Below are 46,650 nucleotides of genomic sequence, written 5' to 3' on the forward strand. Positions count from 1 at the left end.
AGCCTCGACTAGAATAGCAATCCGCTCGTCAAGACGGTACTTACCGGATGCTTACGCTTTTTGCCGCAGTTCTTGGGCTGTTCATTTTTAGGGAATTGGTCACCGGGCGCATGTTCGCAGGACTGATCGTTGGCTTTATTGGGGTTGTGGTCCTTGCGACGCCAGAGATGGAATTTGGTAACGCTAGGTTCACAGGGGCCGTCTACGTTTTAGTCGGAGCCATTGGAACCGCTTTTGGGAACGTGCTACTTAAATATCAAGCTGGCAGCGATGATATTTACTGGGCCATGGGTATTCAGCTTGTCATCGGTTCGGCGTTCCTGGGCATCGCATCCGTGGGTCTTGGCGAGGGAATGGAGATTGACTGGACCTGGTCGTTTTCTGCGGCCCTCTTCGTTCTGGCCATTCCAGCGACGGCGTTGATGGTCGTGCTTTGGTATGCCTTACTCGCCAGCGCTCCGTTAAACAGCCTCAATTCGTTCACTTTTCTGACGCCCGTCTTCGGTCTTGTGATGGGCATATTGCTAGTTGGCGAAACCTTTAGCTTTGTGGAGGTTATCGGAATAGGAATCACCGTTATAGGCCTGGTTATCATTGTGAAGGCCCCACGACGTACCCCCGCCACTCCGAACGTCGGGTTCAGACGAATGTAGACCGCGACCTCTATTGAGAAAGGGCCTGGACTATGAAACCTTAGATAAGCGCTCTTCCGTTGCGTGCCATGTTCGATCGTCTTTTCGCGGCTACTCCATCGGCTTTTTCTTTGATCGAAGGGTTGATATAGACCCTGTGGCCGATTCATTCCATCCAGTTTGTTCATCAATACCGCGTCAGGGTTGCTGGCCCACCCCATTCAACAACTGGTACAGTTCGCTTTCTGTGGTTAATACCAGCGTGGTGGAATGATCAATCACCTTCTTGTAGGTTTCCAATGTCTTCACAAGGTCATACAGTTCACGTGATGACTTGGTTTGGTTGTAGGCCGCCGCGTAGATTTCTGTCGCCTTGGCATCGGCCACACCCTGAATAGATTGAATTTTTCGGTACGCTTCGGACTCAATGCGCTGCAGGTCCTTTTCCTTGTTGCCGATAATTTTGGCGGCCTCACCGGCACCTTCGGAACGAAACCGCTCAGCAATCTGCTGGCGTTCACTGATCATTCTGGCGTAGATTTTCTGCCGGACGCTTTCGTTATAGTTAATCCGCTTAAACCGGATATCGAGCAACTCAATACCAAACTCCGCCAATTTTACAGACGCGGCGGCAAAAATATCTTCTTCAATTTGCCGCCTACCGCGCTTAATCGGTAGCAATTTTCCAACGTCCGCTTCTGCCAGCAGGGGATCAACAGCAGGCGTTCTGTCTTTGGTGGTTCGGACAATTTCAATCAATTCGTGTTTGGCGACGGCGTTGCGGGTTTCACTGCCGAGAATATCCTCCAGTCGGGACTGGGCACTGCGCTCGTCCCGTAACCGTAGGAAATACTGCAGCGGATCTTTGATGCGCCAGCGGCCGAAGGTATCAACCGTGATATAAAGCTTGTCCTTGGTTGGCATATCGTTGGCGGAACCGTCCCAGAGCAATATCCGTTTTTCGATACGATTGACTTTCTGGATAAAGGGAATCTTTAATTTCAGGCCTGCTTCATTAACAATTCCACCCACGGGTTTACCGAACTGCGTCATGATCACCTGCTCGGTTTCGTTCACGGTGTAGAACGCTTCATAGGCAACGATCAGTAGCGGAAATAATACCGCCAGCGCGATGTAGATGAATCTGTTCATCGGGGTTCTCCTTGCATGGCGTTGAGTTGGAGCAACGGCAAAACGGACGCAGCTTTATCGTCGAGCACAATTTTGTTTTTCACGACTGGCAATACCTCCTGCAGGGTTTCTAGGTAGAGTCGCCGCTTGGTAACCCCCGGTGCCTTGATATATTCAGCCAGCAGCGCGTTAAATTTGGCCGCGTCCCCTTCCGCCTGATTGACACGCTGGATCGCATACCCTTCCCCTGCCTGGATGGAGCGTTCCGCCGTACCCCTGGCTTGGGGCACGGCCTTGTTGTACTCGCCGCGGGCTACATTAATCATGCGCTCCCGTTCCTGCTGCGCCTCGTTGACTTCATCAAAGGAAGCTTTTACCGGTTTCGGCGGATTAACGTTCTTGAGCTGCACCTGATCTATGCGCAAGCCCATTTCATAGAGGTTGACCACTTCCTGCATCTTGGTCTGGGCATTGGCCTCAATGTCCTGACGACCGATGGTCAACACTTCATCTACCGTACGATCACCGACAACTTCGCGCATCACCGACTCGGAAATGTCCCGCAGGGCATCCCCCGGATCGCGCACTTTGAAAAGGAAATCGAAGGCGTTCTCGATACGAAACTGAATCACCCACTCCACCAGCGCCGCATTCAAGTCGCCGGTAACGATAGTAGTTTCCAGCTCCCATTCCCTGGGATCGGACATCTGTCGCGTAAACGTCGCACCGGGCGTACCGAAGCCAAATTCTTCCTTGAGCTGACGTTTCACTGGGACCTGAACCACCTGATCCACACCGAAGGGAATTTTGAAATGCAGGCCAGGATCGACGACATAGTGGTAGTGACCAAAGCGCTGTACGACGCCGACGGATTCCGCCGAGACAGTGTAAAAACTGCTGTAGCCCAGATACACCGCGAGCGCGACGACAACACCCAAAGCAATCTGACGTGGTGAAATGGGTATGTCCGGCAATGATTGTTCAAACTTATCATTCATAGCTGTTTCCTTATCTTTGATTGCTTAGGTGGCGCGGTTTTGGCTGAATGGCGCTAGCTGGTGGTGGCATCGGAACCGACCACTAATACGTTGTTTCCCAAGTACTGATGTGGAGGAATAATCAGGTTGGTAGGGGCCGGCACTCCTTTAAATACCCGCCCGGCCAGATCGAACTTGGAGCCGTGACAGGAGCAGAAGAAAAGTGCATGCTTCACTCTGCTCTGCCATCCGGCTCATACACATCCCAAACGGGTACAAGGCGTTCTCAGGGACCGGGCCCGAGGTTCATTCACCTAAGTCATTTCATGCCTCTCCTCTGTTTATTTGCTGCATAACCACTGTGGCAATGGACTGCGCATCAGACTGATTCGCCCGTAATAAACCTGGCGTATCCAAAGTACCGCCTTGATTGCGGTAACCAAAAGCGATACATCGATCAACGCCAAGATCCAAAGGGCGGCAGACACCGAGCAATATTTCCGGTCGCAGGTGCGATACAAAAATGCGCAAACGAATGTCATCGGGAAACAGGCTTATGCGGGCAGCCACATCGCTGACATAAGTCTGCTCATAGAGGTCTCGCGGCTGCCGGAAGCGACCAGGTTCTAACAGATACGTTATGCGGCATTGAATACCTTGTTTAGACAAAGTGCGTTTTACTTCCTGACAAACACCTAATTGATAGGCGCCCACTGCGACCAGTTGTACCGGTGCACCGTCAGTCTTATCCAACGTCAATGCGCCCTGCGCTACCAACTGGGCTGCCTGCTTGGGTGTGAATGCTGTAACAACGTCATTTTTGGGAACCGTCATCCCCCAGACTTGACCATGGGTCTGATAACAGGCATCGAGGCAGGCAACTGCACTATTGGCATCGGCTGGATACACGACCCGCGCTATATCGCTCATTTCCCCGAGCAGCACCTCTCCGAAAGCAGAATCCTGATGGGATTGTTCGTTCTTGCCGTTCTCCCACAGATGCGAGGTGACAATCACCGGTACCGACAGCCAACCCGGTGCGCGTCCCAACGATTTTTGATGACGTGCAAAAATAATCTCCTGTCGCAAGGCACCGATCATTTTCATAGCGAAAGCTTCGTAGCTCACCACCAGGTTAAGTCCGCCTTTGTTAGCCAACGCTGCGCTGACTACCGCCTCTTCATTAAGCGCGGTAATTACCGATCCGTGAATGGATTCGGCCACGCCCTGTTCCGGCTTCAGCACCCGGTGCTTTAGCAAATCCAGTGTCTTGCCCATCCGGTTGCTGCGCAGCTCATCCGGGTTGCCGATACGGACCCGCCTATCGGGATTACCGAGGTGCCATTCACAAAAGCGTGTGTCCACCGCTGCCATCGGCGATGTCGGGTCGCCCTCGGTATGCCATTGTGGTTCTATGGGAGATTGAAGCCTGACGTTGCGCATACACAGGGCATGGTGTTTTTCCGGCGCTCGATTATCGGCCTCATGCTGCGCAATTTGTGCGTTGGCGAGCTCCAGTTCACCTCGTGGAAGAAATAATTTGGCTACGTGTTCGTTAAACAGGTTACGGGAGTGTTCATCGCTACCTGGGTTACCCGGCAGGGGTGTGCCGTGGGCGGCATTGGTACCGGCACCGTAAAAGCCGTAGCCTTTTTCTGTTTCCGCTATCAGGTAGGGCAATTTCACCGGATAGTGCATATGGCCTTCACGGATGTGCGCACTGCAGGCCTCCAGCCGCGCTTCCGATTCAAAAATACCCCAGATAAAAGCCGCCGGATCACGTCCGTCGATGGCGATGGGGTGAAAATCATTGTGTTCCAGATGCTCGTAGAACCAGGACAAACCGCCCTGCTGATACATGGTGGAGCGCTGGTCAATGCGCCTGCCATTGGCAATCATCACCGGTGTCACCAGCCCGCAATCCTCGGCGCGCCACCAGCGGCTGGCCCAGTCGCTACCGCGCTGTTCTTCAAAAGCACCGTCACTTAGAAACGCCACTAGCCGTTCCCCGGGCAGCGGCATATGCACATATTGCAGTTCGGCAAAACCCAGATAGCCGCCTTCAATCATTCCACCAGCGGTGTGCGGATTCACGTGGCTACCCAATGGAACACCAGGACGACCATCATCCGCTATGGCATAGCTGTAAAAATCCCGCGCCAACTGCGTCAGCCCTTCATCACTCAATGGATAGCGTTCAGACTGCTCCGGATAGAGGTTTTGCAACAGCACATTGACCGCATCGATGGCGGCCACGCAGTGCCCCTGTCCCATCAACCAGCTGCGGGTGATACCGGCCAGGCGATTGGCAACCATATAGCCCACATAGGCAGGCACCATATTCAGGGAGCCGCCGGTATGCCCCTGTGGGTTTGATTTAAAGTCGTCTGCATCGAGTGCGCTGCCGCTGAAATCCACTCTGTTGCTATAGGTCATATGCACTACCAACCACATGGCCGCACTGGCCAGGCGATCTGCGGCAGACAATATCTCCAACACTTCATCGATCTGTTTAAACCGCCCTGTACACAGCAGTTGCTGGCAAAGATCGAACACTCTCACCTGCGTTTCGTCCCGGTGTTGGATCACACCATAACCTTCCGCCCAGCGCCCAAAGGAGGGATAAGTATCGCGATATAACTTTGCCCGCTGTTGTGTCCGATGATCGTTTTGTTGATCTATGGCATACATGGAATTTCCTCAATCAGCCAACGACTGAAATTCATTCTCAAAAGACAAGTGGTGTTGTATGGAGCGCAACATGGAATCCGCCTCATCGGCGGCCACCACCCAACACTGCACTGTTGACGCTGGTTGCGATAAAATTAGTGGTAAAACGGATCGAGTCAGAGGCTCTTTTAACGTAATACCCAAGTGGGAAAGACCGGACAACAAGCGACAGCGAATATCGACGTTGTTTTCCGCAATACCGCCGCTAAGAACGACACCGTCCAGCCCGCCCAGAATGGCGAAATACGCGCCCAGTGTTTTCTGGAATCGATAACGGAAAAAATCAAACGCCAGTTGGTGTTGCGGCTGTTCACTCGCAAACAAATCCGCCATGTTATCGATTCCGCCGGACAGACCCCGCCAGCCGGATTCGCAATTGAGAACCCTGTCGGTATCCTCGGGCGTCCAACCCTCCTGCCACTGCAACCAGGTCAGCAAACCGGGATCGACATCACCGCTTCGCGTGCGCATGAGCAAGCCTTCATTGGGCGTAAACCCCATGGTGGTATCGACCGGTTTGCCATCGCGGATGGCTGTCATGGAACAGCCGCTGCCCAACTGCGCGGTCACCAGGGTGTAGTGTTCGATATCGGGATTCACTGTCTCCCAGTGTTTGACCATGGATTCATGAGCAAAACCGTGAAACCCGTAACGGCGTAATCCATATTTCTCAGTGAGCGCGACGGGCAGTCCATAAATCTGTGACAGCACCGGCAGGTCGCTGAAAAACTCACTATCGAAAACCGCAAAAACGGGAATGGAAAATCGGGTATTCCGAAGCTGCTCAATCGTTCAATGGCCGCCTTATTGTGCAGTGGCGCCATTGGTATCAGGGTTTGCAGTTGCCGAAAATTATCGTCGTTGATGGGTATAGGTTTATGATATTCAGAGCCCCCGTGTACGACTCTGATAATCACCGCGCGAACATCATGATTTGTCAGCACATCGGTCAGCCAAGGGGGCGCGCCAGGATAAGTCTGCGCAGCTGATTGGCCGACACCTGCTTGCCCAATAGCAACAGGCACCGTTGCACCCGCATATTCAAGCGCCGAGACGTTATGCGTGCTCCACTTGATGGATGAACTACCCGGATTCAACACCAACAGAACCGGTTTGTCATAGCGCGGCAAACTGCTCATCAGCTGGATAATCAGTCGGATGACTGCAAGCGGTTATAAATGGCCGCCAGCAACCACCCGGCGATACCCGCCACCACGAACCAGGCCACCAGCCCGATAACGACACCAGTGAGAGTCAAGTGCCAACCCATCTCATTCAGTTGCATATGCACCATTTCTCCGGACATGGACAACATCATGGAAGGCATTAACATCACCAGCAGACTGCAAGCCAGCCACAGTATCGCCGCGGTAATCGCGCTGGCCATCCCGAATTTGAACGCATTAAGTGTCATGATTATTCCTCCGTTTATGGTGGTGTATCTGTGAGAAATTAGTGTCTCTACAAATCCCCGAACCGGTTGGCAGACTGCGCCATACGCATCATTTCGTGCTCTTCCAGCGACCGGAGTGATTCCATCAACTCTTTGGCAGAGGTGATATCCGCCCTGGAGGCGAGATAGCGATACAGTTCAATCACCTGCTGGTGTTGATCGACTATCACCTCCATGATTTGCATGGCATCCAGCTCGGCAAAGGGCGCGTCGCAATGCGCATGCCGAACGATGGGGTGCTTTGCCACATATTCGTAACACCAGGTATTCAGTGCATGCTCGTCGCCTGAGGTTTCAAACCCGCTGACTACCTTGGTCAGTGCCTTCTCATGATCGGACAGATACGCAAGGATCATCCGGGCCCGTTCATCCATATTCTTGTCCGCACAGTGGGATAAACACTGGCTGAGGTGTTGGTGAAATTCCCGGGTCCAGTGCAGCACATCTTTTAAGGTTTCAATTTGCATAACTTTTTCTCCGCTGTGGATTATCTCTTCGATTACAGGCGCAAAATATCGCGATAACCCGCCACATTCACCGCAAACGTGGTGTGCTCCTGCAAGTGCACCCGCATGCCTTCAAGGGCTTCCGGGTCACCGTGAATCAGTTGAATTCGAGTAGTATCGGTCAGCGCTGACTGCTGTAACCACTGGGTCAGTTCGAGGTAGTCTGCGTGCCCCGACAAACCGGAGATGACTTTGACAGTGGCTCTCAACGGTACCCAGCCTCCGTGGATTTTCACCGCATCAACACCCTCCAGCATTTTTGCGCCGCGAGTGCCGCCCGCCTGATAACCGGTAAACAGCACCGTGGTTTTAGAACTGCCTAACAGGCGTTTGAAGTGGTGGAGAATACGACCCCCGGTAGCCATGCCGCTGCCAGCGATAACAATATGGGGGAAAGCCTGTCCGGCAATCGCCTTCGATTCGTCCACCGTGCGGGTATAGGTCACGCCATCGCATAGGCGGTAGCATTGCTCGTGACTCAACCGGTGCTGATCACTGAACTGGCAGAAAATATCCGATACTTTGATCGCCATGGGGCTGTCGAGATAGATGGGCATTTTGGGGATATCGCCCTGATCCATCAGGGTTGCCAACAGATGTTGCACGGCCTGCGCCCGCCCTACCGCAAAGGCCGGAACCAGCAACACGCCGCCGCTTTTGGCGACACGGTTAACAATTTCCGCCAACTGCTGAAACGGATCTTGGGTGTCGTGCCGGCGGTTGCCGTAGGTGGACTCCATCAACAGCAGATCCAGCTCCGGCAATGGCCGAGGGGGTTTCATCAGCACATCATCGAAGCGACCGACATCACCAGAAAAGCCGATTCGTTTCCCTTCCGCTTCAACGATAATGCTGGCGGCGCCGAGAATATGCCCGGCAGGCTGTAAATAAAAACGGATATCCCCGACCTCGATCTGTTCATCGAACTCCACGGACTGAAATAGCCTCATGCTGGCTTCCGCCGTTTGACGGTCGTAAAGCGGCTCAGGGTGCGCGTGCTTGCCCAATTTATGTTTGCTGTAATACTTGGCGTCTTCCTCCTGGATATGGCCGCTGTCGGCCAATAAAATCTGACACAGGGCCTTAGTGGCGTGATGGGTAAACACCGGGCCGCGAAAGCCGCGCTCGTATAGCACCGGGATATAACCGGAGTGATCCAGATGTGCGTGAGTGAGCAGCACCGCATCCAGTTTGTCGATGTCCAGGGGCAAGGTTTGCCAGTTGCGTTCCCGCAGCCACTTGTAGCCCTGGAACAAACCGCAATCGACTAATACGGTTGTCGTTTCAGTTTCCAGCAGAAATTTTGAGCCGGTAACGGTCTCGGTGCCGCCGACAAAGGTAATTTTCATAATGATTTCCCTGGCAATTTAAGCATGCTGATAACGGGCGCAATCAGTTGCGACGTAATATCAATAGCGTTGGAAGGATGGGGGATGGTATTGGATGTGACCAGTTGGCTCAGGCCTGAGGCCAGTAAGGTTTTATCGGAGTGATCGGCAAATATGCCGTGCACCGCCACGCACTGAATGTTGTCGATACCTTTGGACCGAAGTGTTTTAACGCATTCCAGGATTGTTTGCCCGCTGGAAATAACGTCGTCGATAATCACTGCCGTTCTATCCCTGAATTCGTTGATGTCGGGCAGCATCACTTCGACTTGGCGATCCCCGAAGCGCTGCTTTTCTCCAATCACAAAAGGATGTTGACTAAAGGCAGCAATCTCATCAACCCATTGCTCGCTTTCGCTGTCCGGCCCTACCAACAGTAGGTTGCTTTGCGTTTTGAGCCAGTGCGCCAATGCCGGAGCCCCTTGCACAACACGACTGGGTATGGAATAGATTTCATCCAGAGAATGATAGCGATGCAAATGTGGATCGACCGTAACCAGCCAATCAGCATGTTGAGAAAGGCACTTGGCAAAAATACGTGAAGTAACCGCTTCCCCATCGACAAAACGGCGATCCTGACGCATATAACTGAGGTAAGGCGCCACTAACCCCACTTGCGACGCTCCCAGCTCCCGCAGTGTTTCCAATAAAAACAACAACGGCAGGTATTTGATGTTTGGGTGTGACAGATCAGCCACCACAATACAGGCGCGATTTTCTACATCAGATTGAATACGCAGATAGGACTCCCCATCAGGAAACTGCCGAGCGTTAAACTCGCCAGGTTGACCACCAATCGCGTTACTGAGTGACTCAGCCAACGGATGATTGTTCAGGGAAAACACCACTGGAGATTTATCTTTCACAGCCATCGCCTCGCTCATCGTTCCTTCTCGACCGTAAAAATTGTCGATTGGCGATAAAACGCCATCGCATACTGTTGCTCTCCGATCGTATCGGAACAGAGCGTTAATAAAGGTTGTCCGACGGTGACCTTGTCGCCGACGCGAGCATGTAGACGCAACCCCGCAGCCGCTGTCGCCGGAGCGCCTGCCAGCTTCGCCAGACGCGCGAGTTGACGATTATCGATAGCGGTAAGTGTGCCCGCTGCTGTGGCTGCTTCGGTATGTTGGTAGCTGGCGTCAGGCAGGGCTTTCATCCCACCCTGCGCGGCCAAAATGCGCTGGAACTGCTGCCAGGCTTTACCTTCATCCAAAATCGCGATCGCTCTTTCCAGCCCTTGTTCATAACGCTCTTGATAAGCAAGTGAAAACAGATGTGCAGCCAGAAACAAGGCACGCTCCCGAAGATCCTGTGGTGCACTGTGCTCGCGCTGCAATACTGCCAGCACATCCCGCGCTTCTTCTACCGGGCCGATACCACGCCCAACCGGCTGACTACCATCCGTAATAAGGCAGCGAATTTGAATACCACAGGCGGCTCCCACCTGGGTAAAGAGTGAGGAAAGGCGCTCGGCGTCGTTCTGGGAACGCACTTTAGCGGTGGGGCCGACGGGAATATCTATCACCGCATGAGTGGAACCGGCAGCGATTTTTTTGGATAAAACCGAGGCGATCAACTGCCCTTCACCATCCAAATCCAGGGCCCGTTCAATGCGAATCAACAAATCGTCGGCCGGACTCAGGTTGACAGCGCCACCCCAAACAAGACAGGCATGGGTCTCAGCCACTACACGTTGAATCTCATTGAGCTCCAGATTGACGGTAGTCAGTGCCTCCATGGTATCCGCAGTACCGGCAGGAGAGGTGATCGCCCGCGAGGAGGTTTTAGGGATGGTGAGTCCCGCAGCGCTGACAATGGACACCACGAGCGGTGTGGTGCGGTTGCCCGGCAGCCCACCGATGCAGTGTTTATCAAGAACCATGGCTTCGTCTGGCCAGTTCAGCCGCTTACCACAGGCCACCATGGCCTGGGTGAGACTGATGATTTCATCTACGTCTAAACGGCTACCCGCGCACACACTGAGGAAACTGGCGATTTCTATATCCGAATAGCGGTGGTCGCTGATGTCCTCGACGATAGCGGTAATCTCTCGATCACTGAGTTTGTGCCCAAATATTTTTTTGCGAACCGCAGCGAGCGATGTCACCACAGGTGCATGACCGACAATAATCGCAGCGCCATCGATGGCACCCAGGCGGCGCATGGCAATTTTGGATAACCCTGCACTCCCCGAAACCAATACCTGTTCGTCCACCACATTCAACGTGGCGATAACGCTGTTTTCCCCGTACCGCAGCATGACACGGCTGTTGGCAATGAACCCTTCGGAGCGGCAGATATGGCAATCGCTACGCATATATACCACCGGTTCCTGGTGAGTGTTTATGCCCATGTCTGCTGCTTTAAGCTCGTTTACGGCATTCATTAACGTTTCCCACACGCACTAGGTGGTGACTTATGGCAGCTCCAAGGTTCACGTCTAGCATTTTCCTTTATGTTGCCATCAACAAATTTGCAATAATCTTCTTTATAGCGCGTCCACCAATCATGACTCACGTCAACGCCATAGTTTTTCAAAGTCTCTTCTATATCATCCAGACAAATCCTGGAGGCGTCATAAGCGAGACTCAGCACATGATTTTTTCCGTCAAAGGTAACCGCATCAAGACCATAAAGCTGATCTACCTCGGCAATAGCCGCTTGTAGCTTTATCTGGCCGACAGGTTCCAATTTTAAATGGCGCCTCACCAGATTGACTTCGGAGACACCCAACCTATGTTTTCTATCTCTCATTTATAGTTTCCTCGGACAGACAAAGTGAGCAAACAATCCATCTATTTTTTTGTTTAGGGGCGGGTTTGTTTTTCAGGCTCGGATTCATGCTCCATCATCGTTCCACCAATAGGGGAGATAGTTTTTTTCATCGGAGCACCTTCACCTGTTGGAAACATTTGTATCGATGTTAAAATCTGGGATCCATGCTGGCGTAACTTCCATATAGCTTCGATACTCATCACCAAATTCCTTCAGTGCCATGCGCTCCTCGCGCTTAGCGAGTCGCACGTAAACCACTACCAGAACCGGAAACATAATCACGGTAAGGATCGTCGGCCACTGCAACAGGAAACCGAACATAATCAGAATAAACGCAATGTATTGCGGATGACGACAGCGGGCATACCAGCCAGTGGTGGCCAGCGACCGGCTCTGCTGCGCCTTGTGCAATACGCCCCACGCTGAGGCCAGCAAAAAGAAGCCCATGATAATCAGGACGTTACTGGCGATATGCAGCGGATCAAAATGAGGGTTGCCTTCTAAGCCAAAAAGGGTATGCAGAAGATGGCCGTTCTCGTGAGAAAGAAAATCAATGCCCGGATATTTTTCCGCCAACCAACCAGAGAGAAAATAAATGGTTAATGGAAAGCCATACATTTCAGTAAATAGCGCAATAACAAACGCCGAAAAAGCGCCAAAGCTACGCCAGTCAGTTTTCGTTTGCGGTTTGGTAAAGCTGAAAGCAAAGAAAACAAATATCGCCGAATTGAGTATTACCAGCGTCCAGAGGCCGTATGCAGGTTCACTGTCCATAGCTCTTCTCCTGTTAGAATTATTTTAGTGATGATGCTCATTTTCCTTTCGACCGTGTTCCATCCCACGCTGATAGGCACCTTTGTCGGATTCATCCTCGTGCCGGCCATGTCCACCATGCATAAACAAATGCATAAACGGACAGGCCAAGAGAATCAAGAAAGGCATAAACTGCCAGACGTGTTGCCGGTGCTCAATCAGTAGAAAATAGCTTGCCGCTACAATTAAACCCAGGGCGGATAAGCCTTTAGGTGTCAACCAGAATGATGGTTTTTGGCTTGCCATATCACACCTCACTAATAAATTTGAAATGTTCTGCCTATTGAGCCGTACTGTTTACTGGTTGTCAGATCACTTATCTACATTCAGCTTTACCCGCTTGAGACGCAAAGAATTGCCGATCACTGACAGGGAACTGATAGTCATAGCGATCACCCCGATCATAGGATGGAGCAGGCCCACTGCGGCAATGGGGATGGCCGCCACGTTGTAGAACCAGGCCCAGAACAGATTTTCGACAATCTTGCGGAAGGTGGCGCGCGACAGGCGAATGGCCTCCACTACCTTCGATAACTCGCCTTTCACCAGGGTGACATCCGCCGCTTCGATGGCGACGTCGGCGCCAGCACCGATGGCGATGCCCACATTGGCCTGTTTGAGTGCCGGCGCGTCGTTGATGCCGTCGCCCACCATGGCCACCAGCTGTCCATATTTGTCCTGCAGCTTTTTGATGGCGTCTACCTTGCCTTCCGGCAAGACACCCGCCAGCACCTCGTCGATGCCCACCTGATCGGCGACGTGTCGTGCGGTGCGTTCGTTGTCCCCGGTGATCATGACGGTATGAATGCCCAACTGGTGAAGAGCGGCAATGGCAGCTTTCGAGTCTTCCTTTATGGTATCGGCCACGGCGACAATGCCGGCCGCGCGGTGTCCGACGGCCACCAGCATGGCGGTCTTACCCTCTTTTTCCAACAGAACCAGGGCCTCTTCCAGGTCGCTCAGCTCGATATCCGCTTCATTAAGAAGCCGGCGGCTGCCGACGCGAACGAGCTGGTCGTCGACCCGGCCTTCCACACCGCGGGCAGTGATGGCTCGAAAATCCCTCACGGTGGGAACTTCCAGGTTCTTTTCCCTGGCACCCGCCACGATGGATTGCCCCAAAGGGTGTTCGGAACCAGCTTCCACTGATGCGGCGAACCTAAGTACATCGGCCTCATTGAAATCGGCGGTGGCAATCACGTCGGTAAGTGCCGGCTCGCCTTTGGTGATGGTACCGGTCTTGTCGAGGACCACGGCCTTGATGTCCTTGAGGGACTGAATGGCTTCGCCGGAGCGGATCAACACGCCGCTCTCGGCGCCCAAACCCGATCCCACCATGATGGCAGTGGGGGTGGCCAGTCCCAAAGCGCAGGGGCAGGCGATGACCAGCACGGAAATCGCCGAGAGAATCCCCAACATTAAAGGAGAAAGCTCCGGGTTCACCCAAGGCAGGAACTCGGCACCCCAGTAGAGAATTGGTCGCAGCGGCTCAGCGAACAGCACCCACACCACAAAACTCGTCAAACTGATGAAAATAACTCCCGGGACAAATTTTGCGGTCAATTTGTCGGCAAATTCTTGTATGGGCACCTTTGAACCCTGTGCCTGCTCTACCAACCGGACGACCTGTGACAAAAAGGTATCGGCACCCACCCGGGTGGCCCGTACCTGAAGCATGCCTTCCTTGTTGATGGTCGCACCAATCACCCCGTCACCCGTCCCTTTTTCCACCGGCACTGACTCCCCGGTGGCAATAGATTCATCCAAATGGCTGCTACCCTCGACGATCTCGCCGTCGGTAGGGACCTTGGCGCCGGGCCGGACCACCATGATGTCTCCCACTTGTAATTCTGCCACAGGGACTTCAACTTCCTGCCCGTCCCGCAACACAGAGGCGGTCTTGGCGCCGAGCTTCAGCAGCTTTTTGATCGCCTGCGACGCTCTACCCTTGGCCCGAGTTTCAAGGTAGCGGCCGAGCATGTGGAATGTCATGATGGTGGCGGCCATCTCAATAAAGGAGGTCATGGGATAGACAAAGCCCACCAGTCCAATCAGATACGGTGGCAGGCTGCCCATGGAGATGAGCACGTCCATATTGGCGGTACGGTTGGTTAGGGAGCGCCAGGAAGAGCGATGGGTGGCCCACCCGCCGCTGAGGAACACTACTGGAAAGGCAAGCAGGGCCACCCATGCCAGGTACCCTGGTACTGACATCCAGAGCATGTGTACCATCATCAGCACCATGATGAGGGTAGTGGGTATGGCGGCGAACCACAGGCGCTTCCATGCCTGGTCGAGGTAGCGCTCCTCGATAGCTTCGTCCACTGCCGTGTCCGCTTGGGCCCGGCTTTGACTAATGCCTGCCACTTCGTACCCTGCCTTCTCAATGGCAACTTTGATCCTTTCCGCATCCACCGCTGCCTCATCAAAACGAACCGTCACCTTGTGATTGGCAATGTTGGTGGAAATGTCCGTGATGCCGGCGAGACGTTTGATGGAGCTGGAGACCAGTCCGGCACAATGATCGCTGCCCATGCCGGGGACAGTGAGACTGGCCTCACCTCCAGTCTCTGGTGTTGAAGATGTCGTGCTGGTCACGTCGTAGCCAACTTTTTCAATGGCGCCTCGGATCTGGTTGACGCTGGTCAGGTTGGCGTCGAATTCAACGTCGACGCGGTGATTGGCGATATTAGTGGTGAGGTTGATGATACCCGTTAGCCGCTCAACCGAAGTGGTGATCAGACCAGCGCAGTGGTTACTCCCCATGCCTGGGACTATCAGTTGAACGAACTTACTTATCGAGCTGTTGACTGATTTCGACGAGGGAAAAGTTGTGGGGTGATCCATGTATCTCTCCGACTTTCAGACCATTTTTTACCGAAGGGGGAGTCTCTTTTCAATTTATCAAGCAGCTAACAAACCAGATTTCACGCCTGTAACATGCTTAGACTTACCAACTGCTAATTACTCCAACCATCAGCCATAAACTAATTGATTTGGGTCGAAGGAAAACCCGCTCGATCCAACGCCTCTATTAGAGCGTTAGACTCGACCATGCCAACGACCGAAGCGACACCCGTCGCCAAGTCCATACATGCGTCGCTTACGCCGGAGACAGAGCACAGCGCTTGCTCAATGCTTCTTACACAACCACCGCACGTTGCGCCCTGCACCTGAAGCCGCTGCAGCGGGATATCGCTATCTGAGTCAACACTGCGCCGAGTATTAGCTGCAGTGGATGACTTGCTGGCGCAACAGCAGCCGCCCCGGTAATGAGTAGGGTTCTCGAATTTCTGTGTATTCATGGCAAATCCTCTATGTTGATTTACTGGGCAAACTCTTCAATCAGGTGACAGATCATATGGCCAGTCGGCACCTTATCTGGCTTTTGGCTCCACTCGGTCACGGCCTGCTGCATCCGTTCACGCAGTTGCAGAGTATCCAGAAACCGTTGTTCAGTTTCATTCAGACGTTGATCAATCAAATGGCGAACGGTCGGGCAAGGCGATCTCTTCTTATCTGCGTGGTCCAAAATCTCCTGAATATCCCCGACAGAAAATCCCAGTTGCCGTGCACTCAGCACGAATCGCAAGCGACTGTAATCCTCTTCGCTATAATCTCGATAGCCATTGATTTTGTTCTTAACCGGTTTCAGAACCTTTATCCGGGTATAAAACCGCACAGTATCGGACGTAACTCCTAAACGTCTGACTAGTTCGATTACTCTCACACAGATCTCCTCGCAGCCCGGTTTTTCTATCGCAGGTCTCAGTTTAAACCGAGGATCTGTTGGTAATATTGATGTGAGTCAATCCTGAGTTATAGACCGAAGAGTAAATCAAAAGAATCTATGCTGTTTTTTTATTACCATACACCTGTGTCCAAGACACAGGTAAAGCAGTTTTCGTGACCAACCATCAGGCTGGCGGTGTTTCTCGTACTCGTTATTTGTTGTGCCAGCCGCTAGCTTATACGTCCGCAATCGTAATATTCGCCAGATTTCTCTTCCTGTGACTTCGGCGTTGAGCAGTTCCTGACCGTCCGCAAATTCCGAGCCATTACTTCGATAATATCTCCCGCCAACCTAGGGACGGTCTGAAAAAGACTTTCTGAACGGTCCGTTGACAGCCATCAATTTATCTGCATCAGGCATCCAAGCTGAAAAGCGTCAGAGAGGTTAGAATATTCCGTCGTAGCTGTGCACAATGGGTCACTGCCTAGGAGTTGAGTCGTGAAAATTTTGATTGCCGAGGATGAACCCAAGACTGGCGTTTACCTTAAACAAGGTCTGACGGAGGCTGGGTTCGTTGTTGACCTGGTCACCAATGGAATCGATGCGGTCCAACAGGCTTTTGATGACGAATACGACCTGCTCATCCTCGACGTGATGATGCCAGGATTGGATGGCTGGGAAGTACTTGAAAAGGTCCGAGCGGTCGGTAAGGAGACACCTGCACTGTTCCTGACAGCGCGTGATCAGGTCGAGGACCGGGTTAAAGGGCTGGAGCTAGGCGCAGACGACTACCTGATCAAGCCCTTTGCCTTTTCAGAGCTGCTGGCCAGAGTAAGATCGTTGTTACGGCGTGGGGCCGGCACCCAGGTCCAGACGACTTTGACCGTTGAGGATCTTCATCTTGACTTGCTCAAGCGAAGAGTAGAGCGCGGCGGGAAGCGCATCGACCTGACTGCAAAGGAATTCCTACTCTTAGAACTCCTTCTCCGCCGCCGGGGCGAGGTCTTATCGAAGTCGCTCATCGCCTCGAAGGTGTGGGATATCAACTTTGACAGCGATACCAACATCATTGAGGTTGCTATTCGCCGCCTGCGCGCAAAAGTCGACGATGAGTTTCCCGTCAAGTTAATCCATACCGTGCGGGGTATGGGCTACTTTATCGATGCTCCAGAGGCCCGCTGAAATGCCTGCCTGGCTAGCCCTTCGCCGCCGGGAGCTTCAGGTCAAACGTGGTAACTCCGTCGCCAGACCTGCAGCCGACCGATCCCTCATGCGCCTCCACTATGGAACGAGTGATCGCCATGCCTAGACCGACATTCAAAGTACTCCCCTCCCGGCGGGCGGTATCGATTCGGTAGAAACGATCGAATAGCTTTTCGATATGCTCCGGCGCAACGGTCGGTCCTTGGTTGGTTACCTTGAGACGAACCCATTGAGCTTCTTGCAGCACCTGGATATCGATGGTTGTGCCTGACTCTCCGTAGCGAACCGCGTTTGACATCAGGTTACTGATTGCCCGGCGCAGCATGAGGTCGTCTCCTCGCACCAATGTCTTTCCGCTGCTGTGCAGCGCTAGCTTTATATCTTTTTCTTCAGCGGCGTATTCGTAATATTCCAGCACACCTGAAGCGACCGAAGTCAGATTCTGAGACTCGAAATTCAGAGCGATCATACCGTTATCGGCCTTGGCGAGAAAAAGCATGTCGTCGACCATTCGTGACATTCGGCGAAGCTCGTCAAGGGTCGAAAAAAGAATGTCCTTATAGTCACCGTTCTCTCGCTCCTTCATCAACGCTACTTCGGTCTGCGTCAACATACTATTGAGCGGTGTTCGCAGCTCATGCGCTATATCAGCAGAAAAACTGGAAAGGCTTAGGAACGATTGATCTAGACGCTCAAGCATCGCATTGAAGTTGCCCACTAGCTCATGCAGTTCCACCGGTATCGGCTCGGGAGGTATACGGGTATCCAGGCAATTGGCGGTAATGGTTGAGGTTGTCTTGGACAGCCGGGAGATCGGCTTAAGCCCACGCCCAATCAATGCAAAGCCGAGGGCTCCGCTCAGCACTGCGCTGATGAGAAGCGTATACACAAACCATTGACGGATCATTTCAAAAAAATGGTAACGGTGCGTGATATCAAGCGCGAGGTGTATCGTCGCTACTTGGTCATTGGCCCATCCTTCAATCACCTGAGTAGTGCCGGTGTATAGGTGGTCGCCGAGTTGAACCTGCCACTCGCCCAAGCCACCGAGGCTGTACATTGGCAGTTGTTTTTCCGTCAGGTTGTGATGCGAATAAACCATGCGACTGTCTATTGTGATCGCGGCAGCATAGCCGTATGAGTTATCCAACAACTCGTCGATGACCAAAGCCGTGGACGGATCGAAGGGGGCACTGCGCGCTAGGACTGTTTTCAGCGCTTCGAGTTTGTGGCCGAGTACCTGGGCATCCTGTTTCTTGAAATGTAGATGGCAAAAATAATCGAAACTCAAAGCTGCGAACGCCAGCACTGCTGTTACGACCACCATAAAAAGAAGCGCCATTCTGCCGCGCATGGACAACCTGGTCATAACTGCGTCTCGCTCATTTCAAAGGCTGGGGTAGTGACGACCAGACAATCTGTCCTGTCCACCCAGCACCTGACGCCGGACAAACCATAATTGCAAAAGCGGTAGCACGATCCACTGGGCTATGGGCGACAAGCCCACATTGGTAAAGGGCAGCATCGGCATGGATTGGGCATAGGTCCAGCGTTGTAATGGGCCCGTAGCCAAAAGCTCGAACACGACAGTAATCAGCAGCCCAGCAACCAGGAAAATACCTAAGGGCAGACGCCGATTTGCCAAAAACCAATACCTTGATCGGGCGACTGCACTAGCAGTCCAAAACGCTGCAAGAGAAATAATCACGTCGCCGCCGGTAGCTTTGGTGCAGTGCAGAATAACGTAAAAATAGTGAGCGTCGTCGAATCCTGCGAATAACGGCAATTGCATCAGTTCCCAGATAAAATGCAAAAAGAATGCAAAAATCGCGACGTGCAGCTCGGGCAGGTTCAGTACTTTGTTAATAAGCAGATCTCCTTCGCTACGCAATCAAACGGACCAATAGCACCCTGTGAATGATGCATGACGCTGTAGTCCTTATCATAGCCGAAGAAAAAGGGGCTCGACACCGAGCCCCTCGTTTGCGTTACCTCGTTTGAGTGCTCATCGAGTCCATCATCTGGCGACAGTATCTCATCAACTCGCGCATTTTAGACATCATGCACAATTATTCCAGTGCCCCGCTTATTGGTTTATTAGCAATGATGTTCATCCTTGTCCCAATATGGGTTTTGGTGCGCCATCTGCGGCACCATGGAAGGCGCTTGAGCATCGGGCACACCGCTCATTGCGTAATCACTACCATCTTCGGCCATTGCTGCAGTAGCCGCGAACGCCAGAACCAGCGGGAAAAGCACTTTAGTAAATTTGTTCATGTGACACCTCTCTGTTGGGAATAGGTACAGCTTACGGGTATGAACCTGACGACAAGCTGTTGGCATCCTTACAGTTATGTAATGCTTGAGCGGGATGGCTACCGTACCGACCTGGTAGATAGCCATCTCCTTCTTTTAAAGCTGCTTGATCGACGTAATGGTAGAGTTCATCCCTTTTGAGGTGAACTCGAACTCGATCTCATCACCTTCCTGAAGGTCCTCAAGCTGTTCGACAGTCGCCTTGAACCCCATGACCATGGCGGGCCATTGAAGCTCCGGTACGGGTCCGTGAGCGATGGTTACAGAGCCTTTATCTTGCTTGATCTTGCGCACGGTGCCGGTTGCCTTCGCGGTCTGCGCCTCAGTATCCGACTGCTCCATTTTCATATTGTCCATGGGCATGCTTTGTTTCATGTCCATACCTTTCATCTCTTCGGCAAAGGCTGCCGGGGTCAGGACCATAGCGAGAACGAGTGTCAGTTTGGTTTTCATATTGAATCTCCAGGTCGTGGTTTGCCTTGCTTAATGGACCGCCGCCTCATCAGGAGATAAGCCGCCGGCAGTACAAATAGGGACAGAAGTGGTGCGGTAATCATGCCGCCGACCATTGGCGCGGCAATCCGGCTCATGATTTCACTACCGGTACCGCTGCCGAGAAGGATCGGAAGCAGGCCGGCGATAATGACCGCGACAGTCATTGCCTTGGGCCTTACCCTCTGTACGGCACCTTCGCGGATCGCTTCAAGAAGTGCAGGTCTGTCCGCATGTCCTGCGTTCACGCGATCGTTCCAGGCATTGGTCAGATAAAGCAGCATGATGACGCCAAACTCGGCTGACACTCCCGCGAGTGCGATGAACCCCACGCCCGTAGCCACTGACAGATTGAAATCCAGCAGGTACAGGAACCAGACACCGCCAGTCAAAGCGAATGGAAGTGTCGCCATGATCAGCAGGGCTTCGCTGAAGCGATTGAAGATGAGGTACAGCAGCACGAATATGATGAGCAGCGTAGCCGGCACAACCATCTTCAATTTCGCATTGGCGCGCTCCATGAACTCGAACTGGCCGGAATAGCTTATGCTCATGCCTGAGTCCAAGGGCACTTCGTTGCCGATTCTGGTACGCAGGTCCTCCACCACTGCAGCCATGTCGCGATCACGCACGTCTATGTAGACCCAGCCAGTGAGACGGGCGTTTTCGCTTTTGAGCATCGGAGGGCCATCTGTAACCTTGATCTGCGCAACCGTTCCGAGAGTGATCTGACTTCCCTCCGGCGTGTAGATCGGCAGGTTGCGCAAGTCGGTCAATGAATCACGCCATTCGCGCGGATAGCGCAGACTGATGGGGTAGCGAGCCAGACCCTCTACCGTTTCGCCAATGTTGGCACCCCCGACCGCACCCGCCACAATGGACTGCACATCGGAAATATTCAGTCCATAACGTGCAGCCGTGCTGCGGTCAATATCGACATCGATATAGCGTCCACCTGTGAGTCGCTCGGCGACAGCCGAACTAACCCCGGGAACCGTCTTGGCGATGCGCTCGACCGCCTGGCTGGTCTTGTCAATCTGCACCAGGTCCGAACCGTATATCTTGACCCCGATCGGACTCTTGATACCTGTAGCCAGCATATCGATGCGGTTGCGAATAGGCGGTATCCACAGGTTGGCCAACCCAGGCACCTGCACAGCCTTGTCGAGTTCCTCCACCAGCTTCTCAGGCGTCATTCCGGGACGCCATTGATCCTTGGGCTTGAACTGGATGGTCGTCTCAAACATGGTCAGCGGGGCCGGATCGGTCGCGGTGTCAGCCCGACCCGCCTTACCGAATACGCGCTTTACTTCAGGCACGCTTTTGATCATGCGGTCGGTCTGCTGCAACAGCTCCGATGCTTTCTGAACCGACAGGCCGGGCAATGCAGTTGGCATATACAGCAGGTCCCCTTCGTCCAGCGGCGGCAAGAATTCACCACCCAGCCGGGAGATCGGCCAGAGTGCGGTCAGAAAAATAGCGAATGCGACCACGATGGTTGTCTTAGGCCAGCGCAGTACTGCTTCGAGAGCTGGCTGATATATCCAGATGAGCCCACGATTGATTGGGTTGCGATGCTCGTCGGGAATTTTACCGCGGATCCAGTACCCCATCAGCACCGGAACCAGGGTGACCGACAGCCCTGCGGCTGCCGCCATGGCATAGGTCTTGGTGAAGGCGAGCGGGCCGAATAGCCGTCCTTCCTGGGCTTCCAGTGTGAAAACCGGAATAAACGACAAAGTGATAATAAGTAGACTGAAGAAAAGAGCTGGACCGACCTCGACCGCTGCATTGGTGATGACTTTCCAGTGTTCGGCGCCCTCCAGTTTCTTGTCGAGGTTTTTCTTGTGCCAGGCTTCTATGTGCTTATGGGCGTTCTCGATCATCACAATCGCCGCGTCCACCATGGCTCCGATCGCGATCGCGATCCCCCCTAGAGACATGATGTTGGCGTTAACGCCCTGGCGCTGCATGATGATGAACGCGATGAGAATTCCGATGGGCAGGGAGACAATCGCGACCAGCGATGAACGCAGATGCCAGAGGAACAAGGCGCAGACCAGTGCAACAATAGCGAACTCCTCAAGCAGCTTGAAACTGAGGTTGGCCACTGCGCTGTCAATCAGTGTGCTGCGGTCATAGGTTGTCACCACCTCGACCCCATCAGGCAAACTTTTCTGCAAGTCTTCAAGTTTGGCTTTCACCGCGGTGATGGTATCGCGGGCATTTTTCCCGCTACGTAGGATCACTACGCCACCCACCACCTCGCCCTCGCCGTCCAGTTCGGCAATCCCCCGACGCATCTCCGGGCCTAGTTGAATATGCGCGACATCGCCAAGCGTTATCGGCGTGCCGGTAGCGCCAAGGCTTAGCGGAATGCTGCGAAAGTCCTTCAGTGAGGAAAGATAGCCGGAGGCGCGAACCATAAACTCGGTTTCGGCGAGTTCCAGCACGCTTCCACCGGTTTCCTGGTTGGCCTCTTCAACTGCCTCCCTGACTTGCTGCTGAGTGATTTGCTGGCTGGCCATCCGTACCGGATCTAAAACCACCTGATATTGCTTGACCATACCGCCAATGGGCGCGACCTCTGCAACGTTGGGGAGGGTTTTGAGCTCGTAACGCAGGAACCAATCCTGTAACGACCTCAGTTGAGCAAGGTCGTGTTGACCAGTGCGATCCACCAGAGCGTACTGATAGATCCAGCCTACCCCGGTGGCGTCAGGGCCCAGCGATGGCGCAGCGCCTTCGGGAAGTCGGCTCTGCACCTGGCTTAGGTATTCGAGCACCCGCGAACGCGCCCAGTACAAGTCTGTGCCATCCTCGAAGAGAACATACACATAGCTATCGCCGAAAAATGAATATCCCCGAACGGTCTTTGCCCCGGGAACCGACAACATGGTCGTTGCCAGCGGATAGGTCACTTGATTTTCAACAATCTGGGGAGCTTGTCCGGCATAAGGTGTGCGGACGATGACCTGAACGTCCGACAGGTCGGGTAGCGCATCAATAGGTGTGTTCTGGATCGACCATATGCCCCAGGCAACCGAAAATAACGTCGCCAGCAACACAAGAAACCGGTTGGTTACTGACCATCGAATGATCTTGGCAATCATGGCTGGTCTCCGAGTTGCTCGATCCGTTCGATAACAAGGCCTTCATCGGTTTCGCTGACGCCGACCCGAACCCGGGTACCTTCTTGCAGTCCTTCCAGCAGGGCGGTATCTGCGACTGAAAATGCCATCGTCATACCCGGCATGTTCAACGTTTTGAACGGACCATGGGACAAGTTGACCATGTCGTCCTCCAGTCCCACGATGGTGCCCTCGGCCTCGTGTAGGGCTGAGCTGGTAGTGCCCGGAGCTTGCTCTGGCCCGACGGTCAATCCGCGCAGACTGGCTTCGGAATCGAGCAAAAACTGTCCGGACGCAACAACGCGCTGCCCCTCATCAAGGCCGGAGATCACTTCCGTCTTGAAATCGGTTTCCCGGCCAGTCATGACCTCTACCGGTCTGAACTTGCCATCATCCTCAGCGAGCATAACCAGGGTTCGCCGACCTGTTCTGATCAGTGCTTCGGTGGGGACCACCAGAGCTTCAGCTTCATCGCGGCTCAGCGTCACGTCGGCGGTCATGCCGGGGCGCAGGAGCTGGTCGGGATTGGGCAGCACGACCCGGACCCGAACAGTCCGGCTGTCCAGATTGGCCTCGGGCAAGATCGCCGCGACAACGCCTTCCAGGCTTTTGCCTGGGAAGGCAGGCAGCCTGGCCTCAACCTTTTGTCCCATCGTCAGGTTGCTCGCTTGAGCTTCAGGAACTGCAACATCCAGCCAGACCTTATCCAGACCATTGATGCGAGCAAGAGATGCTCCCGCAGGCAGCGTCATTCCTTCTCGGACATCAAGCGAGCGCAGTACACCGCCGATGGGGCTTGTAATGGTCCAGCTAATGCTGGCCTTGCCGCTACGCTCCAGCGCTGCAATATGCTCTGAGGGCATCCCGGCAAGACGCAGGCGCTGACGCGCTGCAGCAAGCAGTTGCGGCTCGCCCATGCCGCGCAATGCCAGATACTCCTCCTGGGCGGCCAGCCATTCAGGGAACAGAAGGTCGGCCAGCGGCGCATTTTCAGCAATCACGTCTTCCGGTGCGAGGTCGTAAATCTTCTCGACAAAACCAGCGCTGCGGGCCTGCACAATGGCTACATCACGCTCATTGTAGGCCAGGGTGCCTACTGCTTCGACGGTCTGGCTAATAGATTCCCGAGTGACCGGCGTGACCCGCATACCCAGATTTTGGGTCACTGAGGGGTCGATGAGCATAGAAGCACTATCGCCACCCTCCTCGGCATAACGAGGCACTAGATCCATGTCCATGAATGGCGATGGACCTGGCGCGTCAAAGCGTTGCTGTGGGTACATGGGATCGTACCAATAAAGCACTTCTTTCTCGCTCTGCTCGGCAGACTGAGCCTGAGCGCTGCTAGCAATAACACTGATCCCGGCTACTGTGCCCGTAATGAACATGGGCAGGCTAATCAACAGCGCTAATCGCTTGAACCGAAATATCATGACTGGGTATCTCCAAAAGAAAAATGTAGGCGGGCGTTGAGCATCGAGCGCTCTCCGGCGAGCTCGACGCGGCGCAGGCGCAGGTCAATAAGTTCCTGCCGCGCAGCGATCACTGTGGTAAGTTCGCCGCTGCCTGACCGGTAGTCGGCCATAGCCAGACGGACCTTCTCTTCAGCGAGCGGAAGCAATGTCATTTCGACTCGCGCAAGCGCTTGCTCGAGTCGTTGCATTTCAGCAAGCTCGGTAGCAAGCTCCTGGTTATGCATGCGCAGCGTGGCTTGCCGTTCGGCTTCAACTTCTGCCAGGCGTGCGCGCTCAGCGGATATTTTCGGATCCTGCCTGGAACCCGCAAACACTGGCAGATCGAAGCTGACGTTGAAGCTGACCATGTCGCCGAATTCACTGCGGCGCTTATAATCCAGCCCCCACGCCCAGTCAGGTCTCTTCTCAGAGATTGCTTCGGCAATCTCCGCTTCAGCACGGTCAAGCATGGGATCGAAAGCCAGCAGCTCAGGATGTCGGTGCAAGTTGTGTCGATAGTGGTCAAAGTCCGCCGGCCACGCAGGCCAACTGCCCTCAAGAGGCTGGCTTGCAGCCGCACCGATCCAACTACGCAGCTGCGCACGGGCAACTGCTTCATTGCGAACCAGTACATCCTGCTTTTCTGCTAGAAGAGCCGCTTCTTGCTTAGGCAGAACGCTGTCGCTGGACAGCCCTCGACCAGACGCAATCCGGGCCTTGACCGCTTGTGCCAGAAGACGATTCTCTGCGTACAACTCATCGAAAATGCCTAGCTTCTGCTCGGCCGATAGCGTCGCAATCCAGGCTTCAGCCGTGAATTGACGAACCTGCAGACGTTCTACCGTTCGCTCCACACGGGCCAGCTCCACCGAAGCTTCGGCAGTCCTTACGCGTGCTCTGCGCTTGGCTCGGTTGGGGACCTCTTGCATAACGCCGATCATTTGCGCGGTCATCCGTTCAGCGCCCAAGCGCAGGCTGGAGTCACCTTCGATAGGAAGATTCTGTACGCCGACGCTCAAACGCGGGTCAGGCAACTCGCCAGCCGGCGTGACCAGGTTCTGGGCAGCTTGCAGGCTCGCGTTACGCGCAGCCAGGGATGGGGCTTGCTGTTCGGCAAGCTCAATCGCTTCTTCGAGCGTGAGTGCGGCCGACATGCCAGGCACTGCACCCAAGCCAATAATCAGGGCGGTCGCATACTTGCGCACCCGTTGAATTCGGTGATTCATATCTCGATTCCGTTGATGTTCTAGCGCATGCCATAGGCGTGCCTTGACCGCCTGTTCCTATCGATCAGGCGAAACTAGGTGACACAAGCAAAATCAGCGGCGTGGAGGATGCCAAACAATGTCAGGCGCTCGAAAAGGAGCCTGACCCGTTAGGAGCAAAGCGGGACGGGGGGGGAGCGTCGGTGATACGACCTTGTCGAGCGCGAGCTGGAGCAAACTACTGGTTTTACATTCTTGCCCATTTTCACAGACCGAGGTGAGCTCGTCTGGATCACAACACTCGCGCGAAGGAGTTGCCAGTTCGGGAGCCGCGACATCGGAAATTATGCTCGAGGGGCTCATGTCGTGATGGGTATCGAACGCCATGGCCTGCGCCGTCCCATTGATGGGAAGCGCGAGAAACATAAGCAAAGCGATCAATACTTTTCTGCACGTCATCATAGGCTCTGGCCATTGGGAAGCGAAGCGGGGTGCACCCGGTTCTACTCCCCTTTTCTCCCCTAGAAACTGAGACTGATGGTATCAGAGCTCGCTGACGCAAAACTGAGCTGAAGATTACATTTTTGTCAGTCTCAAATTTCACAGTCATTCGATATGGGAACGCTGCAAGCGCAGCGCATTGAAGACAACCGATGCGGAACTTAAGCTCATCGCCAAAGCCGCAATCATTGGCGACAATAGCCAACCGGTGAAAGGATAAAGCACGCCTGCCGCGATTGGGATGCTTAGTCCGTTGTACAAAAACGCTAGTAGTAGATTCTGGCGCATGTTTCCTACCGTCTTGACCGACAAGGCGCGCGCTCGCAAAATCCCCATAAGGTCTCCTTTTACTAGCGTTACCTGTGCGCTGCTCATCGCCACGTCCGTCCCTGTCCCCATGGCTATGCCGACGTCCGCTCTGGCTAGAGCAGGCGCGTCGTTGATGCCATCCCCGGCCATGGCCACAAATTGGCCTTCGTTCTGTAAGCGCGACGCAAGCTGCTCCTTGTCCTGAGGTTTGACTTCGCCATATACCTCGTCGATGCCCAAGTCCTCCGCGACTGCTTTCGCTGTAGTCAATCCATCCCCGGTCGCCATGATTACTCTGATGCCCTCTTCATGTAGCCGAGACACTGCTTCCTTGGAGGTCGGCTTGATTGGGTCAGAGACCGCCAACACCCCGGCGAGCCGGTCATCGACTGCCAGGAACATAACGCTGCTGCCGCGTTGGCGGAGCGCTTCTGCTTTGCCCTTCAGCGGAGCGACGTGGATACCCGCCTCTTCCATCAAAGCGGTATTGCCCAGCTGTAGCTGGCGACCCTCGACTTGACCGCGAACGCCGATGCCTGAACCTGATTCGAAGGTATCCGGCTTGGTTAGTACAATACCTTCAGACCGGGCATGGTCAACGATTGCGTGAGCCAGCGGGTGTTCGCTTCCCTGATCCAGGCTCGCTGCCAACCGAAGCACCTCCTCCGAATTGAACGACCCGAAGCCTTCAGAGGATTCGAAGACTGGACGACCTTCAGTCAGAGTCCCGGTCTTGTCTACGATCAAGGTTGTCACCTTTTTGAAGTTCTCGATCGCGGCCGCATCCCGGAACAACACTCCGCTGCCAGCAGCTTTGCCGGTAGCAACCATGATAGACATGGGTGTGGCCAATCCCAGAGCGCAAGGGCAAGCGATAATCAGCACCGCGACGGCATTGATCAAGCCATATACCCATCCAGGCTCAGGACCGAGAAAGCCCCAGACGAAAAATGTCGTAATAGCGATTCCCACCACGACCATTACGAAGTAACCAGCGACCACGTCGGCCATCCGCTGCATAGGGGCTTTGGAGCGCTGCGCATTGGCAACCATCTGCACGATCTGCGACAGCATCGTATCTGAGCCAACGCGGGTTGCCTCGATGACCAGGGCGCCATGCGTGTTCAGCGTGGCTCCAATGGCGTTGTCCCCCGGCCTTTTGGTGACAGGTACCGGTTCTCCTGTGAGCATCGACTCGTCGACGGCGCTTTCCCCTTCTGCGACGAGGCCATCCACAGGGACTTTCTCACCGGGGCGAACCCTTAGCCGATCCCCCTCTTGCACCTGCTCCAGCGGAACATCTTCTTCGCTTCCGTTTTCGTTGATGCGTCTCGCCGTTTTTGGCGAAAGGCCCAGCAGGGCTTTGATGGCCGAAGAAGTCTTCGACCGCGCCCTGAGCTCCATCATCTGACCCAAGAGAGTCAGCGAGATGATCACTGCAGCCGCTTCGTAATACACACCGATACGTCCGCCAACGCTGAAAGATGCAGGGAACAGCTCGGGTAGCACCGTAGCGACCATACTGTAGAGGTACGCCGCGCCGGTCCCCAAACCGATAAGCGTCCACATATTGGGGCTGCGCTGGCGTACCGAAGCTAGACCGCGGACGAAGAAAGGTAAACCGCCCCACAATACGACGGGGGAGGCCAAAGCAAGCTCAACCCAATTCTGAGATTGCCCATGGAACAGGCCGAATCCATGACCAAACATGGCCAGGCCGGTCACTAGGACCGTGAATGGAAGGGTCCGCCAAAATCGTCGCCGAAAGTCCTCATACTCCGGATCTGTTTCATTGTCCAAATCAGGCAACACCGGTTCCAGGGCCATCCCACAGATAGGGCAACTTCCTGGCCCCATCTGTCGAACCTCCGGATGCATGGGGCAGATGTACTCTGAGTTGGTGTTGCCTTCCTTACCCGAAGGCGAGGCCGAGGGCTGGGACAACAGATATTTCGCTGGCTCTTTTTTAAAGCGAGTCTGGCACCCTTGGCTGCAGAAATAGTAGCTTTTGCCTTGATGTTCTGTATGGAACGGGCTATCTGGCGTAACCACCATCCCGCAAACAGGGTCGTTCAGCTCCCGGCGTGGTTCGTCAGCTTTCGAGTGCGACGGACAGTCTGAGGATGGCGGCATGTTCATTCCTCCATTTGCGTTTCGAGTCGGTACGGACGAGTCATTAGCGAAACCAAGCTTCCGGCTTCTCAAGCGCACCGGACGTTAGCGGGAGTCGTCAGACCGCAACATTCAAGTGATTGGACCGCCTTTATGACATTTGTATCACTTCCAAACAATTACAATTCTGCAAGCAATAGCCGAACGTTTGCCTTCCAGCACTCAGCAATCTGGCCGGGTGACAGGCAATTTGCGTCCGCGAAGGTTAGGCATCTAGCAAGTCGAAAACGCGATGCACAGCCGCCATCGGTTCAAGCGTAGATACAATCCGAACTTCTTCATAACTGTTGGAACACGGTCCAACACCAGGTCTGCTTGCAACCGAAGCAAACAACCCGTCCGTGCGGCGCTACCAGCCAATGGCCCGACCGTGCTACACGCCAGCCATACCCTGCGCTGTGGCTTTGCCATCTGCGCCAACGCAAATGGTGGGCGCATCAAGTTGTTGATGAGCCAGGTCGGCTGGAAAGACGTCAGGTGGGCGATGGGCCACGTCGACTCTCGTTCCATTTGGCGGATCGGCTGCAAAGCCCTTCCTCTCTATCTTGGATGCAGGCTCTAGAATAACCTCCCGCATAACCCTTGGAAGTCCACTGGGGAAAGTCCGCGAGCTACGCGTCTCTGTTAGCAAAGGCGAGTGTGACTCTCATCAGGTTAGTTAGGCTTTCAATGCCAGAATTCGACGTGCACCGTTGAGTACAATGATGCCAACGACCGCACCAATTACCAAATCTGGATAGGAAGAGCCTGTCCACGCAACCAGAGCTCCTGCGGCGATAACGCCAATATTCGCTAGTACATCATTGGCCGAAAAAATCCAACTCGCTTTCATGTGTGCACCGCCTTCGCGATGGCCATATATCATCAAGAGACAGATGGCGTTTGCTACGAGTGCAACTAAGCCGATCCCCATCATAAGCAACGACTCGGGTTCGCTGCCGTAGATGAAACGTCTAGCCACCTCCACCAGTACCCCCAGAGCCAACACGATCTGAAACAAACCCGCCAGGTGCGCAGCGCGAACCTGCAGCCGCGCAGCCCGACCGACCGCAAAGAGAGCAAGGCCATAGACGGCAGCATCAGCAAACATGTCCAGGGAGTCGGCGATTAGACCCGTCGAATGAGCAATCAAGCCTGTACCCATCTCGACGATAAACATCCCGGCATTGATACCGAGCAGGATTTTGAGCACACCAGCCTCCTTTGAAGCAGCCTCCTTTTCACTGGCGCTATTGGCCGAAGCTGCGTCCTGACTGACCGGTTGAGTACCGAGCAACGTTGCCCCTAAACCAAGTGATTCCAGCTTGGTCGCGATATGATCAACAGGACCGTCGTGGAAAGCGCGTACCTGTCTGGTGCTCAGATCAAACTCCAACGAATTGAGTTCAGGAAAGCCATTGAGAGCAAGCCGAATCATTCGCTCTTCTGAAGGGCAATCCATCTTGGGTACAGAGAAACTACTGACCCAAGTTCCTTCATTCGAAGGCGCGGCTGCCGTTTCAGTGGTTACCGGGTCAGGGCCACAGTCACAGGATTTATCACAAGAAGTCATAATTCGCCTCTCCTATAGGTCGTTATTACATCGATTTAAGACCATGTAGTAGCTATAGGGTCAAGGCCGGATACAATGACTTTTTACCAAGGAGCAGACCATGCGCATCGGCCAACTTGCACACCAGGCAGGAGTGGACATTCAGACGATTCGCTTTTATGAACGTCGGGGACTGCTTCCACCACCTAATCGCCAGGACAATGGCTATCGAATCTATAAAGCACACCATGCGGACAAACTGCTGTTCATTAGCCGATGCCGCTCTTTTGGAATGTCACTGGAAGAAATTGGGGTTTTGCAAAGCTATCAGGAACAGCCGCAGCAACCCTGCGTTGCGGTCAATGAGCTCCTTGATAGACATATCACCCAGGTAAGGGCTCAGATCGCATCCTTACAGGCTCTCGAAAACCAGCTGGTGACATTGCGAGGCTGCTGCGATAACGGACGACAAAGCCTGGACTGCGGGATACTTTCGGGGCTGCTGGGGGACGACAAACCTCTTTCGTAATTCCGACATGAAGCCATTTTTTGCGTCGTCTCAATCCATAGCGCTTGACCCTATAGCGGCTATAGGGTGTTCACTTGGGCATATACTGCGTAAGTGAGATCCAGATGAATACAGCTCTCGGCATTGCCATTGATGAGGCGTTCTGCGAGGCCCGGAAAGCACTTAATGAAGAGGCGCCAACCGAGGCTTTCTCCTGGCTGGAGCGAGCCCACATATTGAGCCAGCGAATGCCTATTCTTCATGCTCAGAGCCATTGGCTGATGCTGAGGGCCGGCTGGCAGTTGCGCGACTTTCGGGAGGTGCTCAGCCAAGTACCGCGAATCATGGCGGCCCTGCTGTTCTCGAAGATCTGGGTGCCGTTCGGAAACAGCGAACGCGCGAGGGTTAGTGCTTTTGCGCCGATGCCCCTTTCACCTGAGCTGCAGCGACTTCTTCAAGAAGAAACGCGATGAGCTCGCCTCCGAGAAGGTCATCTTTTGTTGCTCCCTGGTTCTTGTGGATGCTATCGCTGACCATTGCCTCGGCCGACCAAGCGTTGAAAAGCGCAATTACGGGCTCGCTCCCGGTCGGCACCGTAATCCCTCTTACCTCGTTCTTTAATCTGGTTCATTTCTGGAATACCGGTGCAGCGTTCAGTTTCCTGGCAGACTCAAGTGGTTGGCAGCGTTACTTCTTCGTCGTCATAGCTTTGGTCGTTTCGATAGTGCTGGCTCTGATACTTCGTAAACCCCGACCCAACAATGAAGCCCTAGGCTATAGCCTTATCTTGGGCGGGGCAGTTGGAAATCTGATTGATCGCGCACTTCGAGGACATGTAATCGACTACCTGGATTTTTATTGGCAGTCCTGGCATTGGCCTGCGTTTAACCTGGCAGATATTGCTATTGTCGGTGGCGCCGCCATGTTGATCCTGAGCAGTTTGCTAAGCCCAAATGCGGAAGCCGGCAGAGTCAAAAAATGAAAGGCTCACCGTCAACGGATACGGTACGCTGGGCAGGCAAGGCCTAGATAGGGCACGGCATCGTTATCTTTTTCATGGCCGTGCCGGCCATCAGGAGTGATACCACCATCAGGCGCATCAGAGTTCTGCGGGCCTCGATTCAGCTGGATCGGTTAAAACCCCGTTGGGCATACAAACAGGGGCAGCCATCTGCATCGCCGCAGGCCTTAAACACCACGTCAGTGCTGGTGTCGAGCATTTTCTGTCTGGCTGGTTGCCCTATCCGATGATAGTCACCACTATAAACCGAAGACGCAAGGTAACCATGGTTGCCCCGGCGGGCCTGGTGCGGTTTTCGGGTAAAAGGTCAACGTTATGTCAGCTCTGCGTCATGCCTTAAATTGATGCGATAATCGTTACCATTTGCTGACGCTTGCCAGCAGCTCAAGAAACGGCGTTTATAATGAGAAGAGATATGGGCACAAGAAAAATGTGCTGTTTAAGGATGCGAGTGGCCAATGGCAGCGACAGATCGGGCTTCGACCAGGAAGCGTCGGAAGGGGCTGAGAATACCTAAGTGATGGATCAAATTCCCTCTTTACACGTCGGCGGTCAGATCTTAATGGCGACAGTGGCGGGTTTGCTGCTCAACCTGACGCCTTGCGTTTTGCCTGCAATTCCCATTAAGGTCCGGATCATTTTGCGAGAGGCAGGCAGCCAACGATCGCACCGCGTGTTGGCCGCATTAGCGTTCATCGCAGGAACACTCGCGTTCTTCCTGACGTTGGGCGGGCTGACCGCACTTCTGCAGTGGAGTTGGGGCACTTTGTTTCAGTCTACGGGGTTCGTCGGTGCTCTTGTCGCGTTGTTGGTCGGGTTTGCTGTGATCACCTTGATAGATGTACCCATCCCGATTCCGGCATTCGCCGCCTCTACCTATGGTCGGCGCTATTTTGAACCGTTCTTATCGGGGTTATTGAGTGCTGTTTTGGCCGCGCCTTGCGCGGGCCCTTTCCTAGGCGGAGTCTTAGCCTTTGCCGTTACTCAGCCGGCGCCGGTAATTATGGGGATATTCGGCAGTATCGGCCTCGGACTGTCGTTCCCCTACGCAGTATTAATGCTCAAACCCGATTGGCTGAGCCGGTTACCCAAGGCGGGACCCTGGAGCCTGGCCGTTCGAGAAGTACTCGCGTTGGTCTTGCTGGCCGCAGCCGTCTTTTTCACCGCGAGCCTGGTGCCCAAAGCGGTTTATCCCTGGCTATGGTGGTCTTGGCTGGCACTAGTGCTGGCTTGGGGTGCCCGCCGGTTCGTGCAAGGTGGTTGTACCGTTCGGGTGATCGCCACAACGGCGGCAGGTCTTGCCCTTGCGATGACTGTTGAATTCTCATCCCCCCCGGGCAGCAGCGGAAACGAAGTCGTTTGGCAACCTTACTCCGCAAAACTACTGGCGGAGACAAAAGCCCGAAATACACCATATTTGCTGGAGTTCACCGCCGATTGGTGCATCAACTGCAAGATACTTGAGCGCACGGTCTATAAGGAGGCCGCGGTGGCCGATGCTGTGCGGCGCGCCGAAATGGTGCCAATACAAGTTGACGTGACAGTAAGCAACCCTGAAAAAGACGCGCTATTAACTGCTACCGGCGGGCAGGCCTTACCCTTCGCGGTGGTTGTTGACCGCAACGGCACCGTTATCGCGCGTTTCACGGGGCTTTTTGACACAGACAGCTTGGTCGCCGCTATAAGTCGCACCAAAAGCCCATAACCTTAAATACTGGAGGCCGATCATGATTATTCGACGCGAAGGAGTACTGGCTGGAGTGGTGGTATTTGTGATTGCGATCGCTGCGTTCGTGATGACCGACAGAAACGGAAACAATCTTCATGCTGCCCAAACTGAACATGCCGAGCCTGAAGTCCCGATCCCGATCCCGACCCGGACAGGGTTGGCAAATTCCGCTGGTAAAATCCGTGTCACTGTTGCGAAAGGAGCGGCAGCAATGGTGGGGAGGAAGGGTGATTTCGTTGTGACACTGAATATTGAGCCGGGCTGGCATGTGAACGCAAACCCGGCCTCGTCGGACTTCCTGATTCCCACTGTCGTAAGCTCTTCGGCCAACGGCCAGGCGCTCGAAATTCCGACGCAGTACCCACGAGGCCGGGTTAGTGACGTTGTGCTGGCTGACATCCCCCTTGTGGTGTATGACGATGGTGCAATTATCCGGCTGCGACCAGACGAAAAACACACCGCTGTGCTGGAAAAAGTAGGCAGGCTCGAAATGATTGTACGGGTGCAAGCCTGCAGTGATGAGGGTGTTTGTCTAGCACCGACCGATCTGCCCGTTGCGCTGAACCTGGACGATATCACGCGACAATAAGCAAGACGACCCTCGGCAACGACTCAGTTTGGGAATCGCTGCGAACAACTGATTCAGAGTATTTTCGATTGTTCTGCTTGCTCTGGGCAGTTCGATAACGTGCCCACCGTTCACATTTTGAGGCGGGCGAACCACAAAACGGGCAGCAACGCTCATCATGGTGTCGGCAACGCCTTTTCCTGGTCAGCGATGGTAAACCTGCGGTTTCCATGGCCCACTCTCCGGGATGCCAAATTTACGCATACTCCCAACAACGGACCTCGCTCAACTCTCCTAGTTCTTACACGCTAGCGGGCGCGAGTCTCCCATGAAAAGGGCCTTTCGATTACGGTGCGCATCGCCTCCAAACCTTGGACGCCACCTGGTCCGCATAAGCTCTTTTGCAGTCTCTTGGCCGCAGCGTTCTATCGACCGAATCGGTCAGGGTTGCTTTTGAGCCTTTTTCCTGCAAACCAGTTGCCACAGGTAGAACAACCCCTCCTCCCCCGATATAGAGTCTGCCCACTATGAGAGTGGTGACCGTCATGTATTTAACCGATGATACCTCCGAATTCGACGAAGTAGGAGCAAACCAAGTACGAGTGCGATCGCGCCGAGGATAGGCCAATCCTGCCAGCGCACATAAGGGGTAGCGCCAGTTCGGGGGGTCACTTTCGCACTGAGGCTAGCTACGCGGAACTGAGGAGCTCGTGCAAGGATCTCTCCCTCGTAGCTGACAGCTGCTGTGACACCCGTGTTAGTAGCTCGCAGTAGGTCACGTCCGGTTTCGATGGCACGCATGCGGACCATTTGGAAGTGCTGGAGAGGCCCGATTGAACGGCCGAACCAGGCATCGTTGCTGACATTTGCCAGCAGCTGTGCTTCGGGCAGAAGTTCCGTGACTTCTGAGCCAAAGACCGCCTCGTAGCAGATGAGCGCCCCTACAGCCACCCCTGCTATATTCAGTACATGTGCTTCTCGTCCCGGTGTGAAATCGGACATGGGCGTCCCGAGCACGTCGAGGGCGGAACCTAAAAACTCCCGAAACGGAACATACTCACCGAAGGGCACCAAGTGGCGTTTGTAGTAGAAGCCTGAGGGATCGGAGAGGCTTACCACAGCATTATAGGCGCGGCCATCCGTCTCACGGACCGGGACCCCAATCATTAATGAGGTGCCTGCTTGATCGGCTAAGGCCTCAAGCTCAGCAAGATATTTTTTGGCCTGGTCATGCCACATCGGGATTGCCGTTTCTGGCCAAAGCACCATATCGGCCCCGAGATGCCGCTTTGTAAGCGCCTGATAGCGCTCAAGTGTGATGTCCTGGGAATCCGGGTCCCATTTCCTGTCTTGCGGAATGTTTCCTTGCAAGAGGGCAATACTAATAGGGTCGGCGGCTGGCTGCGTCCAATCCCGATCCAGAAGCTGCAAGCCGGCGAGAGTAACGATTAAAACGGCAGCTCCTACCGTCGCACGGCACAGGCTTAAGCCCAAAATAACCCACGCAAGCCCGCCAGCGAGTAAGGCCACCAGAAAGCTCACGCCAAGAACGCCAAAGACAGGAGCGATAATGGCAAGGGTGGTGTCGGTCTGGCTGTACCCAAGTAAAAGCCAAGGAAAGCCGGTTAAAAACCAGGTGCGCACCCATTCACTCAGGACCCATGCCGCTGGTAGCCCCAACCAAAGCGCCGTCGCATCCATCTCGAGTTGCAGACGGCGTACGAGATACACAACGCCCCATGGGAAGAGAGCTAACAGCGAGACTAGGGCCGCTGTGGCGGTAACTGCTACCACGATCCCATTGCCGTACTGGCTGATGCTGATGTAGACCCAGGAGACACCAACTCCGAAGTAACCAAGACCAAATAGGTAAGCCGACCATAGCGCCTGACGTCTTGAAGGTTGCGAGACCAGGACAAATAGTGCGGCGAGAGCAATCACTGCAATCCATGCCCAACCCACAGGAGCAAATGCAAGCGGCATGGTGCCTCCGGCTAGCAAAGCCATCACCCTTTTTAGAAACGTGTTGCAGCGCATTCCCCAGGTTAGGTCGGAGGTTAGTGCACACTTATCATCCAATGCTCTCGCCTCCAAAGCCAAGATCAAGCCTGTAGCGCATGTCTTCTTGCTCCGCTCAACTCAGGCCCATCAACCCATTGCAGGATTCCGTGCGAGTAAACTGACATCGACTCCTCCAGATGATTGTGTACGCGCAACAACACATTGCTACCTACTCATAACTCAACGACCGGACCCGGAAATGAATCGGTGGTGATTGTGATGGCCCGCCGTGGAGATATCAATGAATTGCCGCCGAATATAGAAGACCCATCACTAGGTCACGCGCACGCCGCTCGGGCTGCGCCTCGCGGCGAGGGCAGTGCCAATGGAATTACCGATGCGCGTACAATTCGGTAACCGCGGCCCAATCCGAGAAGCCTAGACTGACCAAGGCCTGAAGAATCCGCCGTTATTCCTCTCGAATTTGCCTTCGGTCATCAGAACACCCTGGACGGTCTGAATACCAAGCGAATACAAGCTATCATCAGAAAGTTCGTTAAAGTCTACAATATTTGTGTGAAATGGCGCTTATTGAAATGCTGAGCGAAGCATTATATTTCGGCTACTCACCAAGGGGCGCGGCATTTTCAGCCTCTTGTATGTGGGTGATACTTCAATGATATTTTGTTTAAACCCGCGAGACCGGTTTTTTCGGTCGGCCAGGACGCAAACGCTATATAATAAGCAGACCAGGTTGCCGGCGGGTACGATTATCAGAATGCCGTGCCAGCCTGGATATCCGGCGAGCTGTCAGATGCGCCAGATCGAAAAAATACACCGCCCTGGCTAGCGTCCAGAGCACGTGCTCCGTCCACAGCTTTCCGTCCTATATTGCTGCATCATGTAGCTACTCTCCTCTATTTTTGCCAGAACATCATTGCTTATCGGGTTCTACTCCATGACTGCAAACAATTTCTCAAGCGCACCGGACGTTAGCGGGAATCGTTAGACCGCAACATTCAGCTGATTGGACCGCCTTTATTACATTTGTATCACTTCCAAACAATTACAATTCTGCAAGCAATAGCCGAACGTTTGCCTTCCAGCACTCCGCAATCTGGCCGGGTCACAGGCAGTTTGCGTCCGCGAAGGTCAGGCTCCTTGCAAGTCGAAAACGCGGTGCATAGCCGCCATCGGTTCAAGCGTAGATACAACCCGAACCTCTTCAGACCTGTTAGAACACAGTCCGACGACAGGTCTGCCTGCAACCGAAGCAAACAACCCGTCCATGCGGCGCTACCGACCGACGGCATGGCCGTCTAGGAGCTCAATCAGCAATCAATCCAACGGAATGGGCTATCAAACCGGTAGCCAGCTCGGCGACAAACATAGATGCATTAATCCTAGCAACACGCCGAGCGCACATGTTTTTCGGCGCCTGAATAAGCTGAGTCCTCGGTGGCCCGACTATCTTCACAAGCCGCATCTCGATTTTTCTCAGAGATGCTCTTAGTCTGAGGGCAAAGGTTCGTTCGTGATAGCGTCGTCCGAGCCGTTGTGCAAAGTCGTTGAATGACCATCCACCAGATTAAAAGCCAAGCTGCAGATTTCGTCGAAGCTGCTCAGAGCAAGACGTATCAATCGCTCCACCGAGGGGCAATCGAGCTTAAGCACGTCATAGATACTGATCGACCTGCCGGCCGATGAAGAGCTATTCGGGTGAGGAGCCACTTACCCGTTACCGCAGCCACCCGCGTCCCCACAAGCTTTATACATTCACACCTCCGGACCATCAAACCTAAAAGTAGTAGTAGGAACTCTCTACCGGACAGAGGGTCAAGAAAGGTCCTAGAGCATGCTTGGAACTAGCACCTACCTTGCTTCGAGGTTGATATGAGTGACATATGGTCAGTGATAGGTCTCGCACTACTACCTGCTATTGGAAATCTGACTGGTGGCCTGGTATCCGAATTCACGCGTACGCCAGGCAGGCGGCTGAACAAAGCACTGCATGCGGCATCCGGCATCGTTCTGGCAGTCGTTTCTGTCGAGTTGATGCCGGAGGTATTGGCCGTACTGTCGGGCTGGACGGTCGGAATTGCGTTTGGCGTCGGTGGTAGTGCTTATATTGTGATCGAAAGTTTGGTCGACAAGATCCAGCAATCGCAGGGCGGAGCGCGCGCGAAAAACCGCGGCATGTGGATGATCTATATCGCCGTGTCTATTGATCTCTTCAGTGACGGGCTTTTGATCGGGGCCGGTTCTGCAGTGGCGATGTCGATGGCGGTAGTTCTTGCGCTGGGGCAAGTGCTGGCGGACTTTCCTGAAGGTTACGCCACAATGGCGAACATGAAAGACAAGGGTATCCCTCGGCTACAGCGGATGGCGCTTTCCACGTTCTTTTTCGTTCCGGTGCTGGGCGCTGCCATCCTCGCTTATTATGGTCTGCGAGGCCAGAGTGAAACGCTCAAGATGATCGCGCTAACTGTCACCGCAGGTCTGTTAACCGTAGCGGCAGTCGAGGACATGTTGAGTGAAGGTCACGATGCCAACGCGGATACCAAAGGTTCGATCGTTGCGTTCACGGGTGGTTTCGTCGTGTTCACTTTCGTTTCGGCAGGGCTGGGGAGTATCAGCAGCAACGGCTGAAATCACTCATTTGCGCCAAGCCACACGCAAGGGGGTCTTCACGCAGAAAATGTGTTTGATGTTGGGGTGGATAGAATGGCTCCACTCAGGAACTTCGATTGTCGCGCTTTGTGCTCTTCAATATATTGGCCAGGTCTTCTGGAACATGCATCGGCTCAAACGGGCTTACGCTGGCTCGGCCTGTATTGCCGAGGGGCACCCAGATTCGCGAAAACACCAGCGCAGCGGCAGCACGAGTCAGTTGTCCGAATATCTCGCGGGCATCACGTGTGCGCCAGCCAAGCCGCAGCATACGTAAATGCGTTGCGGCGTGTGCGAACGCGAACTTCTGGCTCAGGATATGCGCACGTTCGAGATGGCTGAACGCTGTGGTGAAGTCGGACTGATGCGCGGCGTCCGCAGCTGCCATCAGCTCTGCTTGATAGGACATCTTGAGTTCGTTGTTCATCGCCCCGCTCTCCTAGTGTTTAACCCCCCGGCATTCCCGTCTGGCTGCAAAGCCATCGCGCAGGCTCTCCGACTTTTGACGATCTAGTTTTGCGCCTTCGGCAACGATTCCTCAACAAGCCGCAGTAGGGGTTCGGGCCCGAACTGGGTCAGTTGGCGGCCATTCACGAAGAAAGTGGGCGTACCACGAATTCCTACGGCTTCTACGTCCTGCATGTCTTTCTCAAGAATGCCGTCTATCCTCGCCGAGTGCATGTCCTCGCGGGCTTTAGCTATATCCAGACCGGCTGCTTCGGCGGCCTCCCAGGCTTTGGTCACCTGCGGGTCGTCATGCCAAGCGGGCTGTGCTTCCAATACTGCTTCAAGTACCGGCTCGTAGATGTTCTGCAGGCGAGCAGCCTCCAGGAGCCTGGAAACTTCCTCGGAGCCTTGGTGAAACAACGTGTATCGCAAGACCAGGCGCACCTGGTCCGGGTACTTGGCCATAATCTGTTTGACGACGGGGTAGAAGGCGCGGCAAGCCTCGCAGGAGGGGTCGAAAAACTCGACGATGGTCACGGGCGCATCGGCAGGTCCGAAGGTGGGCGAGTGGAAGCGAACCAATGCCTGCTGGTTCTCCACGGCCCCGGTGGTGGCATCAGACGCTTCGACAGCGGGGGCAGTTTGTTGCGGCTGCTGAGGCTGTGGCGTGAAAAAGACCGCGGCCCCGAAGCCTGCGACAAGAAGGACACATACCGCAACGACGATGAAACGACGATTCATTGGTGAGTTCTCCGACGAATAAGCAAAAGCAGAACGATGATGGCAGCGAAAATGCCCAGCGCGAGGAATGGAAGCGGCAACCCGCCGAAAATGGTCATTCCGGCGCCCGAGCAGGATGGGCCCGTGGCCGTGCAGGGCTGAATGGGCTGGGGAATCAGCCCGACATAAAGCAGCGAGTGCGCCAAAGCGAATAGCGCACCGATCGCCGCAAGCGGCAAGGCATAGCGCCACACTTTGAAGTCTGAGTGGAAGCAGGCTATTGCCAGAATCACCGTCAACGGAAACATGAAGGCGCGCTGAAACCAGCACAGCACGCAAGGCGCCTGACCAAGAACCTCGCCGATGTATATAGCTGAAAGCGAAGACACCGCTGCCAGCAGCCAGGCTGCGAACAATAACAACCAGGGAGCAACTCGGTTGGCCATCATCGAGAATCTGCTCCGCGTTCACTGGAGCAGCTGCTCTGCGACGAAGAGCAACAGCTATCGACAGGTCTATCGGAATCGTCGCTGGCTGGGGTAACGGCAGCTTCGGAATCACCCGCGCGCCACTCCACAAGCCCTTCGCGGATGACCTGCCAGGCGGATTGCAGAAAGAGCAGGGCGATGGCGACGCCGACGATAACGTCTGGCCAGAGAGTACCGGTAACGGCGACCATTCCGGCGGCAAGAATCACACTGCTGTTGGCGATCAGATCATTTCTGGAGCAGAGCCAGGTCGAGCGCATGTTCAGGTCGTCGGCACGATGGCTATAGAGCATCGCGAAACAGACGCCGTTTGCCAGCAAGGCAAGAGTACCCACTATGCCCATCAAGTCCGCGGCGGGCACTTCCTGAAGCACCAGTTTGCGTATTGCATCGGCAATCACCACCACACCGAACAACAGCATGAAGCCGCCCTTGAACAGCGCAGCGCCGGCACGGGCGCGGCGACTCTTGTCCAGTACGAAGAGCGTCAGCGCATATACTGCGGCATCGCCGAACATATCCAGCGAATCGCCCAGCAATGCGGTTGAGCTTGCGATCCAGCCTGCAGTGAACTCGACACAAAACATCACCGCATTGATGGCCAGCACCACATACAGCACGCGGCTCTGGCTGGCCCTCAGTTGCGCCAGTTCCCCGGCCTTGTTCTCACAGCAGCTATCCATGACAGCCCCCACTAAACGCGAAAGCAGGAATACTAAGGGTTATATTGCAGTGGTCAACTGATTCCGGACAGTGGATAAAGTTTTTCCTCTGCCTTGGCAGGTGCTAGACCATCATTGAATTGATAAGGATAATTGTTCCATCCATTACGTCTAAATTCAGTTCGTCACCTGGTCCAACACCCTTTTTTGCGAGCCCCCCTGGGGGCAGCTCCACAACCCGACCCCCGCTGCCATCTCCGGCGACCTCACAAATTGCTTTTCCAGCGGTCGCAATGGCCAACAAAGCTAGCCTCTAGTTCGATCGTAAATGATGGACTGGATAGGCTTGTTCACTGATCGTCCGCTAGTTCACTACGAGTCCTTCGAGCGCGGCTTTGGTGTCACATCCGGCATGGATCGCCTCAGCGAAGCCAGCCATAGCTGCCCCTGCATTTTGGTCATGCAACGCGCGCTCCATGAACGACGCTGCCAATGATTCAAGCTCGTCGTCCCGCTCTATGCCCGATTGAGGGTTCAACAGAGCAAGTCTCTGAAAAACCTGCCTACCATCGGTTTTTTCATCGATCTCGAAGAGATTCGAAAAGGCTTTCCCAAGAGAGCCTGCAAGATGACCATCTGGACGATCCCAACTTCTGCCGATCCCACCTTCCTGGACCGCCCTCCCGATCTGTTCTCTGATCTTTCTAGGGATTGTCGCAGCAGCTTTAGTGCGGTTGGAAAACCTGTGATTTGCGTAGCTTGCCGCGGCCCTTACCACAACCCAAACCACAAACCACAGTTGTGAAACGCTGTAGGTGTGAAGCCCTTGCCTGACTACCCCTCTGATTTTCTCGAGGTCTTCAGATTCGAGTATGAGACGATAGGTGTCACATTGATCTAGTAAATAACGAACGACGTCGTTTTCGGCATAATCCAGCCAGAGCTCGAACAAAGCCTTCGCGTCGGTGAATTCACGCTCTGCGATGGTTCTGATGGCTTTGTCGCCGCGCCCAAACTTTTCGTCGGCAACAAGGAAATACTCTGCTTGATTCCGGCGAATCATGAGCTCACCATCTTCTAGAAAGTAAGTACCTGGCCTAGACGTGCAGGGCGAATCCAAGATAATTTTGTCCTCGCACAGCCGCCTGAAGAAACAGCCGGAATCAACTGGAGCGAGCGCATCGCACTCATTCTCCTTGAAGGTACCGTTGGCGAGACGTGATCCTATAAGAACATCGATTGCCAGCAGCAAAACACAGACGTCATCTGGCAGTGACTCGTATGAAATAGTCCGAGAAGCCATCTCATGACTGCGCTTTTCCAGCATGCACTGAAGCTCCGCCTCTTCCGCTTGCCTCATCCGCAGCTCATCTTGTTTTATACTCTCGGTACACGCTGCGCAAGGACGGCTAGAAAGCTGAAAGGCCTTTCTCGGCTCATGGCGCTTGGTTACCAAGACGGCTCCGTTGCAAAGGCAGCATCGCTGATTCTCATCATAAGCGAGGCACCACTGGCGCACATGGCTACTAACAAAGCTTGACTGGGTCAGTTTACGAAACGGAACCAGGTCACTTACTTTTTCGATGTAAGCGCCCTCACCGTCCATAGCCCAGTACCGCTTCGCTAGCTCGATCTCCTCAGGGTCCTGGGTCAAAAATTCTAGCCTAACTGCCATTCCTGATTCCTTCTGCTATCACTAACTCTTAAGCACATTGCTATCGAGCATCTTTTTGTTATGTGGCTTAATTTTGTCACGCACCGCCCTCAAGTCAGCTACCGGTGCTGGCTCGATCTTTATCGCCTTTGGGTTTCCCTGCCGCTTGTCACCATAGCGCCTAACTGAGTTGGTAGACTGGTGACCCATTATGTATGCGATTGTCTTTAAATCGAACGATGAGGCTTTCAAGTTTGCACCGACTTGATGCCGTATCGAATACATGCTTGGAATAATTTTCTTTCGCGGCCAAATTTTTTGGCCTTCCATTCGTATTCGATGCCTGATGGCATCAGTCGTCCAAGTATTTATTCGAAGGATTTCTATGCATGTTGCTACTATCCCTCTCACAGTTTCATCAGTGATAGTCAACAACCTGTCAGCACCCCGCGTCCCATTAGTCTTTTTTGCACCGCGAATGAAGAGTTGATTTCCATCAAGGTGCATATCACGAAGCTCTGCGGGCCTCACTCCTGTCTTGCTTATCAGGCAGACAGCGGCAAAGGCTGGCAGGAATTCAGCTTCCCCAAGATGTTTAGCCAGGGCGACGAGGTCGTCGTCAGCGAATGATTTAGCCCTCTTTGGCTTCGCTTTCTTGACTAGCGTGCTGCCGGGCATAGTAACCGGGTTCACTACCGCCTTGATTTTTGTAGCCGCTTTAATATGACCCTTGTTCTCCAGATCGAAGGCGATGGCATTTTTCAACCTTCTGAAATATGCGGGCTGAAAATTTACAGCGGTAGATACCAGAGCTTGCTTGATACTTGAAACACTCAAAGCAGCACCGTCCATATGATGCCTATAAAAGTGTGTAGCAATCGCAATATATTGCTTTTTTGTTTGATCGTTCATAACGCACCGATTTCTTATTATTATGGCGCTCAGCCGGTATGTATATAATGAGCATCTGTTCGGTGCAGAACAAGTTTACAGCCAGCCATCCTTGGTTATATAAATCGGTTAGCCATGCATAGCATAGAAAAACATCATGTTTTGATGGCAAAATATTAGCCGCTTCGCGAAGGTGCATTGAGGACATTCGCCCAGAAACTGAAGACCTCTCACCTGCGTTCGAAGTCTTGCTCGTTTCTGGGCGAATATCCTCAACGCCCCCATACTTGACGGTCAAGTATGGGTAACGTCGAGCCGTACTCGATGAATCGAGTACGGCTTGTATGTTTGCCATCAAACGCATGCCGACAAGCGCTTCGCACCCGTCGAATTTAGCGACCCATTAAGCAGGCAGCCGTACCTGGCTTAAGACCATAGCTGGCTCGACCATGCCGATCGGTCTTCTGCCAAAGCGTACTTGGCCTCAGCGAATTGGCTTTCTAGCATTGCGCGCACCAACCCTTCCTTTCGCTTGTTGGTCACGTGAGGCAAGCCACCTTGTCCGACTTGATCGCGCTCCCAACCAAAGTCTTCTAGAAAAGACACTATGCATACAATGGGTATCCAAAGACTTCCTTCCAAAACCTGATGCTCTGAGTCAAATGGCATGTATTTGAGAAATGTCCTCCAACGGTCAAGGATTACCTGATAGTCCGACATATCAATCTTGTAAAACTTGCATGCCTCGAGCGCGTCAAAATAAACCATCCCTTTGGACGAGGTAACGAGTTGGATGAAACCTTTAAGCTCTGGCCATTGCAAAGCAAGCACTCCTATCTGAATATCCCAAAAACCGATATTCGCATATTAGTAATACCTTAGCGCCTTGTCAACACTTACCAGAGGCGCTTGTGTCGAAATCTCTTTATCGTCCTGAAACAACAATTCTGCTCAAGCTGCTCAAGGAATACCGAACAGAAGCAGGCTTAACACAGGCCGATTTTGCGAAGGCGCTTGACCGCCCACAATCGTTTGTAAGCGACATAGAACGCGGTTCACGCAGACTCGATCTGATCCAACTTAGGGATATATGTGAGGTGCTGGGGTTAAGCCTTATCGACTTCGTTACACGGTACGAGCAGTTAGTAGCGGAATCGCGGCAACAGTGAAGGTGGCCCGGAGCCTCCAAGGTCGTAGACCACAATGATCAGAGCCAGCGAATCGGACCTACACCGGTTGTTCCTAATATGAGCGCTAGCACTCGCCTCTCACAGCACTGCAGCGCTTTGCATAACGGTAACGTTTGTGTAGCCAGCTTCGAGGAGACCCTGCTGTGTGGCAAGCACGCAACCTGAATTGTAATCTGGTTCATACCAGGCGCCCGTTAAGGAGATAGCCGTGGACAAAGGAACACCAAGCTCTGCGAGATGACTAAGGGCGATCTCTGTGTGCTCTGGATCGTCAGCTTCTAGCCTGTCGGCAAGCATCGGCGATCTTGAAATCGCATCCTTAATGGCCCTATCGAGGAGAGGGTAAAATCCTAGCTCGTCACTCAACCAGCCGTCGAGTACCAGTATATTGCCCGACCAGCCGTTTAATTCGTCTATTACAGCTTCCCTGGCAGCATCTGCTTCGTCGGAAAGATTCATGTCCGCCGAACCACATAGCGACCCGGGGTGGACTAGGATTAGCAACGGGCTGAATTTATTCTGGTGTGAACTGTTTTCTTGCATAAATACCGCTCGTGGAAGGTTGCTATATGGTCGAGGGGTGGTGAAAGCGTTTTTATTCACCGCCCCAGCATCCACGACAGTTTTGATGGTAGAGGTCACGAATTGCCGAGTCAATATTTATTTATCTTGTTTTTCAATGACTTATTATACTGAGTATACCAGAAGAAATATTTCAAATGCGCAAGCTAACCCCATACCAAAAGTACAGACTTGTCGCTGGACAATTACGGACATGCCCCTGATTGAGCGCTGAAACCAGAAGCTTGGACAGATAGGAATTTGAGGCTTTCAGCCTTGCCATCAAAATACCGACGTAGGCATCGACGTGCTCGATATTGATACTGCGCCCCCAGGTTGATAGCCGAACTTTTTGAGCGCGTAAGGCCGGACGATAAGGCTTTAGCGAATCCTCCGCTAGCGAAAGACGATATCCCAGTCTCGCGTCACAAGGTCGCGGCAGGCAGCTGGTGCGCCCCCGAAGCAGCGCTTGGAAGTAGTTTTGAGCTTCTCTGTCGAGTCGTAACCGATGGCTTCGCCCGTTTCGTCTACCAATACGCCGCCGGCACCGAGAAGGATGGCGTGTCCCGCCACGACGTCATGGGCTGACGTGGGGACGAGGGAAATAGCCGCAACCGCGTCCCCCGCAGCTGCCGCAGCCAACCTGTAAGCGATGCTAGTAGTAGGCACAGGTGTCGCGGGCGCGCAGAGTTGCGCGTTTAATCCCAGTTTCTTCCGAGCTCCGTTGCTGACCAACACGCTCGCGCTGCGCTGCAGCTCAATGTCGCAAAGCGAACGCTTCAGCATCAGGCCGTTGCGGTAGATGTAGTCCATCCCCAGCGCCCAGGCGATGCAATCCGAGCCGCGATCCTCGGTCACGGGTGCATATACCACTCCTAGCACCGGTTTGCTCTTGAAAAGCAGACCCACGGAAACCGACGAACCCTTAAATCCGCTTAAAAAATCGGCCGTTCCATCGTTCGGGTCAACCACCCAACAATGCTCCGCACCATTAAGCTGCGACCCAGTCTCCTCCCCCCAAAAGTCGCAGTTGGGTTCTACCCCGTTACTGCGGACACTCTTGAAAAGAGGCACAATGTGCCAAA

General features: G+C 53.9%; 41 protein-coding genes and 1 pseudogene. 9 read left to right on the plus strand and 33 right to left on the minus strand.

Annotated features, from left to right (window positions below; translation table 11 throughout):
• Positions 1-47 precede the first annotated feature (47 nt).
• Positions 48-653, plus strand: coding sequence for a DMT family transporter (locus tag AAC076_RS14985; RefSeq protein ID WP_339847207.1), 606 nt, complete (start codon positions 48-50; stop codon positions 651-653).
• A 177-nt stretch (positions 654-830) separates the two neighbouring features.
• Here AAC076_RS14985 and hflC read toward each other — a convergent pair whose 3' ends face one another.
• The 15 genes and pseudogenes from hflC to AAC076_RS15060 all read right to left on the minus strand — a co-directional run bounded on the left by hflC (position 831) and on the right by AAC076_RS15060 (position 16,138).
• Positions 831-1,784 (minus strand): protease modulator HflC, encoded by a 954-nt coding sequence (gene hflC / locus AAC076_RS14990; protein ID WP_335605042.1) that lies wholly within the window; start codon positions 1,782-1,784, stop codon positions 831-833.
• Complete coding sequence (hflK, locus tag AAC076_RS14995; protein WP_335605043.1) at positions 1,781-2,761, minus strand: FtsH protease activity modulator HflK; 981 nt, start codon at positions 2,759-2,761, stop codon at positions 1,781-1,783. The genes hflC and hflK overlap by 4 nt, the downstream gene beginning before the upstream one ends.
• 303 nt (positions 2,762-3,064) lie before the next feature.
• Positions 3,065-5,431 (minus strand): xylulose 5-phosphate 3-epimerase, encoded by a 2,367-nt coding sequence (locus tag AAC076_RS15000; RefSeq protein ID WP_339847210.1) that lies wholly within the window; start codon positions 5,429-5,431, stop codon positions 3,065-3,067.
• 9 nt (positions 5,432-5,440) lie between these two features.
• Complete coding sequence (locus tag AAC076_RS15005) at positions 5,441-6,259, minus strand: hypothetical protein (RefSeq protein WP_339847266.1); 819 nt, start codon at positions 6,257-6,259, stop codon at positions 5,441-5,443.
• A 2-nt stretch (positions 6,260-6,261) separates the two neighbouring features.
• Positions 6,262-6,609, minus strand: a pseudogene (locus AAC076_RS15010) (hypothetical protein); the annotation flags it as partial.
• 11 nt (positions 6,610-6,620) lie between these two features.
• Positions 6,621-6,884, minus strand: coding sequence for a DUF5676 family membrane protein (locus tag AAC076_RS15015; RefSeq protein WP_052041364.1), 264 nt, complete (start codon positions 6,882-6,884; stop codon positions 6,621-6,623).
• A 47-nt stretch (positions 6,885-6,931) separates the two neighbouring features.
• The gene (locus AAC076_RS15020; RefSeq protein WP_335605046.1) at positions 6,932-7,390 is read right to left on the minus strand and encodes an ATPase; all 459 of its coding nucleotides are present in this window, start codon (positions 7,388-7,390) and stop codon (positions 6,932-6,934) included.
• 32 nt (positions 7,391-7,422) lie between these two features.
• Complete coding sequence (locus tag AAC076_RS15025) at positions 7,423-8,778, minus strand: MBL fold metallo-hydrolase (RefSeq protein ID WP_335605047.1); 1,356 nt, start codon at positions 8,776-8,778, stop codon at positions 7,423-7,425.
• Positions 8,775-9,701 (minus strand): ribose-phosphate diphosphokinase, encoded by a 927-nt coding sequence (locus AAC076_RS15030; protein ID WP_052041365.1) that lies wholly within the window; start codon positions 9,699-9,701, stop codon positions 8,775-8,777. Before AAC076_RS15030 ends, AAC076_RS15025 begins: the two co-directional genes overlap by 4 nt.
• A complete protein-coding gene (locus AAC076_RS15035; protein WP_339847217.1) occupies positions 9,698-11,206 on the minus strand; it encodes a thymidine phosphorylase family protein in 1,509 nt (502 codons plus the stop codon). Before AAC076_RS15035 ends, AAC076_RS15030 begins: the two co-directional genes overlap by 4 nt.
• Positions 11,206-11,574, minus strand: a complete 369-nt coding sequence (locus AAC076_RS15040) for a cation transporter (protein ID WP_335605049.1) — start codon at positions 11,572-11,574, stop codon at positions 11,206-11,208. Before AAC076_RS15040 ends, AAC076_RS15035 begins: the two co-directional genes overlap by 1 nt.
• A gap of 141 nt (positions 11,575-11,715) precedes the next feature.
• On the minus strand, positions 11,716-12,369 hold the full coding sequence (locus AAC076_RS15045; RefSeq protein WP_335605050.1) for an isoprenylcysteine carboxylmethyltransferase family protein: 654 nt from the start codon (positions 12,367-12,369) through the stop codon (positions 11,716-11,718).
• A gap of 24 nt (positions 12,370-12,393) precedes the next feature.
• Positions 12,394-12,654, minus strand: coding sequence for a DUF2933 domain-containing protein (locus AAC076_RS15050; RefSeq protein WP_335605051.1), 261 nt, complete (start codon positions 12,652-12,654; stop codon positions 12,394-12,396).
• Positions 12,655-12,720: 66 nt separating this feature from the next.
• Positions 12,721-15,255 (minus strand): heavy metal translocating P-type ATPase, encoded by a 2,535-nt coding sequence (locus AAC076_RS15055; RefSeq protein ID WP_335605052.1) that lies wholly within the window; start codon positions 15,253-15,255, stop codon positions 12,721-12,723.
• A gap of 478 nt (positions 15,256-15,733) precedes the next feature.
• Positions 15,734-16,138, minus strand: a complete 405-nt coding sequence (locus AAC076_RS15060) for a MerR family transcriptional regulator (protein WP_335605053.1) — start codon at positions 16,136-16,138, stop codon at positions 15,734-15,736.
• A gap of 501 nt (positions 16,139-16,639) precedes the next feature.
• Here AAC076_RS15060 and AAC076_RS15065 point away from each other — a divergent pair.
• Positions 16,640-17,323, plus strand: a complete 684-nt coding sequence (locus AAC076_RS15065; RefSeq protein ID WP_339847221.1) for a heavy metal response regulator transcription factor — start codon at positions 16,640-16,642, stop codon at positions 17,321-17,323.
• 13 nt (positions 17,324-17,336) lie between these two features.
• Here the strand turns inward: AAC076_RS15065 and AAC076_RS15070 are convergent, their stop codons facing one another.
• The 9 genes from AAC076_RS15070 to AAC076_RS15110 all read right to left on the minus strand — a co-directional run bounded on the left by AAC076_RS15070 (position 17,337) and on the right by AAC076_RS15110 (position 30,476).
• Complete coding sequence (locus tag AAC076_RS15070) at positions 17,337-18,698, minus strand: heavy metal sensor histidine kinase (protein ID WP_339847222.1); 1,362 nt, start codon at positions 18,696-18,698, stop codon at positions 17,337-17,339.
• 33 nt (positions 18,699-18,731) lie between these two features.
• Positions 18,732-19,235, minus strand: a complete 504-nt coding sequence (locus AAC076_RS15075; protein WP_335605056.1) for a hypothetical protein — start codon at positions 19,233-19,235, stop codon at positions 18,732-18,734.
• 206 nt (positions 19,236-19,441) lie between these two features.
• The gene (locus tag AAC076_RS15080) at positions 19,442-19,621 is read right to left on the minus strand and encodes a hypothetical protein (RefSeq protein ID WP_335605057.1); all 180 of its coding nucleotides are present in this window, start codon (positions 19,619-19,621) and stop codon (positions 19,442-19,444) included.
• 135 nt (positions 19,622-19,756) lie between these two features.
• A complete protein-coding gene (locus AAC076_RS15085; protein WP_339847226.1) occupies positions 19,757-20,113 on the minus strand; it encodes a copper-binding protein in 357 nt (118 codons plus the stop codon).
• Positions 20,110-23,265, minus strand: a complete 3,156-nt coding sequence (locus AAC076_RS15090) for an efflux RND transporter permease subunit (protein WP_335605059.1) — start codon at positions 23,263-23,265, stop codon at positions 20,110-20,112. The genes AAC076_RS15085 and AAC076_RS15090 overlap by 4 nt, the downstream gene beginning before the upstream one ends.
• Entirely contained in the window at positions 23,262-24,716 is a 1,455-nt protein-coding gene (locus AAC076_RS15095; protein ID WP_339847228.1) for an efflux RND transporter periplasmic adaptor subunit, read from the minus strand. The genes AAC076_RS15090 and AAC076_RS15095 overlap by 4 nt, the downstream gene beginning before the upstream one ends.
• Positions 24,713-25,963 (minus strand): TolC family protein, encoded by a 1,251-nt coding sequence (locus AAC076_RS15100; RefSeq protein ID WP_339847230.1) that lies wholly within the window; start codon positions 25,961-25,963, stop codon positions 24,713-24,715. The genes AAC076_RS15095 and AAC076_RS15100 overlap by 4 nt, the downstream gene beginning before the upstream one ends.
• A gap of 585 nt (positions 25,964-26,548) precedes the next feature.
• On the minus strand, positions 26,549-28,807 hold the full coding sequence (locus AAC076_RS15105; RefSeq protein ID WP_335605086.1) for a heavy metal translocating P-type ATPase: 2,259 nt from the start codon (positions 28,805-28,807) through the stop codon (positions 26,549-26,551).
• 775 nt (positions 28,808-29,582) lie between these two features.
• On the minus strand, positions 29,583-30,476 hold the full coding sequence (locus AAC076_RS15110; protein WP_084671927.1) for a cation diffusion facilitator family transporter: 894 nt from the start codon (positions 30,474-30,476) through the stop codon (positions 29,583-29,585).
• A gap of 100 nt (positions 30,477-30,576) precedes the next feature.
• On the opposite strand from AAC076_RS15110, the gene cadR reads away from it, so the two are divergent.
• From cadR to AAC076_RS15135, 5 genes are all read left to right on the plus strand, one after another.
• Positions 30,577-30,984 (plus strand): Cd(II)/Pb(II)-responsive transcriptional regulator, encoded by a 408-nt coding sequence (cadR, locus tag AAC076_RS15115; protein WP_339847233.1) that lies wholly within the window; start codon positions 30,577-30,579, stop codon positions 30,982-30,984.
• Between the two features lie 104 nt (positions 30,985-31,088).
• Positions 31,089-31,436, plus strand: coding sequence for a DUF3703 domain-containing protein (locus tag AAC076_RS15120; RefSeq protein WP_022961473.1), 348 nt, complete (start codon positions 31,089-31,091; stop codon positions 31,434-31,436).
• Positions 31,433-31,945, plus strand: coding sequence for a signal peptidase II (gene lspA / locus AAC076_RS15125; RefSeq protein ID WP_028614562.1), 513 nt, complete (start codon positions 31,433-31,435; stop codon positions 31,943-31,945). The genes AAC076_RS15120 and lspA overlap by 4 nt, the downstream gene beginning before the upstream one ends.
• A gap of 559 nt (positions 31,946-32,504) precedes the next feature.
• Entirely contained in the window at positions 32,505-33,689 is a 1,185-nt protein-coding gene (locus AAC076_RS15130; RefSeq protein ID WP_028614561.1) for a cytochrome c biogenesis protein CcdA, read from the plus strand.
• Between the two features lie 22 nt (positions 33,690-33,711).
• Complete coding sequence (locus AAC076_RS15135; RefSeq protein ID WP_339847245.1) at positions 33,712-34,302, plus strand: protein-disulfide reductase DsbD domain-containing protein; 591 nt, start codon at positions 33,712-33,714, stop codon at positions 34,300-34,302.
• A gap of 522 nt (positions 34,303-34,824) precedes the next feature.
• On the opposite strand, the gene lnt is transcribed toward AAC076_RS15135, so the two are convergent.
• Entirely contained in the window at positions 34,825-36,264 is a 1,440-nt protein-coding gene (gene lnt, locus AAC076_RS15140) for an apolipoprotein N-acyltransferase (RefSeq protein ID WP_339847247.1), read from the minus strand.
• Between the two features lie 1,911 nt (positions 36,265-38,175).
• Here lnt and AAC076_RS15145 point away from each other — a divergent pair.
• Positions 38,176-38,931 carry a peptidoglycan-binding protein gene (locus AAC076_RS15145; RefSeq protein WP_339847249.1) on the plus strand — a complete coding sequence of 252 codons (756 nt, stop codon included), beginning with the start codon at positions 38,176-38,178 and terminating at the stop codon, positions 38,929-38,931.
• A gap of 85 nt (positions 38,932-39,016) precedes the next feature.
• On the opposite strand, the gene AAC076_RS15150 is transcribed toward AAC076_RS15145, so the two are convergent.
• From AAC076_RS15150 to AAC076_RS15175, 6 genes are all read right to left on the minus strand, one after another.
• Positions 39,017-39,379, minus strand: coding sequence for a DUF3703 domain-containing protein (locus tag AAC076_RS15150; protein WP_339847250.1), 363 nt, complete (start codon positions 39,377-39,379; stop codon positions 39,017-39,019).
• Positions 39,380-39,462: 83 nt separating this feature from the next.
• Positions 39,463-40,140 (minus strand): thioredoxin domain-containing protein, encoded by a 678-nt coding sequence (locus tag AAC076_RS15155; RefSeq protein WP_339847252.1) that lies wholly within the window; start codon positions 40,138-40,140, stop codon positions 39,463-39,465.
• Positions 40,137-40,568 carry a disulfide bond formation protein B gene (locus tag AAC076_RS15160; RefSeq protein WP_339847254.1) on the minus strand — a complete coding sequence of 144 codons (432 nt, stop codon included), beginning with the start codon at positions 40,566-40,568 and terminating at the stop codon, positions 40,137-40,139. The genes AAC076_RS15155 and AAC076_RS15160 overlap by 4 nt, the downstream gene beginning before the upstream one ends.
• Positions 40,565-41,290, minus strand: a complete 726-nt coding sequence (locus AAC076_RS15165; protein ID WP_335605068.1) for a cation diffusion facilitator family transporter — start codon at positions 41,288-41,290, stop codon at positions 40,565-40,567. The genes AAC076_RS15160 and AAC076_RS15165 overlap by 4 nt, the downstream gene beginning before the upstream one ends.
• A gap of 343 nt (positions 41,291-41,633) precedes the next feature.
• Positions 41,634-42,944 (minus strand): hypothetical protein, encoded by a 1,311-nt coding sequence (locus AAC076_RS15170; protein ID WP_339847258.1) that lies wholly within the window; start codon positions 42,942-42,944, stop codon positions 41,634-41,636.
• Positions 42,945-42,965: 21 nt separating this feature from the next.
• Positions 42,966-43,835, minus strand: coding sequence for a site-specific integrase (locus AAC076_RS15175; protein WP_339847260.1), 870 nt, complete (start codon positions 43,833-43,835; stop codon positions 42,966-42,968).
• Positions 43,836-44,725: 890 nt separating this feature from the next.
• On the opposite strand from AAC076_RS15175, the gene AAC076_RS15180 reads away from it, so the two are divergent.
• Positions 44,726-44,983, plus strand: a complete 258-nt coding sequence (locus tag AAC076_RS15180; protein ID WP_182249991.1) for a helix-turn-helix transcriptional regulator — start codon at positions 44,726-44,728, stop codon at positions 44,981-44,983.
• 99 nt (positions 44,984-45,082) lie between these two features.
• Here the strand turns inward: AAC076_RS15180 and AAC076_RS15185 are convergent, their stop codons facing one another.
• Positions 45,083-45,463 carry a hypothetical protein gene (locus tag AAC076_RS15185; protein ID WP_339847262.1) on the minus strand — a complete coding sequence of 127 codons (381 nt, stop codon included), beginning with the start codon at positions 45,461-45,463 and terminating at the stop codon, positions 45,083-45,085.
• 498 nt (positions 45,464-45,961) lie between these two features.
• On the minus strand, positions 45,962-46,650 hold a 689-nt coding region (locus tag AAC076_RS15190), incomplete at its 5' end, for an inositol monophosphatase family protein (RefSeq protein WP_339847264.1).

The sequence above is a fragment of the uncultured Halopseudomonas sp. genome (genome assembly GCF_963977355.1).
Classification (GTDB): domain Bacteria; phylum Pseudomonadota; class Gammaproteobacteria; order Pseudomonadales; family Pseudomonadaceae; genus Halopseudomonas.

Excerpts from the sequence above, each read along its gene's own strand:
- AAC076_RS14985 (WP_339847207.1), top strand. The coding sequence starts at position 48 with ATGCTTACGCTTTTTGCCGCAGTTCTTGGGCTGTTCATTTTTAGGGAA.
- hflC (WP_335605042.1), bottom strand. The coding sequence starts at position 1,784 with ATGAACAGATTCATCTACATCGCGCTGGCGGTATTATTTCCGCTACTG.
- hflK (WP_335605043.1), bottom strand. The coding sequence starts at position 2,761 with ATGAATGATAAGTTTGAACAATCATTGCCGGACATACCCATTTCACCA.
- AAC076_RS15000 (WP_339847210.1), bottom strand. The coding sequence starts at position 5,431 with ATGTATGCCATAGATCAACAAAACGATCATCGGACACAACAGCGGGCA.
- AAC076_RS15015 (WP_052041364.1), bottom strand. The coding sequence starts at position 6,884 with ATGACACTTAATGCGTTCAAATTCGGGATGGCCAGCGCGATTACCGCG.
- AAC076_RS15020 (WP_335605046.1), bottom strand. The coding sequence starts at position 7,390 with ATGCAAATTGAAACCTTAAAAGATGTGCTGCACTGGACCCGGGAATTT.
- AAC076_RS15025 (WP_335605047.1), bottom strand. The coding sequence starts at position 8,778 with ATGAAAATTACCTTTGTCGGCGGCACCGAGACCGTTACCGGCTCAAAA.
- AAC076_RS15030 (WP_052041365.1), bottom strand. The coding sequence starts at position 9,701 with ATGAGCGAGGCGATGGCTGTGAAAGATAAATCTCCAGTGGTGTTTTCC.
- AAC076_RS15035 (WP_339847217.1), bottom strand. The coding sequence starts at position 11,206 with ATGAATGCCGTAAACGAGCTTAAAGCAGCAGACATGGGCATAAACACT.
- AAC076_RS15040 (WP_335605049.1), bottom strand. The coding sequence starts at position 11,574 with ATGAGAGATAGAAAACATAGGTTGGGTGTCTCCGAAGTCAATCTGGTG.
- AAC076_RS15045 (WP_335605050.1), bottom strand. The coding sequence starts at position 12,369 with ATGGACAGTGAACCTGCATACGGCCTCTGGACGCTGGTAATACTCAAT.
- AAC076_RS15050 (WP_335605051.1), bottom strand. The coding sequence starts at position 12,654 with ATGGCAAGCCAAAAACCATCATTCTGGTTGACACCTAAAGGCTTATCC.
- AAC076_RS15055 (WP_335605052.1), bottom strand. The coding sequence starts at position 15,255 with ATGGATCACCCCACAACTTTTCCCTCGTCGAAATCAGTCAACAGCTCG.
- AAC076_RS15070 (WP_339847222.1), bottom strand. The coding sequence starts at position 18,698 with ATGCGCGGCAGAATGGCGCTTCTTTTTATGGTGGTCGTAACAGCAGTG.
- AAC076_RS15080 (WP_335605057.1), bottom strand. The coding sequence starts at position 19,621 with ATGAACAAATTTACTAAAGTGCTTTTCCCGCTGGTTCTGGCGTTCGCG.
- AAC076_RS15085 (WP_339847226.1), bottom strand. The coding sequence starts at position 20,113 with ATGAAAACCAAACTGACACTCGTTCTCGCTATGGTCCTGACCCCGGCA.
- AAC076_RS15090 (WP_335605059.1), bottom strand. The coding sequence starts at position 23,265 with ATGATTGCCAAGATCATTCGATGGTCAGTAACCAACCGGTTTCTTGTG.
- AAC076_RS15095 (WP_339847228.1), bottom strand. The coding sequence starts at position 24,716 with ATGATATTTCGGTTCAAGCGATTAGCGCTGTTGATTAGCCTGCCCATG.
- AAC076_RS15100 (WP_339847230.1), bottom strand. The coding sequence starts at position 25,963 with ATGAATCACCGAATTCAACGGGTGCGCAAGTATGCGACCGCCCTGATT.
- AAC076_RS15105 (WP_335605086.1), bottom strand. The coding sequence starts at position 28,807 with ATGGTGGTTACGCCAGATAGCCCGTTCCATACAGAACATCAAGGCAAA.
- AAC076_RS15110 (WP_084671927.1), bottom strand. The coding sequence starts at position 30,476 with ATGACTTCTTGTGATAAATCCTGTGACTGTGGCCCTGACCCGGTAACC.
- cadR (WP_339847233.1), top strand. The coding sequence starts at position 30,577 with ATGCGCATCGGCCAACTTGCACACCAGGCAGGAGTGGACATTCAGACG.
- AAC076_RS15120 (WP_022961473.1), top strand. The coding sequence starts at position 31,089 with ATGAATACAGCTCTCGGCATTGCCATTGATGAGGCGTTCTGCGAGGCC.
- lspA (WP_028614562.1), top strand. The coding sequence starts at position 31,433 with ATGAGCTCGCCTCCGAGAAGGTCATCTTTTGTTGCTCCCTGGTTCTTG.
- AAC076_RS15130 (WP_028614561.1), top strand. The coding sequence starts at position 32,505 with ATGGATCAAATTCCCTCTTTACACGTCGGCGGTCAGATCTTAATGGCG.
- AAC076_RS15135 (WP_339847245.1), top strand. The coding sequence starts at position 33,712 with ATGATTATTCGACGCGAAGGAGTACTGGCTGGAGTGGTGGTATTTGTG.
- lnt (WP_339847247.1), bottom strand. The coding sequence starts at position 36,264 with ATGCCGCTTGCATTTGCTCCTGTGGGTTGGGCATGGATTGCAGTGATT.
- AAC076_RS15145 (WP_339847249.1), top strand. The coding sequence starts at position 38,176 with ATGAGTGACATATGGTCAGTGATAGGTCTCGCACTACTACCTGCTATT.
- AAC076_RS15150 (WP_339847250.1), bottom strand. The coding sequence starts at position 39,379 with ATGAACAACGAACTCAAGATGTCCTATCAAGCAGAGCTGATGGCAGCT.
- AAC076_RS15155 (WP_339847252.1), bottom strand. The coding sequence starts at position 40,140 with ATGAATCGTCGTTTCATCGTCGTTGCGGTATGTGTCCTTCTTGTCGCA.
- AAC076_RS15160 (WP_339847254.1), bottom strand. The coding sequence starts at position 40,568 with ATGATGGCCAACCGAGTTGCTCCCTGGTTGTTATTGTTCGCAGCCTGG.
- AAC076_RS15165 (WP_335605068.1), bottom strand. The coding sequence starts at position 41,290 with ATGGATAGCTGCTGTGAGAACAAGGCCGGGGAACTGGCGCAACTGAGG.
- AAC076_RS15170 (WP_339847258.1), bottom strand. The coding sequence starts at position 42,944 with ATGGCAGTTAGGCTAGAATTTTTGACCCAGGACCCTGAGGAGATCGAG.
- AAC076_RS15175 (WP_339847260.1), bottom strand. The coding sequence starts at position 43,835 with ATGAACGATCAAACAAAAAAGCAATATATTGCGATTGCTACACACTTT.
- AAC076_RS15185 (WP_339847262.1), bottom strand. The coding sequence starts at position 45,463 with ATGAATCTTTCCGACGAAGCAGATGCTGCCAGGGAAGCTGTAATAGAC.